Here is a 54,984-nt window from a genome sequence, read left to right as displayed (position 1 = left end):
GCGTGGTCTTGATCCACTCGGGCGTCTCCAGGCGCATGACCTTGGCCACATCGGCCGGGTCCATCGCCACCCAGCCGTGGCCGGCCAGGTGCACCTCGGCGCGGCAGTGCTGCGCCCCCTTGAGGCTGGCGGAATTGCCGCTGAGCTCCTTGTAGCCGAAGGCCGAGGGCGCCAGGCGGATGCCGTACACGTCGCGCGCCGGCAAGCCGGCCGAGCGGCACAGGCCGACGAAGATGGCGTTGAGGTCGGCGCACTTGCCACCCAGGTTGCCGGTCTCCAGCATGGTCTTGATGTCGCCTTCGCCGCAGCCGCGCACCTTGGGCTCGCGGTAGGTGTTGGCCACCACCCAGTCGTAGATCTGGCGCACCTTCTGCGCGTCGGTGCGCGCGCCGCGCGTGGCCTTGAGCGCGGTCTCGCGCACGATGCCGTCGGTGGGCAGCAGGGCCGTGGGCTGGGTCCAGAAGCGCAGGCTGGCGGCGTCTTCGGTGCCAGCGGTCTTCTGCGAGAGATCGGCCGCGCGGTTGCGCGTCTGCACGCGGCTGGTGAGTTCGACATAGGGCGTGGCACCACCCTCGGCGAACGTCACGTGCAGCATGCGGGCACCATAGTGCCGCTCTTCGGTCAGCTGCGCCGTGCCGTTGGTGCGGAAGTCGCTGGTGAAGGACTTCTGCCAGTCGCTCTCGACGGACGGCAGCGGCAGCCAGACCTGGGAAGCACCCCGGGGCAGCTCGATGTCCACGCGGGTGGTCACATCGAAGGTGCGCCAGGCGCCGGGCTGGGGGTTGAACTCGCGCTGCGCCGGGTTGGCCTGGGCCAGGGCCCCGGCAGCATGGAACAGGGGCGATGCGGCGGCCACGGAGGTGGCGGCGCGCTGCAGGAAGCGGCGGCGATCGGGGGTCATGAGAGCACTCCGGAAGGATGGACAGGAATTATGGGACGGGGTCAGAGCGCGAGCAAACGATCGACCCGGCCCAGCGCCTCGCGGCCGCTCCAGTCGACCTCGCCCCGCACGCGCTGGCGCGCGCGGCCCTGGCGATCGATGAGCACCGTGGTCGGAAACACCCGCACGCCCCAGGCACGCGCATGGTCGCCCAGGGGGTCCAGCCACACCGGCAGGCTCAGCTGGGTCTGCTCCACGAAACGCAGCGCGCGTTGAGGCGGCTCCTTGAAGTTGAGCGCGATCACCGCCAGGCGGTCCTCTCCGATCAGCGGGGGCAGGTCCTGCAGCATGGGCATTTCGGTGCGGCAGGGCTCGCACCAGCTGGCCCAGAAGTTGAGCAGCACGGCGCGGCCCTTGAAGTCGGCGAGCTTCACGGCCCGGCCTTGCAGGTCCAGCGTCGCCAGCGCCGGCGTGGGCGTGCCACGCGGCCAGTCGCTCAGCTCGAAAGCCGGCTGCGCGCCGACCGCCACCGGCCCCAGGGCCACGGCCAGCCCGCTGGCCAGGACCTGCCGGCGGCTCAGCGTGCTCACACGCGTTCGGCCACCCAGCCCTGCACCGACTGCAGCGCCTTGGGCAAACCGCTGGCATCGGTGCCGCCGGCCATGGCCATGTCGGGCTTGCCCCCGCCCTTGCCGCCCACCTGCTGGGCCACAAAATTCACCAGCTCGCCGGCCTTGACCTTGCCCATGCTGTCGGCGGTGACGCCGGCGGCCAGTTGCACCTTGGCGCCATCCACGGCGGCCAGCACGATGGCGGCGGTCTTGAGCTTGTCCTTGAGCTTGTCCAGCGTGTCGCGCAGGGTCTTGGCGTCGGCGCCATTGAGCACGGCGGCCAGCACCTTGATGCCCTTGACATCCACCGCCTGCGCCACCAGCTCGTCGCCCTGGCTGGAGGCGAGTTTGCCCTTGAGCGCCGCCACTTCCTTCTCCAGCCCCTTGACCTGCTCCAGCGTCTGGCCGATGCGCGCGTTCAACTCGGCCGTGGGGGCCTTGAGCACACCCGCGGCCTGCGCCACCGTGTCTTCCAGCGACTGCAGGTAGGCCAGCGCGTTCGTGCCGGTGATGGCTTCGATGCGGCGCACGCCCGCGGCCACCCCGCTTTCGCCCACCACCTTGAAGAGGCCGATGTCACCGGTGCGCTGCACGTGCGTGCCGCCGCAGAGCTCGCGGCTGCTGCCGATGTCGAGCACGCGCACGGTCTCGCCGTACTTCTCACCGAACAGCATCATGGCGCCGGTCTTCTGCGCCGACTCGATGTCCATCAGGCGCGCCTGCGTGGCGTGGTTGTCGAGGATCTCGGCATTCACCTTGGCCTCGATCTGGCGGATCTGCGCGTCCGTCACGGGCGCGTTGTGCGCGAAGTCGAAGCGCGTGCGCTCGGCGTTCACCAGCGAGCCCTTCTGCTGCACGTGATCGCCCAGCACCTCGCGCAGGGCCTTGTGCATCAGGTGGGTGGCGCTGTGGTTGCGCACGGTGGCGGCGCGCAGCGCCGTGTTCACCTGGGCGTTCACGTGGTCGCCCACGTTGAGCGTGCCCTGCTCCACGCTGCCGTGGTGGCCGAACACGTCGGCCTTGATCTTCTGCGTGTCGCCCACGGCGAAGCGCGCCGAGCCGCTGGTGATGACGCCCTCGTCGCCGACCTGGCCACCGCTCTCGGCGTAGAACGGCGTGTTGTCCAGCACCACCACACCGGTCTGGCCGGCGTTCAGCGCGGCGACCGGCGTGCCTTCGAGGTAGAGCGCGACAATCTTGCCGGGCGCTTCCAGCTGTTCGTAGCCGACGAACTGGTTGCCCGCGCCGGTGTAGTCCAGCGCCTTGTCCATCTTGAACTTGCCGGCCGCGCGGCCTGCGGCCTTCTGCTTTTCCATCGCAGCGTGGAAACCCGCCTCGTCCACCGACAGGCCGCGCTCGCGACAGACGTCGGCCGACAGATCGAGCGGGAAGCCGTAGGTGTCGTGCAGCTTGAAGGCCACCTCGCCCGGCAGCACCTTCTCGCCGCCGGCCAGCGCCGCGTCGAGGATTTCCATGCCGTTGGCCAGCGTTTCATAGAAGCGCTCTTCCTCGGCCTTGAGCACTTCGGTGATGCGCTGCTCCTGGCGGGCCAGGTTCGGGTAGGCCTCGCCCATCAGCTTCACCAGGTCGGGCACCAGCTTGTGGAAGAACGGGGTCTTCTGGCCCAGCTTGTAGCCGTGGCGGATGGCGCGGCGAACGATGCGGCGCTGCACATAGCCCCGGCCTTCGTTGCTGGGGATCACGCCGTCGCTCACCAGGAAAGCGGTGGCGCGGATGTGGTCGGCGATCACCTTGAGCGAGGGGTTGTCCAGGTCGCTGATGTGCGTCTCGCGCGCGGCGGCCTTGATGAGCGCGTCGAAGATGTCGATCTCGTAGTTGCTGTGCACGTGCTGCAGGATCGCGGCCAGCCGCTCCAGGCCCATGCCGGTGTCCACGCAGGGCGCGGGCAGCGGCGTGACGGCACCGGTCTCGTCCATGTTGAACTGCATGAACACGTTGTTCCAGATCTCGATGAAGCGGTCGCCGTCCTCATCGGGGCTGCCCGGGGGGCCGCCGGGGATCTCGGGGCCGTGGTCGTAGAAGATCTCGCTGCAGGGACCGCAGGGGCCGGTGTCGGCCATCATCCAGAAGTTGTCGGACTTGTAGCGCCCGCCCTTGTTGTCGCCGATGCGGATCACGCGCTCGGGCGGCAGGCCGATCTCCTTGGTCCAGATGTCGTAGGCCTCGTCGTCCTCTTCGTACACCGTGGCCAGCAGGCGCTCCTTGGGCAACTGGTAGACCTCGGTCAGCAGCTCCCAGGCCCATTTCAGGCTCTCGCGCTTGAAGTAGTCGCCGAACGACCAGTTGCCCAGCATCTCGAAGAAGGTGTGGTGGCGCGCGGTGTAGCCCACGTTCTCCAGGTCGTTGTGCTTGCCGCCGGCGCGCAGGCAGGCCTGCACCGAGGCCGCGCGCACGTAGGGGCGCTTGTCGGTGCCGAGGAACACGTCCTTGAACTGCACCATGCCGGAGTTGGTGAACATGAGCGTCGGGTCGTTGCCGGGCACCAGGGGGCTGGACGCGACCACGGTGTGGCCCTTGGAAGCGAAAAAGTCCAGAAAGCTCTTGCGGATGTCGGCAACGGAAGCGGGGCGGGTCATGGGGGCCTTGTGGTGTTCGTCGTTGAATGCGGGGCAGCGCTCGCGCGCGCGGAACCCGTTATTTTCCAACATGCGGGCCGCCCCCGGCGCGCGGGCGGCGAAATCGGGTGGATCGGCCCGCCGAGTCGCGAGCGGCACCGCCCCGGAAAAGACCGGGGGCTATGCTGAAACGCCTTTCGACGGCACAATCGGCGGCGATTCATTTAACAAGTTAAATAAATTCCCTGCCACCCCTTCCGCGCACCGCACCGACGGAGACAACCCCCTCATGGACATGAAGACCTCCCCCCTGGCCCTGCTCAAGGACCCGACCCTGCTCAAGACCGACGCGCTGATCAACGGCCAGTGGGTCGCCGGCGGCAGCCGTTTCGACGTGCACGACCCGGCCACCGGCCACAAGCTGGCCGACGTGGCCAACCTGGGCCCCGCAGATGCCGAAGCCGCGATCGCCGCGGCCAACGCCGCCTGGCCGGCCTGGAAGGCCAAGACCGCCAAGGAGCGCAGCCAGATCCTGCGCAAGTGGTACGACCTGCTGATGGCGAATCAGGACGACCTGGGCACCCTCATGACCGCCGAACAGGGCAAGTCCCTGGCCGAGGCCAAGGGCGAGGTGGCCTATGGCGCGAGCTTCGTGGAGTGGTTTGCCGAGGAAGCCAAGCGCGTCAACGGCGAAACCCTGCCCACCTTCGACAACAACCGCCGCCTGATGGTGCTCAAGCAGCCCATCGGCGTGTGCGCGGCCATCACGCCCTGGAACTTCCCGCTCGCCATGATCACGCGCAAGGTGGCGCCCGCGCTGGCCGCCGGCTGCCCGGTGATCATCAAGCCGGCCGAACTCACCCCCCTGACCGCGCTGGCCGCCGCCGAGCTCGCCATCCGCGCCGGCATCCCGGCCGGGGTGTTCAACATCCTCACCGCCGACAGCGAACAGTCCATCGCCGTGGGCAAGGTGCTGTGCGCGAGCGACGTGGTGCGCCACATCAGCTTCACCGGCTCCACCGAGGTCGGCCGCATCCTCATGGCGCAGTGCGCGCCCACGGTCAAGAAAATGTCGCTCGAACTGGGCGGCAACGCGCCCTTCATCGTGTTCGACGACGCCGACATCGACAGCGCGGTGGAAGGCGCCTTCGCCAGCAAGTACCGCAACGCCGGCCAGACCTGCGTCTGCACCAACCGCTTCTACGTGCAGGCCGGGGTGTACGACGCTTTCGTCGCCAAGTTCGCAGCCAAGGTGAAGACCTCCAAGGTCGGCAACGGCTTCGGCGAGGGCGTGAGCCAGGGCCCGCTGATCGAGGAAGCGGCGCTCGTGAAGGTGCAGCGCCATGTGGACGACGCTGTGGCCAAGGGCGCTCGCGTGGTGGCCGGCGGCCAGCGCCTGACCAGCCTGGGCAGCGGCCAGTTCTTCGAGCCCACCGTGGTGGCCGACGCGACGGCCGACATGCTGTGCGCGAAGGAAGAAACCTTCGGCCCCTTCGCGCCGGTGTTCAAGTTCCACACCGAGCAGGAAGCGATCGACGCGGCCAACGCCACCGAGTTCGGTCTGGCGAGCTACTTCTACAGCCGCGACGTGGGCCGCATCTTCCGCGTGAGCGAGGCGCTGGAGTACGGCATGGTGGGCATCAACGTCGGCATCCTCGCCACCGAACACGTGCCCTTCGGCGGCGTGAAGCAGTCCGGCCTGGGCCGCGAAGGCTCGCACCACGGCATGGACGACTACGTGGAAATCAAGTACCTCTGCGTCGGCGATATCCTCAAGTGATTCCCACCTGAGAGACACCGACCCCATGCAGTTCGACTGGAGCCACCCCTACCCCACCATCCGCAGCCCGCTCATGGCGCGCAACGTGGTCGCCACCTCGCAGCCCCTGGCCGCGCAGGCCGGCCTGCGCATGCTGCTCAAGGGCGGCAACGCGGTGGACGCCGCGATCGCCGCGGCCGCCGCCCTCACCGTCGTGGAGCCGATCTCCAACGGCCTGGGCAGCGACAACTTCGCGATCGTCTGGGACGGCCACCAACTGCATGGCATGAACTCTTCGGGCCTGGCGCCCGCGGGCTGGAGCAAGGCCTACTTCGAGAACAAGCACAGCGGCCAGATCCCGCTGCGCGGCTTCGATGCCGTGACCGTGCCCGGCGCGGTAGCCGGCTGGGCGGCCCTGTCCGAGCGCTTCGGCGCCCTGCCCTTCGCCGACCTCATGGCGCCCGCCATCGAGCTGGCCGAAGGCGGCTTCGCGGTGGCACCCGTCATCGCCCACAAATGGGCGCTGGCCGTGCCCCTGCTGCAGGACAAGCCCGGTTTCGCGCAGGCCTTCATGCCGCGCGGCCGCGCCCCGCTGCCGGGTGAGCGCTTCAGCTTCACCGAAGCCGGCCGCGCGCTGCGCCGCATTGCCGAGACGCGCGGCGAGGCCTTCTACCGCGGCGAAATCGCCGCCGCCATCGACGGCTTCGCGCGCGAACACGGCGCGCAACTGCGCGCCAGCGACCTCGCCGCGCACGAGGTGCAGTGGGTCAAGCCCATCGAGATGGCGTTCGCCGGCCACACGGTGCACGAACTGCCGCCCAACGGCCAGGGCATCGCCGCGCTCATGGCGCTGGGCATGCTCGAACAGCTCGACATCGGCCGCTTCGGACCGGACAGCATCGAAGGCCAGCACCTGCAGATCGAAGCCGTCAAGCTCGCCTTCGCCGACACCTACCGCTGGGTCGCCGACGAGCGCTTCATGACCGAGGTGCGCGCCGCCGACCTGCTCGACCCGGGCTACCTGCGCGAGCGCGCCAGGCTCATCGACCCGAAACGCGCCATCCACCCCGGCGCGGGCCACCCGCCGCGCGGCGGCACGGTCTACCTCACCGCCGCTGATGCGCAAGGCCGCATGGTCAGCCTGATCCAGTCCAACTACCTGGGTTTCGGCAGCGGCGTGGTGGTGCCCGGCTGGGGCATCAGCCTGCAGAACCGGGGCCACGGCTTCACCATGCAGGACGGGCACCCCAACCAGGTCGCGCCGGGCAAACGGCCCTTCCACACCATCATCCCCGGCTTCCTCACGCGCGAGGGCCAGGGTGTGATGAGCTTTGGCGTGATGGGTGCCAACATGCAGCCGCAAGGTCATGTGCAGACGCTGGTGCGCATGCTGGTGCACGGCCAGCAGCCCCAGGCCGCCTGCGACGCACCGCGCTGGAAATGGGGCAGCGGCCTGGACGTGGACTTTGAATCCACCATGGCGCCTGCGCTGCGCGACGGCCTCAAGGCGCTGGGCCACCGCTTCGAGCCGACCGCCGACACCTACCTCGACTTCGGCAGCGGCCAGTTCATCGCTCGCCTGAGCGACGACATCGCCGACGGCTACGTGGCCGCGAGCGATGCGCGGCGCGATGGGCAGGCGGTCGGGTTCTGAGCAGACCCGGGCGCGGTCAGATCGCGCCTTCGCGGCGCATGGCCTCGATCGCCTCGGTGCCCCAGCCCAGCCCCTTCAGGATGGCATCGGTGTGCGCCCCGAGTCCGGGCACGCCGTCCATGCGTGGGGTGTAGGCGCCGTTGCGCCCGGGCGGCAATAGCGCGGGAATGGGACCGCCGGGCGTGGACACCTGGGTCCAGCGATCGCGCGCCCTGAGCTGCGGGTGTTGCCAGACGCCGCGCATGTCGTTGACGCAGGCATTGGCGATCTGGGCTTCGTCCAGCCGCTGCACCACCTGCTCGGCACTCAGTGAGGCGAAGGCCTCCAGGATGATCGCGCGCAGCGCATCCTGGTGGGCCACGCGGCGGGAGTTGGAGGCGAAGCGCTCGTCCACCGCCAGATCGGGTAGCCGCAGCACGAGCCGGCAAAAGGCGGCCCATTCGCGTTCGTTCTGCAGCCCCAGCATGACGGTGGTGCCACCGGCGGCCTCGAAGGGCCCGTAGGGAAAGATCGTGGCGTGGGCCGCACCAGAGCGCGCCGGCGGCGCCGCGCCTTCAAAGGCGTAGTACATGGGAAAGCCCATCCACTCGACCATGCTCTCCAGCATGGACACGTCGATGCGGCTGCCCTTCCCCGTTCTGCCACGCTGCAGCAAGGCCGCGAGGATGTTGCTGTAGGCGTACATGCCGGCGGCGATGTCGGCGATCGAGCAGCCGGCCTTGGCGGGCTCCTCAGGCGACCCCGTGACAGACAGGAAGCCGGACTCGCTCTGGATCAACAGGTCATAGGCCTTCTTGTCGCGGTACGGGCCATCGTCGCCATAGCCGGAGATGTCGCAGACGATGAGCCTGGGGTGCTTCTCGTGCAAGGCGTCGAACGACAGGCCGAGGCGAGCCGCCGCACCCGGCGCCAGGTTCTGCACCAGCACGTCGGCGTCTTCGAGCAGGCGCGCCAGCACCTTCTGCGCGTCGGGATGTTTCACATCCAGCGTGAGGCTTTCCTTGGAGCGGTTGACCCAGACGAAATGCGAGGCCATGCCCTGGACGCGATCGTCGTAGGCGCGAGCGAAGTCGCCCGAGCCGGGGCGCTCCACCTTGATGACGCGTGCGCCCAGGTCGGCCAGCTGGCGCGTGCAAAACGGCGCCGCGATCGCGTGCTCCAGCGCCACCACGGTGATGCCATCCAGGGGGCGGCTCATGCGTAGTTCCGCTCAGAAGGAACGGGGCAGTCCGAGGATGTGCTCGGCCACGTAGGCGTAGATCAGGTTCGTCGAAATCGGTGCCACCTGATAGAGCCGCGTTTCCCGGAACTTGCGCTCGACGTCGTATTCGTTGGCGAAGCCGAAACCGCCATGCGTCTGCAGGCACACGTTGGCCGCCTCCCAGGAAGCCTTGGCCGCCAGGTACTTGGCCATGTTGGCCTGGGCCCCGCAGTCCTGGCGCGCATCGAAGCGGCGCGCCGCTTCAAACCGCATCAGGTTCGCGGCCTCGATCTCGATGAAGGCATCGGCAATGGGAAACTGCACGCCCTGGTTCTGGCCGATCGGGCGGTCGAACACGATGCGCTCGTTGGCGTACTTGCGCGCGCGCTCGATGAACCAGTAGCCGTCACCGATGCACTCGGCCGCGATCAGCGTGCGCTCGGCGTTGAGGCCATCGAGGATGTACTTGAAACCAAGGCCCTCCTCGCCGATCAGGTTGTCCTCGGGGATCTCGAGGTTCTCGAAGAACAGTTCATTGGTCTCGTGGTTGACCAGGTTGGGAATGGGCCGGACCGTGAGGCCTTTGCCGATCGCGTCGTGCAGGTCGACGATGAAGACCGACATGCCTTCGGATTTCTTCTTCACCTCGGCCAGCGGCGTGGTGCGCGCCAGCAGGATCATCAGGTCGGAGTGCTGCACACGCGAGATCCACACCTTCTGCCCGTTGACCACATAACGGCCGTCCTTCTTCACGGCGGTGGTCTTGATCTTCGTCGTGTCGGTGCCGGTGGTGGGCTCGGTGACCGCCATGGACTGGATGCGCAGCTTGCCAGCGGCGATGTCGGGCAGGTATTTTTCCTTCTGCGCGGCGCTGCCGTTGCGCAGCAGCGTGCCCATGTTGTACATCTGCCCGTGCACCGCCCCCGCGTTGCCGCCCGAGCGGTTGATCTCCTCCATGATCACCGAGGCCGCCGTCAGCCCCAGGCCGGTGCCGCCGTACGCTTCGGGAATCATCGCCGCCAGCCAGCCGGCCTCCATCAGCGCATCGACAAACTTCTCAGGGTAGGCCTTCTGTGCGTCGACCTGGCGAAAGTACTCGTCGGGATACTGTTTGCAGAGCTGGCGCACCGCGTCGCGGATGTCCTGATGGTCGTCGATTTCATGGAACATGGGGCGGATTCTGGGTCGGCCCCGGCTATCCTGGAAATACTTGATTCAGCTACTCGATATACTGAAAACACATAGCTAAACGGAGAGGCCATGGAGCTCAGGCAATTGCGCTACTTCGTCGGCGTGAGCGAAGCGGGCAGCCTGCTCCAGGCATCCGGCAGGCTGCACGTCGCGCAGCCCGCGCTCGGCCAGCAGATCGCCGCGCTCGAGGCGGACGTCGGCGCCCAACTCTTCGAGCGCTCCAGCAAAGGGATGGCGCTGACCGAGGCCGGCAAACTGTTTCTCACCCACGCCAAGGTGGTGCTGATGGATGCCGAACGGGCCCGGCTGGCGGTGCGCGAGACGCTGTCCGTGCCCCAGGGCGACGTGTCCATCGGCCTGCCCACCACGGTGGCCCTGGCCGCCACCTTGCCCATCCTGATCGCCTGCCGCGACCGCCTTCCGCGCGTGCGGCTGAAACTGGTGGAGGCCTACAGCGGCTTTCTGCGCGAATGGCTGCTGGCGGGCCGGCTCGACATCGCCTTGCTGTATGGCGACACCCTGGAGCCCGGCTTGAGCAAGCGCGCGCTGCTCGACGACCGCCTGGTGCTGGTGACCAGCCACAGCGGCACGCGCCTGCCCCGCAAACTGCCCCTGGAAAAGCTGCCCGAGTGGCCGCTGGTGCTGCCGGGCGTCGAGCACGGACTGCGGCGCATCATCGACGACGCCTGCGCACCCCACGGCCTCGTGCTCGACGTGGTGGCAGAGATCGAGTCGCTGGGCAGCGTCAAACGCGCGGTGGAGGCCGGCATCGGCAGCACCATCCTGCCGGCGGTGTCGGTGGCCGAGGAAGTGGCCGCAGGGCGCTTGCGCACGGTCGTGATCGACAGCCCTCGCATGTCACGGCGCGTGGTGCACGCCACCAACGTGATGCGACCCGCCACCAGCGCCACGGTGGCCGTCAATGATTTGATTCACGAGGTGGTGCGCGAGATGACCCAGTCCGGGTCCTGGCCTGCCCGTTGGCTGGGCGGCAACTGACCCTGCAGGGTTCAGAGGGCGAAAATTGGAGCGGGTGAAGGGAATCGAACCCTCGTATGAAGCTTGGGAAGCTGCCGTTCTACCATTGAACTACACCCGCAGCAGGCCGCCATTCTAGCGCCCTGGCGAGACCGGTCAGCCGGTCATCGACGCACCGACGCCCAACAGGGCCAGCACGCCCAGCACTGCGAAGATCAGCGCAGCGATGATGTGAACCACTTTGATCGGCACGCGGCGCGTGATCGCCTCGCCGAAGAACACCACCGGCGCGTTGGCCAGCATCATGCCGAAGGTGGTGCCGATCACCACCGCGATCAGCGGCTCGTACTGCGCGCCCAGCGCCACGGTGGCGATCTGTGTCTTGTCGCCCATTTCGGCCAGGAAGAAGGCCCACAGCGTCGCGAGAAACACGCCCATCTGCCGCTTGGGCACGGCGTCCTCGTCGTCCAGCTTGTCGGGAATGAGCATCCACCCGGCCATGGCGATGAAAGACACACCCAGCACCCAGCGCATCACGTTCGGGCCGACGGCGGCCATGATCCAGGCGCCGGCGGCACCGGCGAGTGCGTGGTTGAGCAGCGTGGCCACCAGGATGCCCCAGACGATGGGCCAGGGGCGCTTGAAACGGGCGGCGAGAACGAGGGACAGCAGCTGGGTCTTGTCGCCCATTTCGGCGAGGGCGACGATGCCAGTCGAGATCAGGAAGGCTTCCAAAAGAATGCTCCGAGGGCCGGCAAAAGACAGAAGACCACACGGCATCCCCGGCCCATCCGGAGGCAGTGTGGTCAAAGGTCTTGCCAGGCTGGAAGCTGTCTGCGCCATGGCCGTGGGAGCCAAGTGTGTTGACGCAGACCTCTGCTGGGTGCAGAGCGGCTACTCCCCAATGACGGGTGTGGGCGGGAGTATACCCGCCCGGGGTATCAGACCAGCGTGACGCCGGTCTTGGACTGGATGAACTCGCGCGTGACGCCCGGTGCCATCTCCACCAGCTTGAGGCCTTGCGGCGTCACGTCCATCACGCCCAGGTCGGTGATGATGCGGTCGACCACGCCCACGCCGGTCAGCGGCAGGGTGCAGGCCGGGATGATCTTCAGGTCCTCGGTGCCGTCCTTCTTCTTCGCGACGTGCTCCATGAGCACGATCACGCGCTTGACGCCAGCCACCAGGTCCATCGCACCGCCCATGCCCTTGACCATCTTGCCCGGGATCATCCAGTTGGCGAGGTCGCCCTTCTCGCTCACCTGCATCGCGCCCAGGATGGAGAGGTTGATCTTGCCGCCGCGGATCATCGCGAAGCTGTCGTGGCTGCCGAAGATGCTGGAGCCCGGCAGCGTGGTCACGGTCTGCTTGCCGGCGTTGATCAGGTCGGCATCCACCTGGTCTTCGGTCGGGAACGGGCCGATGCCCAGCATGCCGTTTTCGCTCTGCAGCCAGACTTCCTTGGTGCCGGTGTGGTTGGCCACCAGCGTCGGGATGCCGATGCCCAGGTTCACGTAGAAACCGTCTTCGAGTTCTTGCGCCGCGCGCGCGGCCATTTGGTCTTGGGTCCAGGGCATGGTCAGGCTCCAGCTTTTTCGGTGATGGTGCGCTTCTCGATGCGCTTCTCGGGGTTCGCGTTGTGCACGATGCGGTGCACATAGATGCCGGGCAGGTGGATCTGGTCCGGGTCGATCGCGCCGGTCTCCACGACCTCTTCGACCTCGACCACGCAGATCTTGCCGGCCATGGCGGCGGCGGGGTTGAAGTTGCGCGCGGTCAGGCGGAACTGCAGGTTGCCGGACTTGTCGGCGCGGTGCGCCTTCACCAATGCCACGTCGGGCACCAGCGAGCGCTCCATCACATACGTCTCGCCATCGAACTCGCGCAGCTCCTTGCCTTCGGCCACCAGGGTGCCCACACCGGTCTTGGTGAAGAAGGCCGGAATGCCGGCACCGCCGGCGCGCAGCTTCTCGGCCAGCGTGCCCTGCGGCGTGAATTCGAGTTGCAGCTCGCCGGCCAGGTACTGGCGCTCGAACTCCTTGTTCTCGCCCACGTAGCTGGAGATCATCTTGCTGATCTGGCGCGTCTCCAGCAGCTTGCCCAGGCCGAAGCCGTCGACGCCCGCGTTGTTGGAAATCACGGTGAGGTTCTTCGCGCCGCTGTCGCGCAGCGCATCGATCAGGGCTTCGGGGATGCCGCAAAGGCCGAAGCCTCCGACGGCGAGCAACTGGCCGTCGGCCACGATGCCTTTGAGCGCGGCGTCCGCGTTCGGGAAAATCTTGTTCACGTCGGTGTCTCCTGGGTTGAACCGTGGAAGCCGCTACGATACTACGTAACCACATACGTAGTATTTCGTAAAGCCAAACCCTCACACGAGCCGCCATGGAGATCGACTACCGCCTCGCCTTCGACCTCGCCCCCGTGGGCCTGGCCTTGTCCCGGCAACGCATCATGGTGGACTGCAACCAGGTGCTGTGCGAGATGTTCGGCGCCACGCGCGAACAGCTCGTGGGCCAGAGCTTCCAGATCCTTTACCCGAGCGCCGACGAGTACGAGCGCATCGGCGAGCGCATGGCGCCGCTGCTGGGCCGCAGCGGCACCTACGCGGACAACCGCATCATGAAGCGCGTGAGCGGGCCGCAGCAGGGTGAGACCTTCTGGTGCCACGTGACCGGCCGTGCGCTGCAACGCGCCGCGCCGCACGCGGCGGGCATCTGGAGCTTTGAAGACCTCAGCGCGAGCCGCACGGTGAAGGCCGAGCTGACGCCGCGCGAGCGCGAGGTGGCGGCCTTCCTCATGGACGGCATGACCAGCAAACAGATCGGCAAGGCGCTGGCCATCAGCCACCGCACGGTCGAGATCTACCGCGCCCGGCTCATGCGCAAGTACCAGGCGCACAGCACGCCCGACCTGATGCAGCGCCTGCTGGCCGGCTGAAATGCAGCGACACTGCCACCTTCGACACCCGGACACCACCATGACCTCGATCTACGACCAGGACCTGCCCCGCACCGGCGCCAACTTCGCGCCGCTGACCCCGCTTTCCTTTCTCGAGCGCGCCGCCGAGGTGTACCCGGATCGGCTGGCCGTCGTGCACGGCGCGCTGCGCCAGAGCTGGGCCCAGACCTACACGCGTTGTCGCCGGTTCGCCAGCGCGCTGCAGCGCGCAGGCATCGGCCACCAGGACACCGTGGCGGTGATGCTGCCCAACACCCCACCCATGGTGGAAGCGCACTTCGGCATTCCCATGGCCGGCGCCGTGCTCAACACCCTGAACACCCGGCTCGACGCCGAGACCATCGCCTTCATGCTCGACCATGGCGAAGCCCGTGCCGTGCTGGTGGATCCCGAGTTCTCGGGCACGCTGGCCAAAGCCATCGCCCTGCGCCAGCGCCGCGACCACCTGCTGGTGATCGAGACCCAGGACGAGCTGTTCGACGGCCCGTCCCAGTCGCTGGGCGGCCAGGCCTATGAAGCCTTCCTGGCCGGGGGCGATCCCGGCTTTGAATGGCAGCAGCCCGGCGACGAATGGGACGCCATCGCCCTGAACTACACCAGCGGCACCACCGGCAACCCCAAAGGCGTGGTCTACCACCATCGGGGCGCGGCCATCAATGCCATCTCCAACGTGCTCGAGTGGGACATGCCCAAGCACGCGGTCTACTTGTGGACGCTGCCCATGTTCCACTGCAACGGCTGGTGCTTCCCCTGGACGGTGGCCGCGCGCGCCGGCGTGAACGTGTGCCTGCGCCGGGTGGACCCGCAGGCCATCTTCGACGCCATGCGCGCGCACGGCGTGACGCACTACTGCGGTGCGCCCATCGTGCACGGCCTGCTGGTCAATGCACCGGCCGCCATGAAGGCTGGCGTGCCCGCCGGGGTCAAGGCCATGGTGGCTGGGGCCGCACCGCCGGCGGCCATGATCGAAGGCATGGAGCAAATGGGCTTCGACCTCACGCACGTGTACGGGCTGACCGAGGTGTATGGCCCGGCCACCGTGTGCGCCCGGCACGAGAACTGGAGCGAGCTGCCGATTGGCGAACGCGCCCGGCTCAACGCCCGCCAGGGCGTTCGCTACCACCTGCAGCGCGAGGTGCGCGTGCTCGATCCGCAGACCTTGCGGCCGGTGCCGCACGACGGCGAGACCATGGGCGAGATCATGTTCCGCGGCAACATCGCGATGAAGGGTTACCTGAAGAACCCGCAAGCCACGCAGGAAGCCTTCGCGGGCGGCTGGTTCCACAGCGGCGATCTGGCGGTGCAGTACCCGGACGGCTACATCAAGATCAAGGACCGCAGCAAGGACATCATCATCTCCGGCGGCGAGAACATCTCCTCCATCGAGGTGGAGGACGTGCTCTACCGCCACCCCGAGGTGCTGGCGGCGGCGGTGGTCGCGAAACCCGACGCGCGCTGGGGCGAGACACCCTGCGCCTTCGTGGAACTGAAGGCCGGCGCCACGGCCACGGCGCAGGACATCGTGGCGCACTGCAAGCAGCACCTGGCCGGCTTCAAGGTGCCACGCGCGGTGGTCTTCGGCGAGTTGCCGAAGACCAGCACGGGCAAGATCCAGAAGTTCGAGCTGCGCCGCCTGGCCGGTTCGGCCACGGCGATCGACGCCTGAGGATGGGCGCTTATTGCGGCTGGAAGCCGCTGTCCTTGATGATCTTTGCCCAGACCTTGCCGTAGGCCTGCTCGCGCGCGCCGAGCTGTTCGCCGGTCATGAAGCCCACGGTCAGGCCCATGGCGGTCAGCTTGTCGCGCACATCGGGTTGCGCGATCGCCTTCTGCACCGCCTGCGCAAGGCGATCGATCGCGGCCTTGGGCGTGCCCGCCGGGGCGAACAGGCCGTAGTACGGCACGTCCTCGAAGCCCTTGAGGCCCAGCTCGGAGAAGGTGGGCACCTCGGGCATGGCGGCCTGGCGTTGCGAACCCATCACGGCCACCACGCGCAGCTTGCCCGCCTTGTGGTTCTCGATGAAGTCGGGGATGGAGGCCACACCGGCCGGGATCTGGTTGCCCAGCATGTCCGACATCATGGGCGCGCTGCCGCGGTAAGGCGCGGCCACGAGGTCCAGGCCGTTCTGCTTGGCGATCACCTGCACCAGGAACTGCGGCACCGAGGCCGGCGCGGGAATGCCGACCGAGCCCTTGCCGCCGGCGGCCTTCACACCGTCCACATAGGCCTTGAAGGATTGCGCGGGCGTGCCGTTGGAGACGGCGAAGGCGTTGACGAAGGTGGCGAAGCCGGCCACCGGCACGAAGTCCTTGGCCGAGTCGTAGCCCGGGTTCTTCGTCACCATGGGCAGGATGGTGATGCTGTGGTCGTGGCTGAGGAACAGGGTGTTGCCATCGGCCGTGGCGGCCTTGAGCGCCTGGGCGGCGAGCTGGCCGCCCGCGCCGGGCTTGTTGTCCACCACCACCGGGTGGCCAAGATCCACCTGCAGGCGCTCGCCGATGATGCGGGCGATCGCGTCGGTGCCGCCGCCGGGCGGGAAACCCACCAGGATGCGGGTGGTGGACTGCGCCTGGGCCAGGCCGAGGGTGCAGACCAGGCCGGCGGCCAGCAGGGCGCGGCGGACCAGCGAAAAGCGGTAAGCGGTCATGACGGAACTCCGTAGGGGATGGTGAAGAAACCCCCGATCGTAGCGCCGCGCCGGCCCTCAGGCCTTCTCGCCGTCCACCACGCTGGCGGCGGTGCGAAAAGCCTCCACCGCCGTCGGCACGCCGCAGTACACGGCCGCATGCAACAACACCTCCTGCAACTCGGCGGGGGTCACGCCATTGTTCAGCGCGCCGCGCACATGGCCCTTGAGCTCGTGCTGCTTGCCCAGGGCCGTGAGCATGGCCACGGTGAGGAGGCTGCGGGTCTTCAGGTCGAGCCCCTCGCGCTGCCAGACATCCCCCCAGGCCTTGCGCGTGATGTGCTGCTGGATGGGCTCGGTGAACGGCGTCATGTCGCCGAACGCCTTGTCCACGAAGGCGTCGCCCATGACCTGCCGGCGCGTGGCCAGGCCTCGGTCGAACTCGGTGTCGTTGGTCTCTTGCATCGCGTGCTCCAGGGGAAAGTGGGAAACGAGGACGGATCACACGATACCGTAGGATGGCGCCAGACAACCTCAAGGAGACCCGCATGAGCCGCTACCCCGCCCCCGACATCAACGACCTGCCCGAGGACATCAAGGCCAAGGTGCTGGAGGTTCAGGAGAAAGCGGGCTTCGTGCCCAACGTCTTCCTGGCCCTGGCGCGCCGGCCTGCCGAATGGCGCGCCTTCTTCGCGTACCACGACGCGCTGATGCTCAAGGAAGAGGGTTCGCTCACCAAGGGCGACCGCGAGATGATCGTGACCACCACCAGCGCGGCCAACCAGTGCCTGTACTGCGTGGTGGCGCACGGTGCCATCCTGCGCATCTACGAGAAGAAGCCGCTGGTGGCCGATCAGGTCGCGGTGAACTACCGCAAGGCCGACATCACGCCGCGCCAGAAGGCCATGCTGGATTTCGCGATGAAGGTCTGCCAGCGCTCGCACGAAGTCAACGACGACGACTTCGCTCCCCTGCACGCCCACGGCTTCTCCGACGAGGACATCTGGGACATCGCGGCCATCACCGCCTTCTTCGGCCTGTCCAACCGCCTGGCCAGCTTCAGCAACATGCAGCCCAACCCCGAGTTCTACCTGATGGGCCGCGTGCCCAAGGCCAAGCCGCCGAAGGACTGAGCGGCACGTCCGCCGAATCAGACAAGGCTTACAGCACTTTTTGTCGGCGCGCGATTCAATCGATATCGCTGCACAACAACACAAGGAGTGTTTCCATGCCCATCAAGCCATCCATCAAGCGGGCCTTCCTGCTCACCGCCGTCCTCGCTCTGGGGACGGGCGCTGCCTACGCAGAAAACCTCAAGGGGCGCATCACGGCCATCGACACCACCGCGAAGACCTTCACCGTCAACAGCGAAGTGATCTATGTGACCGACAAGACCGACTACGAAAACGACTACAAGCGCTTCGAGGACCTGCGCCAGGGCCACTACGTGGAAGTCGACATCAACCGCAAGGACGGCCGCCTGTACGCCGACGACGTCGAGTACAAGAAGAACGCCCGCGAGAACAAGCAGTAAGCCGCAGAGCCCTTAGCCGCCGATGCGCAGCAGCTTGCCGCTGCCGCCGTCGGTGAGCAGATAGAGCCGGCCGTCAGGCCCCTGCCGCACATCGCGGATGCGCTCGTTGCGGTTGGCCAGCAGGCGCTCACGCCCCACCACCCGCGTGCCGTCGAGCTGCAAGCGCCACAAGGCCGTGCCCGCCAGGGCACCCACGAACAGGCTGCCGGTCCAGTTCGTGGGGATGCTGCCGGTGAAGAAGGCCATGCCGCTGGGCGCGATGGACGACTTCTGGCCGCCCGTCCAGGTCGAGCCGTCGATGGTCTCCCAGTACGCCACCGGCTGCTCCATGCCGGCCTTGGCCGTGCCCTCGCCCACCTGTTGCGTGGTGCCGTACTCCTGCCCGTAGCTGATCACCGGCCAGCCGTAGTTCAGCCCGCCCTGCGTGAGGTTGACCTCGTCGCCGCCCTGCGGGCCATGCTCGCTGGTCCACAAGGCCCCGGTGGCCGGGTGCAGCGCCGCCCCCTGCGGGTTGCGGTGGCCGTAGCTCCAGATGCCGGCCTGCGCCCCCGCCAGCACCGGGTTGCCCGGTGCCGCCGCCCCCGAGGTGGTGATGCGCACCACCTTGCCGTTGCCCCGGCTCAGGTCCTGCGCGTACCCGCGCTGGTCGTTGCTCTGGCGATCGCCCAGGGTCACGAACAGGTGGCCGTCGCGGTCGAACACCAGGCGCGAACCGAAATGCCCGGTGCTCGCCACCTTGGGCAACTGGCGGTAGATCACCTGCAGGTTCACCAGCGCCATCGCGCCCGTGTCGAGCTCGGCACGGGCCACGGCAGTGCCGTTGTTGTTGGCGTTGCCGCTGTCGGTTTCCGAAAAGCTGAAGTAGATGAGCCGGTTGCTGCCGAAGCTGGGGTCGAGAACCACGTCGAGCAGGCCGCCCTGCCCGCCGGTGTCCAGCGCGGGCAGCCCGCTGATGAGGTTGAACGACTGGGCATTCGCTGCATAGAGCCGCAGGCTGCCCGTGCGCCCCGTGACCAGCATGCGCCCGTCGGGCAGGAAGGCCAGGCTCCAGGGATTGGGCAGGTTGGTCGCGAGCTCGGTGACGGTCACCGGGCCGGTGGTGGGCACGAAGCCGGTGTTGCCCGACGGCGAAGATCCACCCCCGCCGCCACCGCCGCAGGACACCAGCAGGCCGAGCGACAGGCCGACAGGAACCAGGGCGAAAGACAGGGCGCGCATGGGGCCCATGCTAGGCACGCGCCCGCCCCTTGTGTGCAAGCATTTGTGTGTGCGCCAGCGCACACAGCGCTCAGCTCAGGTGCGCGCGCAGCCAGTCGGGAAGGGGGGCGGATTTCTTCAGCGGGAAGTTCACCCACACCGTGGTCGCGCCGCCGGCCGCATACACCGTGTCCGGGTCGTCGCTGCGCGACAGGGTGCACCAGCTCTCGAAGCTGCTGCGGCCCACATCGCTGACGTACATGGTGGCGATCACGTCGCCCGGGTACTCGAGCTGCCGGTAGAAATTGCAGAAGGCGTTGGCGATCACCGGGCCTTCGCCCGAGGGGTCGGGCGGGCAACCGATCGAGCGCATCCATTCGATGCGGATGATCTCCAGGTAGCGGAAGTAGATCGTGTTGTTCACGTGGTTCATGCCGTCCATGTCGCCCCAGCGGATGGGGATGGTCATGCTGAACACGCGCTTCTTCTGATCGGGCAGTTCGAGTTTCATGGTTGAGGTGTCAACGGTGTGCCTTGATGGACGCCAGTATGCCCAACACGAACAGCACACACGCCGTCCATTGCAGGGCGGCGGGCCACTGGGCGCTCCAGGCGAAGGTGTAGATGAGCCCGAACACCGTCTCGCTCACGATGAGCTGCCCCGCCAGGCTCGGGCTCAGGCGCCGGCTGGCCATGTTCCAGAGCACGGAAGCGATCCAGGCCGAGCCGATGCCGGTGACTGCGCAGACGACCAGGAAACGGTCGAACCCCGGGCGCTGCACCAGCGTGTCCACCCCGGCCCCGGCCACCGCCCAGATGACGAGTGCACCCAGGCCCGCGGCCACCCCCAGCCAGTTGGCCCACACCGTGGAGTTCACCTCCGGGTGGTGGCTCAGCCAGCGCGCGTTCAACAGGCCGAACGCCGTCCACGAGGCCATGGCCAGCACGGCGAAAAAGATGCCCAGCCAGAGGTCGTCGCCGCCCCCGGCCTCGCCGGCGCCATGCGCCGTGACCCGCATCATCAGCGCCAGGCCGGCCATCGTCAGCAGCAGCCCGGGCACCAGCGCACGCCAGCGCAGGCCCTGCGGCTTGCCCAGCAACATGATCCAGATCGGGATGGTGCCGATGATCAGCACCGGCAGCGCCGCACCCGCGGCCTGGATGGCCAGCACCAGCAGCAGGTAATAGCCCGTGTAGCCCAGCAGGCTCAGCCACAGCGCCGAGCCCGCCTGCCGCCAGGTCGGCAGGTGCGCCTCGCCCCGAAGCCCGGCCCAGGCCAGCAGCAGCACCGACAACAGGCCGCAGGCCAGGAAGCGGCCCACCGTGAGATCGATCGAACTGAAACCCGGCGTGAGCAGGGGCGCGAGAAAGGCCGTGCCCCAGAACGCGCCCGCGCCCAGCCCCGCCAGAATGCCGGTCACCATGCCCGGCGGCCAGCCCGAAGGCCGGCCCAACACCGCTGCCGTCATCTAGGCCCCGAAACCGTCGTCGGCGGCAATGACCGCGCCGTTCACGAAATGGCTCTCGCTCGAGCACAGCATCACCAGCAGCGCGTCCAGGTCGGCCGGCGAGCCGATGCGCTTGCGCGGCAGCATGTTGATGAGCTTCTGGCCCTGCTCGGTCTGCCAGTGGTGGTGGTTGAGTTCGGTGTCGATGTAGCCCGGGCAGATCGCGTTCACGTTGATGCCGAAGCGGCCCCACTCGATCGCCATCGCCTTGGTCATCTGCACCACGGCGGCCTTGCTCATGCAGTACACGCCGATCTGCGGCAGCACCTTGAGCCCGGCCATGGACGCGATGTTCACGATGCGCCCGCCCACGTAGGTACCCGGTGCGGCGCCGTTGGCCCGCGCCAGCATGCGCCGGCCCACCTCCTGCGCCACGAAGAACGCGCCCTTGGTGTTGGTGTCGAAGACGAAGTCGTAGTCTTCCTCCGTCACGTCCTGCAGGCGCTGCGTGGTGCTCACGCCCGAGTTGTTGACCAGGATGTCGATCGCGCCGACCTCGGTTTCGGCGTGCGCCACGGCCGCCTTGATGGACGCCGTGTCCGTCACGTCCATCGCCACCACATGCGCGTCGCCGCCGGCGGCCTCGATGTGGGCGCGCAGCGCCATCAGGCGGTCGGTGCGGCGGCTGGCCAGCACCACCGCCGCTCCCGCGCGCGCCAAGGTCTTGGCGAACTGCTCACCGAGCCCACCGGATGCGCCGGTGATCAGGGCCACGCGGCCCGACAAGTCCAGGCTGTATGCCATGAGAGAACCTCCTCTAAATGGGTTGATTCTGCGGGCTCTGGGGCCCCGCCCGGGCCGACGGGGGCCCATGTGACGGGATTGTGCTCCCTGGGCCACTAAAATCGGTCCCGACCACGACACCGGCATGACTCCATGCATTGCCGTCATGAAAATCCCCCCGGGCCCCTGGCCTGACAGAGCGAGACCCTCTACATGACTCCCGAAGAAATCCTCAGCACCTACGGCCCGCGCGAAGCCATGGAGTACGACGTGGTCGTGGTCGGTGGCGGCCCCGGCGGCTTGGCCACCGCGATCCGGCTCAAGCAGATCGCGGCCGAAAAAGGCGGCGACATCAACGTCTGCGTGCTCGAAAAAGGCTCCGAGCCCGGCGCGCACATCCTCAGCGGCGCGGTGATGGACCCCAAGGCGCTCAACGAACTGCTGCCCAACTGGAAAGCCGACGGCGCGCCGCTCAACCAGCCCGTGACCGACGACAAGCTGCTCTGGCTGACCGAAAAAGGCGCCATCGACACCCCGAAATTCCTCATCCCCAACAACTTCCACAACGAGGGCAACTACGTCGTCGGCCTGGGCAACGTGGTCAAGTGGCTGGGCCAGCAGGCCGAGAACCTGGGCGTGGAGATCTTCCCCGGCTTCGCTGCCGCCGAGGTGCTCTACAACGACGACGGCTCCGTCAAGGGCGTGGCCACCGGCAACCTGGGCGTGGGCAAGGACGGCGAGCCGACCGACAACTTCCAGCTCGGCATGGAACTGCACGCCAAGTACACCGTGTTCGCCGAAGGTGCGCGCGGCCACCTGGGCAAGCGCCTGATCGCCAAGTTCCACCTGGACGAAGGCAAGGACCCCCAGGCCTACGCCATCGGCGTGAAGGAACTCTGGGAAATCGACCCCGCCAAGCACCAGGCCGGCCTGGTGATCCACACCGCCGGCTGGCCGATGAAGGACGACACCTACGGCGGCGGCTTCATGTACCACCTGGAAGACAACAAGGTCACCCTGGGCCTCGTCACCGGCCTGAACTACAGCAACCCCTGGCTCAGCCCGTTCGAGGAAATGCAGCGCTGGAAGACGCACCCGCGCATCCGCGCCTTCCTCGAAGGTGGCAAACGCATCAGCTACGGCGCGCGCGCCATCACCACCGGCGGCCTGATGAGCCTGCCGCAGACCACCTTCCCCGGCGGCGCCCTGGTGGGCTGCGACGCCGGCTACCTCAACGGCGCGCGCATCAAGGGCAGCCATGCCGCCATCAAGAGCGGCATGCTCTGCGCCGAAGCCGCCTTCGAGGCCGTGCAGGCCGGTCGCCAGCACGACGAACTCAAGGCCTACCCCGCCGCCTTCGACAAGAGCTGGCTGCGCGAAGAGCTGGACGCCTCGCGCAACTTCAAGTCCTGGTTCAAGTACGGCAACATCGTCGGCGGCCTCATGGTCGGCGTCGAACACTGGCTGCTGCCCCGCCTGGGTTTCAAGGCGCCGCCGTGGTCGCTGCACCGCGAGAAGGCCGACCACCTCTACCTCAAGCCGGCCGCCGAGTGCGAGCAAATTGTCTACCCCAAGCCCGACGGCAAGCTCACCTTCGACCGCCTGGGCAGCGTGTTCGTCAGCAACACCAACCACGAAGAACACCAGCCGGCCCACCTCACGCTCAAGGACGCCAGCGTGCCGGTGAAGATCAATCTGGCCAAGTACGCCGGCCCCGAAGCCCGCTACTGCCCGGCCGGCGTGTACGAATTCGTGAAGAACCCCGACAACACCGACCGCCTGCAGATCAACGCGCAGAACTGCGTGCACTGCAAGACCTGCGACATCAAGGACCCGACGCAGAACATCGTCTGGGTCACGCCCGAAGGCGGCGGCGGTCCGAACTACGCCGGCATGTGAACGGCTTGCCGTTGACTGGAAAAGCCGCCTGCGGGCGGCTTTTTATTTGTTCACGCCAAACGCTCGCCAAGAGCAGAAGCCCAATCGGTACCGCCATTGCCAACCGAGCGGATGCGCTTGGATAGCATGGTGGACTGACGTTGTCTACTCCCATTTGTGGAATGGATATGGCCAGGGCTTTGTCACACACTGCCCGTCTGACCCACCTGTGTGTCATCGCTTGCCCCGCCGCCAAGCCCGCCGATCCATGAGGACAGAACATGTCAGTCATCAAGGCCCCCTATTTCCCCATCATCTATGTGCGCGGTTACGCGATGACACGGGGAGAAATCGAACAGACCACAGCGGACCCGTTCTGCGGCTTCAACCTCGGATCAACGGTTTTCCGCGCCGTGCCGGACATCAAGGCAAAACCCCGCAAGCACGTCTTTGAATCTCCGATCGTGCGGCTGGCGTCGGACTTCGGCTACAGCGATGTCTACGAAGACGGCTACGACATCGTCGACCCCGAGTGGGAAACCACAGCACAGGGCGAACCCACGGGCAACAAGCTGAATGGGCGATCCATCGTCATCTACCGCTACTACGACTCGGCCTCCGAGTTGCTGGGCGATGGCGTCACGCCGGGCATCGAAACGTTCGCGACGAGGCTCAGTGAACTGGTGGAGAGGGTCCGGTACCTGGTCTGCGTGAACCCCGCCAACCAGATGACCGAAGCGCGCTTCCGCTGCTACCTGGTCGCCCATTCCATGGGAGGCCTGGTGTGCAGGGCATTCCTGCAAAACCCCCAACTGGACACCCGCAGCACGCGCAAGCACATCGACAAGCTGTTCACCTACGCCTCGCCGCACAACGGGATCGACGTGATGGGGCAGAACGTTCCTTCCTGGCTGAGCGCGCTCGACATCAGCAACTTCAACCGCTCTGAGCGGATGAGCAGCTACCTGGATCTCAAAGCCGCCTACAAGAAGCACAAACGGGTGGACTTGGTGCCGGAGTCGACCTTCCCTTCGCGCAAGATCTTCTGCATGGTAGGTACCAACCGATCGGACTACGACACCGCCGCTGGCCTCGCACGCACCTTCGTGGGCAACGGGAGCGACGGACTGGTCCGGATCGCCAACGCCACCCTGCACGGGCTCAACGGCGATGGCAGCGTCGGTGAGCCTTGCGCCAAGGCCTTTGCGTACCGCTCCCACTCCGGCATGTTCGGCATCGTGAACAGCGAAGAGGCCTTTCAGAACCTCGCGCGTTTCCTCTTTGGCGACGTGCGTGTCGACATCTGGGTCGATCTGGAGGAGATGCGCCTCCCCAAGGGCGTGCAGACGCAGGAAGACGCCGGTCAGAGGGTCGACGCGCTGTACCAGATGGAAATGCGCGCCTCTCCGCGCGGCAAGTTCTGGTACCTCACGCGGCGGACGGCGGAGGAAGATTCCGTGGCCTGCGTGCCGCATTCCGAGTGGAAGAAGGAGCGCCAGCACTACCTCTCCAGCGTGTTTCTGGCCAATCGCGCCCGGGTCAACCCCAAGCGGCGCTCGCTCGCCTATGGCATGGAATTCGGTATCCGCGTGCCCGACTACGAAATCGAACGGCGCCTGTGGGTGAACGAACACTACGAGGGAGGCTACCTGTTCCGGGACGCCCTTATCCTGGAAATGACCAGCCCCACCAAGACGCAGCCCAACTGGACCGTCAAGTACGCCTGGCAAGGCACGGGCATCGTCAATGCCGCCACGGAGCTGCCCATCGCACCACTGGGAGACGGGCGCGTGGAGGTCCGGATTCCCTTTGATGCCCACACGGTGGACAACCAGGGCGCGGTCAAGCCATCGCACCCGGGGGCCAAAGGGCAATTGAGGTTCGTCATTTCCGCCTGGAACCCGGACATCGAGGACGACAGCGAGGAATAGGTCCGGACACCGGGCCCGTTCAGCCGCCAGCCGCCACCGCGCGGCCTCTCATGCCCGGCATTTCACCGGGACGTCACATCGCGTCGCCACAGTGCGGGCTCCTTCACACACGCTGGACCCATGCTGAACAAGACCCAGAAGGGCCGGGCCGAGCTGCGGCCGGGACAACGCCAGCTCGCCCAGCGCGAGCGCGCCCTGCTGCTGCTGGCCGACGGCCGCAAACCCGATGCCGAGCTGTTCGCCCTGTTCGAGGGCCAGGGGCCCGCGCTCGCGGCCGACCTGGTCGCGCGCGGCTACCTGGTGGACGAGCCGCCCGCACCGCCCCCCGCCGCCGCGCCGGCGGTCTCGGCCGATGCCTTCTCCGGCCCGCGCTCGGTCGCCAGCGCGCGCATGTTCCTGTTCGACCTGAGCGAGCGCATGTTCGCCCCGCGCGACAAGGCCATGGCCCAGCGCTACCGCGACGCCCTGCGCGAGGCGCGTGACGTGCGGGAGATGCTGGTCGTCAGCCGCGCCATGATGGCCGACGTGGAGCGCCTGGCCGGCAGCGAACGCGCCGACGGCATCGGCCAGCGGCTGGCCCGCCTGCTGCCCGAATCGGCCCTGGAAACGCCCTGAAACGCCGGCCCGCCCGCCGCCGTGCGATACACTCGCGCGGTCAGGAGAGAAGCCGATCCGGTCACCGGAAAGGCTCGCCGAAGGCGCAGGCGGCACCGCACACCGGGTGCCCTGAACGCTCAGGCAAAAGGACTGGCAAACACGGGCCGAAAGGCCGGTGTACCCCCCTGGAGAGAGGCCGTTCCTCGAAGCGGCCCACCGAAGGAGCAAGCGCGGCATCGCCCGCGTGAATCTCTCAGGTAAAGCGGACAGTGGGGCAGCGCACGGATGAACCGTGTTTCGCCCCCGTCGGGGCCTGCCCCCTTGCCTGAAAGCCTTTGCCGTGCCAGCTGCCGCCGCCCCGCTCCTCCAGACCCCGCTGCACAAGCTCCACCTCGAACTCGGCGCCCGCATGGTGCCCTTCGCCGGCTACGACATGCCGGTGCAGTACCCCACCGGCCTCATGGCCGAGCACCACCACACCCGCAAGGCCGCCGGCCTGTTCGACGTCTCGCACATGGGCCAGCTGCGCCTGGTCGGGCCCGACGCCCCGGCCGCCTTCGAGACCCTCATGCCGGTGGACGTGATCGGCCTGGGCGTGGGCAAGCAGCGCTACGGCCTGCTGCTCAACGACGAGGGCGGCATCATCGACGACCTGATGTTCGTCAACCGGGGGCACGACCTCTTCGTCATCGTCAACGGCGCCTGCAAGGCCGGCGACATTGCGCACATCCAGGCGCGCATCGGCTCGCGCTGCGAAGTCATCCCCCTGCCCGACCGCGCCCTGCTCGCCCTGCAGGGCCCGCTGGCGGTGGACGTGCTGCAGCGCCTCGTGCCCGGCGTCGAAAAGCTCGTCTTCATGACCGGCTCGCCCTTCCAGTGGCACGGCGCCGACCTCTTCATCACCCGCAGCGGCTACACCGGCGAAGACGGCTTCGAGATCTCCCTGCCCGGCGACCGCGCCGACCAGTTTGTGCGCACCCTGCTGGCCCAGCCCGAGGTCATGCCCATCGGCCTGGGCGCGCGCAACTCCCTGCGCCTCGAAGCCGGCCTGTGCCTCTACGGCAACGACATCGACACCACCACCACCCCGGTGGAAGCCGGGCTCAACTGGGCCATGCAGAAGGTGCGCCGCACCGGCGGCGAACGCGCGGGTGGTTTCCCCGGCGCGGCCCGTGTGCTCGCGCAACTCGACGGCAGCGAGCCCCTGGCGCGCAAGCGCGTGGGCCTGATCGCCCAGGAATGGGTGCCCGTGCGCGAAAACGTCGAACTGCAGAACACCAGCGGCGAGGTGATCGGCAAGACCTCCAGCGGCCTCATCGGCCCCAGCGCCAACAAGCCCGTCGCCATCGGCTACGTCACCCCCGAACACGCCGCCATCGGCACCAACGTGGTGGCCATGGTGCGCGGCAAGCCCGTGCCCATGCAGGTCAGCGCCATGCCCTTCGTGCCCAACCGATACTTCCGCGGTTGACCCCTTTTTGTTTCCCTCTTTTTCAGGAGCTTTTCCATGACCACCAAGTACACCGAAGACCACGAATGGATCACCGTTGACGGCGGCATCGCCACCGTCGGCATCACCGTGCACGCGCAGGACGCGCTGGGCGACGTGGTGTTCGTCGACCTGCCCGAAGTCGGCAAGACCTTCGCGCAGAAGGAAGTGGCCGGCGTGGTCGAGTCCGTGAAAGCGGCCGCCGACGTGTACATGCCCATCAGCGGCGAGATCACCGAAGTCAACGAAGCCCTGCGCGCCGACCCCTCGCTGGCCAACAGCGACCCGCTCAAGGCCGGCTGGTTCTTCAAGGTCAAGCTGTCCGACCCGGCCCAGGTCGATGCCCTGCTCGACGAAACCGCCTACAACGCCTTCGCGGCCAACTGACCCTTTCTCTTCCCGCGCCGGAGCCTCCCATGCTGATGCCGTCTGTCAAACCCCTCGGTGAACTCGAAAACCCGTCTGAATTCGTGGCACGCCACATCGGCATCGGCGAGGCCGACGAGGCCCTCATGCTCTCGGTCATCGGCGAGGCCTCGCGCCGCGCGCTGATCGACGGCATCGTGCCCCGCAGCATCGCGCGCAGCCAAGGCATGCAGCTGCCGCCGGCCGTCACCGAGGCCGCGGCACTGGCCGAACTCAAGGCGCTGGCGCAGAAGAACAAGGTCTTCAAGAGCTTCATCGGCCAGGGCTACCACGGCACGCTCACGCCCGGCGTGATCCTGCGCAACGTGCTGGAAAACCCCGCCTGGTACACCGCCTACACGCCCTACCAGGCCGAAATCTCGCAAGGCCGCATGGAAGCCCTGGTCAACTTCCAGACCATGGTGAGCGACCTCACCGGCATGGCCATCGCCAACGCCTCCATGCTCGACGAAGCCACCGCCGCCGCCGAGGCAATGACCCTGGCCAAGCGCTCGGTGAAAAGCAAGGGCAACACCTTCGTGGTGTCGGGCGACGTGCACCCGCAGATCATCGAAGTGGTGCAGACCCGCGCCAAGCCCCTGGGCCTCACGGTGAAGATCGCCCAGTCCGGCGAGGAATGGGCCGCCCTGCTCGCGGCAGACGACTACTTCGCCGCCTTCACCCAGTACCCCGCCTCCAGCGGCTGGCTGCACGACTGGACGAAAGACGCCGCCACCGTGCACGGCAAGCAGGCCGCCTTCATCGTCGCCGCCGACCTGCTCGCCCTCACCCTGCTCAAGCCGCCCGGCGAGATGGGCGCGGACATCGTCGTCGGCACCACCCAGCGCTTCGGCATGCCCATGGGTGCGGGCGGCCCGCACGCCGGCTACATGGCCTGTCGCGACGAGTTCAAGCGCTCGCTGCCGGGCCGCCTGGTCGGCGTGAGCGTGGACGTGCACGGCCAGCCCGCCTACCGCCTCGCGCTGCAGACGCGCGAGCAGCACATCCGCCGCGAAAAAGCCACCAGCAACATCTGCACCGCGCAGGTGCTGCCCGCCGTGGTCGCCAGCATGTACGCCGTGTACCACGGCCCCCAGGGCCTCAAGCGCATCGCCAACCGCGTGGCCGCCTACACCGCCATCCTCGCCAGCGGCCTGGAGCAGCTCGGCCACCGCGACACCCACCACGGCGAGCAAGGCGTGTTCGACACCCTCGCCCTGCACACCAAAGACCAGACCGACGCCCTCCTGGCCCGCGCCGTGGCCCAGGGCGTCAACCTGCGCAAGGCCTGGGGCGAGTACCTCATCGTCTCGCTCGACGAAACCACCACCCGCGACGACATCGCCCTGCTCTGGAAGATCTTCGCCAAGGACGGCCAGGCCCTGCCCGTCTTCGACACCTTCGAGAAAGGCGTTGAGCCGCTCATCCCCGCCGAGCTGCGCCGCACCAGCGACTTCCTCACGCACCCGGTGTTCAACACCCACCACAGCGAAACCGGCATGCTGCGCTACATCCGCGCGCTGTCCGACAAGGACCTCGCGCTCGACCGCAGCATGATCCCGCTGGGCTCCTGCACCATGAAGCTCAACGCCACCAGCGAGATGATCCCCATCACCTGGCCGGAGTTCGCGAACGTGCACCCCTTCGCCCCGGCCGACCAGCTGCAAGGCTACCAGCTGCTCGACGAACAACTGCGCGACTGGCTCTGCCAGGCCACCGGCTACGCCGGCATCAGCCTGCAGCCCAACGCCGGCTCGCAGGGCGAGTACGCCGGCCTGCTGGTGATCCAGGCCTACCACGCCTCGCGCGGTGAAAGCCACCGCAACATCTGCCTCATCCCCAGCAGCGCGCACGGCACCAACCCTGCCAGCGCGCAGATGGTGGGCATGCAGGTCGTCGTCACCAAGTGCGACGACAACGGCAACGTGGACATGGCCGACCTCAAGGCCAGGTGCGAACAGCACAGCGCCAACCTGGCCGCCGTGATGATCACCTACCCCAGCACCCACGGCGTGTTCGAGACCACCGTGAAGGAACTCTGCGCGCTGGTGCACCAGCACGGCGGGCGCGTCTACGTGGACGGCGCCAACATGAACGCCCTGGTGGGCGTGGCCGCGCCGGGTGAGTTCGGCGGCGACGTGAGCCACCTCAACCTGCACAAGACCTTCTGCATCCCGCACGGCGGCGGCGGCCCGGGTGTGGGCCCGGTCTGCGTGGTGGAAGACCTCGTGCCCTTCCTGCCCGGCCATGCCGCCGGCGGCCTGCCGGTGAACGGCGTGGGCGCCATCAGCGCTGCGCCGCTGGGCAACGCGGCCGTGCTGCCCATCAGCTGGATGTACATCCGCATGATGGGCGCGGAAGGCCTGCAGCACGCCACCGAGGCCGCCATCCTCGCCGCCAACTACATCAGCAAGCGCCTCGCACCGCACTACCCCACGCTGTACGCCAGCGCCAACGGCCACGTGGCGCACGAGTGCATCCTGGACCTGCGCCCGCTCAAGGACACCAGCGGCGTGATGGCCGAAGACGTGGCCAAGCGCCTGATGGACTACGGCTTCCACGCTCCCACGCTCTCCTTCCCCGTGGCCAACACCCTCATGGTGGAACCCACGGAAAGCGAAACGCTGGACGAGCTGGACCGCTTCATCGAGGCCATGATCGCCATCCGCGAAGAGATCCGGCAGGTGGAAAACGGCGTCTGGCCGCAGGACGACAACCCGCTGAAGAACGCGCCGCACACCGCCCCCAGCCTCATGAAGGCCGACTGGCCGCACCCCTATGCGCGCGACGTGGGCGCCGCCAGCGCCTCCACCCGGGCCCACGCCAAGTACTGGCCACCCGTGGGCCGCGTGGACAACGTCTACGGAGACCGCAACCTGTTCTGCAGCTGCGTGCCGCTGAGCGACTACGCAGGCGACTGAGCGCGGCGGCTCACCCCGCTCACTTGCCGCCCGGGCGCCACTCGCGGCGCCAGATCGCGTGCAGGTCGATCAACAGCGGCCCCGGCGGCTGGCCGAAGCTCCGCTGCTGCTGGTTCTGGTGCACCAGGCCGTACACGCGGCCCTGCGCCGCGTCGTACAGCAGCACCGCGTTGTTGTCGGCACAGTCGTGCGGCTTGCAGAACGCCGCCACCGTGTAGTCCACCCCGCCGATGCGCTGGCGCGAAAGATCCGGCGCCGGGCCGGTCATCTCGGCCATCCAGCCGTTGCGCGCCAGCGGCCCCAGGGCCTTGAGGTAGGCCGGCTTGAAACGCGGGTCGCGGATCAGCTCCGAGGGGTGCCGGGCCGTGCCCGGCGCCACCGGTGCGCGGGCCGCCGCCTCAGCCTGCTTCGCGGCCTTCTGGTCCGCCACCGCCTGCTCGTTCGCCGCCGCGTTGCAATGCCGGAAACGCGCCTTGCCCAGCGCGCCCAGGTTCGCCATCACCGTGCGGTCGCCGTCCAGCTGCAGGTACTGCCCCTTGCCATCGGCATTCACCAGCCCCAGCACCTCGTGCCGGCCCTGCACCTGCCCCATCAGCGCCACGCGAAATTCCGGCGGCGGGCTGTTGCCGAAATAGCTGAACGCCGAATCCAGGTTGCCCACCGTGATGCGCTGGTTACCCTGCTCGATCCGCATCTGCCGCGCCTCCACCACCACGCGGGGCGAATCGGGCCGCACGCAGTCCACCGCGTACCGGCCGCCAAAGCCGGCCATCACATCCGGCCGCAAACCCTGCGCCTGGGCCGCCGCCATCACCCCCAGAGCCCCCGCACACACCCACCACTTTCTCCACGTGTTCATGTCCGTCTCCTGCCAGGTTGGTCGTACATGCTAGGCCGACGCAGCGCCGGCGTCCACCACGCCGTAAGATCACCCCTGCCTCCCACGCCACACCCATGACCACCCACGCCCCGCGCGTGCTGAGCCTCATCCCGCCGATGACCCAGCTCAACACGCCCTACCCCTCCACCGCCTACATCACCGGCTTCCTGCGCTCGCGCGGCGTCGACGCCGTGCAGGCCGACCTCGCCCTGGCGCTGGTGCTCAAGCTCTTCACCCCCGCCGGCCTCGAAGCCGTGCGAGGCCGCGCCCTGGCCCAGCCCGAAGCCCGGCGCAGCGGCAGCGTGCACGCCTTTCTGGACCAGTTCGCCCGGTACCGCGGCACCATCGGCCCCGTCATCGCCTTCCTGCAGGGGCGCGACTCCACCCTGGCCCACCGCATCGCCGCGCGCGAACTGCTGCCCGAAGGCCCGCGCTTCAGCGCGCTGGAGGTCTACGTGGACGCCGCCCTCAGCGAGGAAGGCGGTGACCCCCTGGCCTGGGCCTTCGGCGCGCTCGGCGTGCAGGACAAGGCCCGCCACATCGCCACCCTGTACCTCAACGACCTGGCCGACGTGCTGCGCGACGCCGTGGACGAGCGCTTCGCCTTCGTGCGTTATGCCGAATCGCTCGCCAGCAGCCAGCCCAGCTTCGAGCCCATGGCCGCCGCGCTCGCCGCGCCCTTCACCCTGGTGGACGAGCTGCTGCACACCCTCACCCTCGCCACCCTGGCCCAGCACAAGCCCGACGTGGTGCTGCTCTCCGTGCCCTTCCCCGGCGCGCTCTACGCCGCGCTGCGCATCGCGCAGACCATCAAGGGCCAGAACCCGCACATCACCATTGCCCTGGGTGGCGGCTTCGTCAACACCGAGCTGCGCGAGCTCGCCGAACCCCGCCTGTTCGACTTCGTCGACTACGTGACCCTCGACGCCGGCGAACGCCCGCTGCTTGCGCTGCTGGAGTTCCTGGACCGCAAGCGCTCCCGGCAGCGGCTGGTGCGCACCTTCGTGCGCGAGCCCCACGAAACCGGCCCGGCCACGGTGAAGTACATCAACTTCGTCGAGCCCGAAGTGCCGTTTGAAGACATCGGCACCCCCACCTGGGACGGCCTGCCGCTCGACCGCTACCTGAGCCTGCTCGACATGCTCAACCCCATGCACCGGCTGTGGAGCGACGGGCGCTGGAACAAGCTCACCGTGGCCCATGGCTGCTACTGGAAAAAGTGCAGCTTCTGCGACGTGAGCCTCGACTACATCAGCCGCTACGAAACCGCGTCCGCCGCCACCCTGGCCGACCGCATCGAAGCCATCGTCAACGAAACCGGGCAGACCGGCTTCCACTTCGTGGACGAGGCCGCGCCACCCAAGGCCCTGAAAGCCCTGGCCGACGAACTGCTGCGCCGGCAGCTGCCCGTCTCGTGGTGGGGCAACATCCGCTTCGAAAAAACCTTCAGCCCCGAGCTGTGCCAACTGCTCGCCGACAGCGGCTGCATCGCCATGAGCGGCGGGCTCGAAGTGGCCAGCGACCGGCTGCTCACCCTCATGAAAAAAGGCGTGTCCGTCGAACAGGTCGCGCGCGTCACCAAAGGGTTTTCAGACGCGGGCATCCTGGTGCATGCGTACCTCATGTACGGCTTTCCCACGCAGACCGTGCAGGACACCGTGGACTCGCTCGAATACGTGCGCCAGCTGTTCGAGAACGGCTGCATCCAGAGCGGCTTCTTCCACCGGTTCTCGTGCACCGTGCACTCGCCCGTGGGGCTGGACCCGGCGGCCTATGGCATCGAACTGGTGCCGCTGCCGGAGGTGACCTTTGCCAAGAACGACATCGGCTTCATCGACCCCACCGGCGTGGACCACGACGCGCTGGGCATCGGCCTGCGCAAGGCGATCTACAACTACATGCACGGCATCGGGCTGGATGAAGATGTGCGGGCCTGGTTCAGTCACCTGCACGAGCCGGTGCCCAGGACACGGGTGAAGCGGAACTTCATCGAGCGCGCCCTGACGCGGCCCGAGACCGCTGCCCGTTAAGGCGCCGCGCTGGCCGCCTTCGCCTCGGAGAGTTTGCAGCCCTTCTTGAGGAACAGATCGGTCAGGTGCTCGCTGCGCGCCTGCGCCAGCTCGCGGGCCTGCTCCGCGTTCACCAGGCGGGTCTGCACCTGCATCATCTTCTCCACGCTGTCCTGCATGCTCGCGCGACGGGCGTCAGCGGCGGCCTGCATGGCAAAGCTCTGGATCTGACCACCGCCGGGAATCAGGCTGAGCAGGCTGCTGCCCACCGACGAGGTCACGCCGCCACCGCCCATGCCGCTGGCCTGCTTCATCATTTCGTTCTGGCTGGCCATCATGGCCGCCTGCGCCTGCTCGGCTTCGGCCCCCCGCTCCTGGCTGGTTTTCTCCAGCGCCTGGGTTTCCGCATAGATCTGCGCGCAGCTGAGTTCGCCGTCGCTCAGCTTCTTCACGTTGCGCGGCATCGGCGTCATGCCCCCCGCGCCCATCGGCATCGGTGGCAGGCCGGCCGCATCGTCGGGCTGATCAGCCAGGGCCGCTGCCCGCGCCGCTCCCACCTGCGACGCCACTTGCGCGCCAACCGCCCAAGGCGCCAGCGCCAGCAGGCCATACAGGGACAGACGGGTGATCGCAGCGGCGGGCAACATGGGGCGCTCTCTTTAGGTTGAAAGTACGTACAGCGGCGGTGAGTTTCGAGCACGGCGCTCGCGGCGTAAAGTGCCTCTGGTCATATTCACGCGGGCTGTCGAAATGGCGCGGCCTGAATCGTCGTACCAAGACACGGGCGGATGGCCGCCCGGATCAACCCAAGGAGATCAACATGCGATTCATGGTGATGGTGAAAGCGACGAAAGACAGCGAAGCCGGGGTGATGCCCACGCAAGAGGAGTTCGCCGAGATGGGCGCCTTCAACGAGGCGCTCGTCAAGGCCGGCGTGATGGAGGCCGGCGAAGGCCTCCACCCCAGCGCTCGCGGCGCCCGGGTCGCGTTTTCGGGCAAAGACCGGTGGGTGATCGACGGGCCGTTCTCGGAGACCAAAGAACTGGTGGCCGGCTTCTGGATCTGGAACTGCAGCTCGCTGCAGGACGCGATCGAGTGGGTGAAGAAGTGCCCCAATCCCATGCGCACCGATTCCGAAATCGAGATCCGGCAAATCTTTTCGGCCGAGGATTTTGGCGACGCCCTGACACCCGAACTGCGCGAGCAGGAAGAGCGGCTGCGCAAGGAAGTTCAGTCGCGGGCCAGTTGATCGGTCGCCGGGGGCGCCGCAGCGGCCTTGAGCGGAGAGGACGCCATGAACTGGGCGGCGATGCGTTCGGCCAGCAGCTTCAAGGCGTCACGGTAGACCGCGTCGACGCGCTCGGGCTCGCCCATCAGGACCTCGAACGAAGGGATGTTCGCGGTGTCGGGGGCCATGATCGCCCAGTCCTTGTTGGGCCGGGCATCCACCCCGTAGTAGATCGTGGTGCTGAACGGGTTTTCGGCACCGCTGCGCAGAAAGGAATGCGCGTCGACGTTGACCTTGGGCGCGAAGCCCAGCGTCCCCATGCCGGAGAAAAAGCCCATGGTGTCGAACTGCAATTGCATGCCGATGTCTTCATCGAACACCAGGGCTTCGAGGTCCACCCCATCCGGGTCGGCCGGGTCGCGGTGTTCAGGCTCGATCAGCCGAACCTGGTAGCCCGCCGCGCGCAGACGGTCGGCCACCAGCGTGCTCAGGTAGGCACCGTAAGCGGGCTCGCGAGACTTCGTGAGGGCGGTGAAAGCACGTGTCTTGTCGCGGGCATCTGCCCATACACCCGCAGAGGCGATCGGGAAGATGATGGCGGCGGCTGTGCGGCTGGTGAGCGTGTACTCGACGGGATCGGCAGCGGGAACCAGGGCGACGCTGCGCACCGGAAAGAGGTCGGCCGCGCGGGACGCGAGGGAAGTCGCGAAAAGGGCCGCGATCAGCAAGGTGCGAAGCAGGCGCATGGTGGGGTAAGAAGAGAAGAAAAGAATTTGGTGTCCTCGATGAAATCGAGCGTCCGCGGTTCGATGAGATGAATTAAAACCATGACCGCATCTGGCCGATAGGCGTCTCAACTCGATTGCCAGTCGGTCTTGCCGGTCCGCATCAACATCAGGGCACCGAGGATCGTGCCGATGGGGACCGCAAACAGAAGTAAAACGCCGAGCACCCGCGAGAGATGGCGGCCCCAAGAACGACCATTTCTAACCCCACTGAGCGCAATTGCGTGCAGTGCAAATGGAGTGCCAAACAGCGCAAGGAGAATCGCAACTCCCGCCAAGCTTGCGTTGGGACCATTGAGGTGCATCACGCAGGCAACTGTGGCTACCAGCGCATAGAAGATAGCCAGCCCGAGATGTGTACGAGAAAGAGATGATTCACGGTCCCTCCGTCACTGGCCGCTTCTGGCCGATAGGCGCCATCGTAGCTGAGACCCAAAAGGGGCCGAGCCAGTCTCAGCTACCATGGCGCCTATCGGCCAGATAGCGGACATCGGGAACAACGATGTCACGATCTCAAATCAGAAAACCTATCTCGCCCAAAAATAGCTGAGGTGCTCAGCATGGCGGTCGTCGGCCAGGCGTTGACGTTCGCCCCCACCACTCTATCCAGATGCACGACTTCGCTAAATTTGTCGCTCCGCCCGCCACCCTTGCCGGTGAATACGGCGTTTCTGAGGCATCGGATTGCCTCGATCGATTTACCGACGCGTTCAACGATTGCGACTTGGAGCGAATGGACGAACAGCTTGCCTTCCCTCACATCATGCTTTCGGGTGCAGCGTGTCTCGTATGGACCGAGCCCGGTCAGCATCCCCTCGATTTTTTCCACAACCTTATGGCGTCGGGTTGGGCCAAGACCGAGTACGTCAGGAAAGAAGTTGTGCTTGCAAGCGCCGACAAGGTGCATTTCCTCGTGACGTACACGAGGAAGAACGGGTTGGGTGAAGTTCTGAGCACGCACGAGAATCTATGGATAGCTGTGCGAGCCGAAAGGGGCTGGCGTATTGCCCTTCGGTCTTACTGAACTGTTGCCTATGGCCCATTGCCCTCATCAACAATTCGGCCTCGGCGCTTCGGCGCAATGCTCACAGCCGGCATTGTTTCTTGTTCTTCCCCCACCATTGCTTTTGCCGCAAGCGCCAAAGCAAGCCGCACTGGCTTCGTAGGCGGCCCACTTCGCTTGGCAGCTGTCTTTGCGTTGTGCGGCAATGCCTAGTTTGGGTGTGGGTTCAGGCTTGGGCCTTTCAGCCGCTTCCGGAAGGATTGTTGAAGGGCCGGTATCGCCATCCGATTTGGCCTTTGTCGTGCCGGCAGAAGCCGGCTTCGGAGCGACCTCAAGGCTCTTTGCCAGATTGGGGCGGGGAACAACCACCTTCTTCGCGCCCTGCGAAATGGGATCCGGCCGGTCTCCAAAATGGACCTGGCCGTTGCTGTCTTTCCAGCGGTACACCTCAGCATGAGCGACGCTGCCACCCAATACAAGTGCAATCGCGGGCACGAAATGGAACCAACGAACAGCCCTCATGGTGCTCCCCCAGAAGGCCCGCGAGACCGAGCGTCTGCATTTGGCCGATTGCCGTCATGCTAGCTCAGACTGGACCGGGCCCGAAGCGGACGTCAATCCAGATGCTACTTCCTAGACAGTGGCGCAGCCGGCCCAACGTCCATGCCATCGTATGAAGCGATCTTCAGCCGGTCTGCGAGTGCATACAACTCTTGATTGCGAGCGTCCAGCGATACTGGTGAATGGACCTCAATTCGCTCGACATGCAGTCGGAAAAGGCCGATGTGCACAGGGTCAATGCTGACGACTCGGTAGCCCTTCGCTGCTAGTTCTGTAGCCGCCAACTCCAGCTTGCCTTGGGAGCCATCGAAGAAGAAATAGCCCCATAGCAGCGGGCCGTCAACGTTCCAAGGGGCCTTGGCACGCATTTCCGAGAACATCGTCTCAAGCTGACTGCGTGGGATTCGTTGCTGCGTTTGAGCCATCGCTCCTCCAAATCCCAACAAAGCGGTGGCGGACAAAGCAATGACACATGCCTGGCGAGTAAGGCGGTTAGGGGTACCCATGACTGATTCCAATGTCTGCTGCTGGCTGATAGCCGAAGTTTAGCCTTCGCAAACACACAACCAAGGCGGGGGAATACCACTTACCGCGGCCAGTCTTTCGCACGCCATATGAGAAGCAAACTCCGTAGATAAAAGCGCGGCAATTTGCCATCCTAGATCAGTGCTTCACTCATCAAGCGCCACAGGTCAGCATGACTTGAAAGGCATTGGAAGCTCGATCCACACCGCCCAGGAGAAGCATGAGAGCGCCCACGCCAGCAGCCAAATCCAACTCGAGAACGGGTCGCCCGCTCAAGCCCGAGCGCATCGCCGCCCTCACGCCTTACGTCCTCACGTTGGCCGAGCAAAGCATGGAGCAACTCGCACAGCTCTCCACCACGCTGGAGGCGAGCATCTCGCTGGACACCGCCGTGGCGCCCGAGAGCCCGGAAGACGCCGTGGAAACCTTCGCCCCACCCGAACAGATCACCGCGATGCGCCGCTCGCTCAAGGCCGAGATGCGGCGGCAGGTCAAAGCGCTGGGGCACGCCATTGACGCGATCTACGCCTGCGCCACCGAGCTCCATAGCGGACGGCATTACTGGCCGTTGGCGAAGCCTCGCGTCAAGTAGGCGAGTGGGTTCGTCGAGGCTCGCCGGCACCGCTGGCGGGAGAAGCGTGAGATACGTCGCCCCGGGGCCACCGGTTTGGATACGACAATCGGCCCCATGCCCGCGCCACCCCCCTCTTCTCGCCCGATGCCGGCGGGACCCTCGCTGGCCACGGCAAGCACCGCCCGTGGCCTGTGGGCGGGCATGGACCCGGAACGCCGGCGCATGGCGCTGGCGCTTACGTATTCCCTGGTCTTTCACGCCCTGCTGCTCAGCCTGACTTTTGGCGGCCAGGGCATGGGTCTGCCGGGTTTCGGCTTCCCCTGGCAGGAGCGGCGGGCCGAGGTGCCCACGCTCCATGTGGTGCTGGGCCCGGCGCAGCCGGCCAGCGCACCCACGCCCGCCACCCCCTTGCCTGTGGCGCAAGCCCCAGGCGGGCAACCCGTGGGGGGCGCTGCCCCAGCGCGCAGCAGCACCCCCGCGCCCGCCGTGGCTCAGCCGGCGTCCCCGGTGGCCGTGGCCGAAGCGCCGCCACCGGCCGCCCCTGAAAGCTCAGAGGCCCCTGCACCCGCGCCTCCCGCACCCGCAGCACCGGTGGCGGCGGCTCCCCCGCCAGCCCCTGCGCCCGTGGTGGCACCGGCGCCCGTCGTGGTCGCGGCAGCCCCGACGCCGCCGCGCCTGGAGGCCGCCATGCCGCCGCCGCGCGATGCAGCGGAGATCGACCGCGAACAACGTGAGCAACGCGAACAGGCGGCCGCCGCCGAGCGGGCCTTGCGCGAGCGCGCCGAACAGGAAGCCCAGCTGCAGCAACGCCAGGAGGCTGAACGCCAGGAAGCGAAGCGCTTCGAGATGGCGCGGCTGGAGGCGGAGCGCGCGCAAGCCGCTGCACGCCAGGAAGAAGCGGCCCGGCAGGAAGCCGAGCGCGAAGCGGCGCGGGTGGAAATCGCGCGGCTGGAGGTGGAACGCCAGGAGGCCGAACGCCAGGCCACCGCCCGCGAAGAGGCCGCGCGCCGCGAAGCCGCCGCGCAGGCCGAAGCGGCCAAGCGCGAGGCCGCCGAACGGCAGGCAGCGGCGGCGCGGGCGACGGCAGCAGCGGCGCAGCAAGAGGCCGCACGGCAGGAAGCCGCTCGCCAGGAAAGCGCCCGGGCAGAAGCGGCCCGGCAGGCCGCCGAGCGCCAGGCGGCGGCGCAGCGGGAAACAACGCAGCAGCAACAACAGGCAGCCGCTCAGCAGGAAGCCCAGCGGCGCGAGGAGATCGCGCGCCAGGAAGCGGCACGGGCCGAGGCCGCGCGCCTGGAGGCTCAACGACAGGCCGCAGCGCAACAGGAAGCGGCGCGGACAGAAGCCGCCCGCGTCGAAGCGGCCCGACTGGAGGCCGAACGCCAGTTGGCGGCACAGCAGGCGGCCGCGGCGGCTCAACAAGAAGCCGCGCGCCAGGAGGCAGCGCGCCTCGAAACCGCCCGGCTGGAGGCGGAGCGGCAAGCTGCGGCTCAGCGCGCTGCCGCGCAGCAGTTGGCCGCGCAGGAGGCCGCACGCCAGGAAGCCGCCCGGGCCGAGGCCGCGCGGCTCGATGCCGAACGGCAAGCGGCGGCACAGCAAGCCGCCGCTCAGCAGGCCGCAGCAGCGGCAGCGCAAGCGGCCGCCGCGCAACAGGCGGCAGCCCAGCAGAAAGCCGCCGCCCGGGCGGCCGAGGCAGCGCGGCAGGAAGGCGAACGCCAGGCGGCTGCGGCACAAGCCGCCGCACAACAGCAAGCCGCTGCTCAACAGGCGGCGCAACAGGCTGCCGCTCAGGACGCCGGCCGCACCGAGGCCGCGCGCCTGGCGGCCGAGCGCGCGGAGCACGAGGCCAAGCGCGAAGAGCGCCTGCGCGCGATCGGCCGCCAACTGGACGAGGAACGCGCCCGGCGCGACGCGGCCGACGCGGCGGCGCTGCGCGACCCGCAGGGCAGCCCGCTGCGCCGGGGCCGCCTGTTCGGGCTGGTGGACAACAACGAAGAGCTGGTGCGCTACGCCGAGACCTGGGCGCGCAAGATCCAGCTGAACAGCAACACCTTCGAGATGGTGCGCGAGGCGGTGAAGCTGCCGCACACCAACCCGGTGGTGACGGTGGCGATCCGCGCCGACGGCTCGGTGGAGTCGATCACCTTCGTGCGCACCAGCGGCGTGCCGGCGATCGACGAGGCGGTGACCCGCATCATCCAGAGCCTGGCGAACTACCCGGCGTTTTCACCCGCGCTGTCGCGCCAGTACGACGTGGTGGAGATCCGCCGCACCTGGCACTTCGACGTGGCGATCCGGCTGTACTGAAGCCTGGGCTTATTCGGCCGCGATCTGCCGCAAGGCCTGCTCGAACACCGCCGCCGGCTGGCCGCCGGAGATGAGGTGCTTGTCGTTGATGATGACGGCCGGCACGGAGCGGATGCCGTGGCTGGTGTAGAAGGCTTCGCGCTCGCGCACGTCGTTGGCGAATTCGTCGCTCGCCAGGATGGCTTTGGCCCGCGTTTCGTCCAGCCCCGCTTCGCGCACGCAGCCGAGCAGCACGTCGTGGTGGCCCATGGCTTCGCTGCGGGTGTGGCAGGCGGCCATGAGCGCTTTCTTCAGCGCGTGCTGTTGGCCGGGCGCACCTTCCTCGCCGGCCCAGTGCAGCAGGCGGTGGGCGTCGAAGGTGTTCCAGATGCGACCCCGGCCTTCGGGGTTGAAGGCAAAGCCCACCTCGGCGCCGCGCGCGCGGATGGTGTTGCGGATCTGCGCCTGCTGTTCGGCCGTGGAGCCGTATTTCTCGGCGAGGTGTTCGCCGATGTCCTGGCCTTCGGGGCCCATCTGGGGGTTGAGCTCGAAGGGCTGGAAGTGCAGGTCGGCGGCCACGTCGCCCTGGAGTTTCTGCAGGGCTTCTTCGAGCGCGCCCAGGCCCACGGCGCACCAGGGGCAGGACACGTCGGACACGAAATCGATCTTGAGGGGGGTGGTGTTCATGGGCGCCATGGTAGGCCGACGGCCATGCCCGTGGCCGGTTCAGGGGCTTGCGCCACAATGTTGCTTTCTCAACCCTGCCTCGTCCCATGACCGACCGCTACGCCGTTCTCGGCCACCCCATTGGCCACAGCAAATCGCCCTGGATCCACACCGAGTTCGCCCGCAGCACCGGGCAGGACCTGGGCTACACCGCCATCGAGACACCGCTGGACGGTTTTTCAGAGACGGTGCTGGGCTTTCGGGCGGGCGGCGGGCGCGGGCTGAACGTGAGCCTGCCGTTCAAGCTGCAGGCGTTCGAGATCGCCACCGAGCCGAGCGAGCGCGCCCGGCTGGCCGGCGCGGCCAACTGCCTGAAGTTCGAGGGCGAGCGCATCCTCGCCGACAACTTCGACGGCGTGGGCCTGGTGAACGACCTGCAGCAGAACCTGGGCGTGCCGCTCAAGGGCAAGCGCGTGCTGCTGCTGGGGGCGGGCGGTGCCACGCGCGGCGCGCTGCTGCCGATCGCGGCGGAGCAGCCGGCCCTGCTGGCGGTGGCCAACCGCACGCCCGAGAAGGCGCACGGGCTGCGCCACGATTTCGCGGCCCACGTGCCGCTGCAGACCGGCGGCTACGAGACGCTGCTGGGGCATCGCTTCGACGTGGTGATCAACGCCACCTCCACCGGGCTTTCTCAGGAGACGCTGCCGCTGCCGGATGGTCTGTTCGCCCCCGGCGCGCTGGCCTACGACATGGTCTACGGCAAGGGCCTCACGCCCTTCCTGCGGCAGGCGAAGGCGGCGGGCGTGGAGCGCGTGGCCGATGGCGTGGGCATGCTGGTGGAGCAGGCGGCGGAAGCCTTCCTGTGGTGGCGCGGCGTGCGCCCGGACACGAAGGCCGTGGTGCGCGGGCTCACCGTGCCGCTCGTTTGAGGCCCCGCCACTTCCTTCAGCTGGTCGGCCTGTCGGCGCTCTGGGGCGCATCGTTCCTGTTCATCCGTGTGGCGGTGCCGGAGATAGGTCCGCTGGTGCTGGCGGGTTGCCGCGTGGCACTGGCCGGGCTCACGCTGGCGCTGATCATGCGAGGCCTGAAGCAGGCCTGGCCATGGCGCTACTGGCGCGAGCTGCTGTTGATGGGCGGGCTCTCGGTGGCGGTGCCCTTTCTGCTCTACGCCTGGGCCGGTCTGCGGCTGCCGGCGGGCTACAGCGCGCTGCTCAACACCACGGCGGTGCTGTTCGGCACGCTGGCCTCGAGCTGGTTCAAGGAAGACACGCTCACGGCGCGCAAGCTGCTGGGCTGCGTGTGCGGCTTCATCGGGGTGGGCCTGATCGTGCGGCTGGGCCCGGTGCAGCCCGACGCGGCCACGATCGCGGCGGCGCTGGCCTGCGTGCTGGCGGCGGCGTGTTACGGCTGTTCCACGCCGCTGATGAAGCGCGCCACCACGCGCATGCAGCCGCTGGCGATCGCCGCAGGCATCCACGCGGGGGCGATGGTGCTGGTGCTGCCGGGCACGCTGTGGGCCTGGCCGCAGGCCACGTTCACGCCCACGGGCATGGCTGCGGTGCTGGTGATGGGCGTGGTCACCTCGGGCCTGGCCTATTGGGCGCACCTGCGCATCATCCGGCACGTGACGCCGGTGGCGGCGATGAGCCCGGTGTTCATGATCCCGGTGTTCGGCGTGACCTGGGGCCACCTGTTCCTGGGCGAGGCGCTGTCGTCGGGCATCTTCGTGGGTGGCGCACTGGTGCTGCTGGCCTCGGCGCTGGTGACAGGGTTCAACCCGCTGCGGCGCAACCCGCCCATGCCCTGAGGCTGCGCGCAAGGCCACCCCGGCCTATACTGCGCAAATGAACGAAACGGTACATTCCCGTCGTCGGGGCGCGCGCAGCGCGGCGCCGGTCAAGGAAACCACCCGCACCAACGACCCGGAGCGGACCATGGCCAACATCATGGAGGTGGCCCTGGCCGAGTTCGCGGAAAAGGGGCTGGCGGGTGCGCGCATCGACGAGATCGCGGCGGCCACGCAGACCAGCAAGCGCATGATCTACTACTACTTCCAGAGCAAGGAGGGCCTGTACCTGGCCGCACTGGAAGAGTCGTACCGCCGCATGCGGGAGATCGAGAGCCAGCAGCACCTGGAGGACCTCGAACCCGTTGCCGCGCTGCGAAAGCTGGTGGAGTTCACCTTCGACCACCACGCCAGCAACGAGAACTACATCCGGCTGGTGATCTCGGAAAACATGAACCGGGGCCAGTTCCTGGCGCAGAGCCACTCGATCCAGCAATTGAATGTGCCGGCGATCTCGGCCATCCGCCAGCTCTACGAACGCGGCGTGGCCTCGGGCGTGTTCCGCCCGGGGCTGGATGCGATCGACATCCACGCCTCCATCTCGGCGCTCACGTTCTTCAATGTGTCCAACCGCCACACCTTCGGCCTGATCTTCAAGCGCGACCTGACCGACCCGAAGGTTGCGGCCGCGCGCCGCACCGCCATCACCGAGATGGTGCTGCGCTACGTGCGCGCCTGAGGCGCCCCACCGCCCGACGGCCGGTTGGCCGACCTAGGGTAACTACCGATACGTGGAAAACTAACCAGTTCGTACATTAACAAATCAAACGAACGATTCAGGAGACCTGCGTGATCCAGAACCTCATCAACACCTACTGTCGGCTGCTCGCCTGGCTGATGGTGCTCTTCCTCGCCTGCATGGTGGTCATGGTGTTTGGCAACGTGCTGATGCGCTATGGCTTCAACTCAGGCATCACCCTGTCCGAAGAGCTGTCGCGCTGGCTGTTCGTGTGGATGACCTTCCTCGGCGCCGTGGTGGCGCTGAACGAACGCGCCCACCTCGGCACCGACTCGCTGATCTCGCGCCTGCCGGTGCTGGGCCGCAAGCTGTGCCTGGCCGCGAGCCTGGGACTGATGCTGTACGTGTGCTGGCTGATCTACCAGGGCGCGTGGGAGCAGGTGAAGATCAACTGGGACTCCACCAGCGCGGTGATGGAGACCTCGATGGCCTACTTCTACGCCAGCGGCATGGTGTTCGCCGTGCTGGCCGCGCCCATCCTGCTGCTGAACCTGTGGCGCCTGCTGGCAGGCCAGATGAGCGAGGACGAGCTGATCGGCATCCGCGAATCCGAAGACGTGCCGCCTCCCGGCACCCCCGGCAGCCCCCAACCCTGAACGCACCGGAAGACCGTCATGACCATTGCCATCTTCCTCGGTACTTTGCTGGCCGCCATGGCCATCGGGGTGCCCATTTCCTTCGCGCTGCTCCTCAGCGGTGTCGGCCTCATGTGGCACATGGGCATGTTCGACGCCCAGATCCTGGCCCAGAACCTGACCGAGGGTGCGAACAGCTTCCCCCTGCTGGCCGTGCCCTTCTTCATGCTGGCCGGCGAGATCATGAACACCGGCGGCCTGTCCAGGCGCATCGTGAACTTCGCGATGGCACTGGTGGGCCATGTGCGCGGCGGCCTGGGCTACGTGACCATCGTCGCGGCCTGCCTGCTGTCCGCGCTCTCCGGTTCGGCCGTGGCCGACGCGGCCGCGTTGACGGCCCTGCTGCTGCCGATGATGGTCAAGGCCGGCCACGACAAGGCGCGCAGCGGCGGCCTGATCGCGGCCTGCGGCGTGATCGGCCCGATCATCCCACCCTCGATCGGCTTCGTGATCTTCGGCGTGGCGGCCAACGTGTCGATCTCCAAGCTGTTCCTCGCGGGCATCTTCCCCGGCATCCTGCTGGCGGCCGGCCTGTGGGCCACCTGGTGGTGGACCACGCGGCGCGAAAAGCTGGAGCCGCCGCCGCGCAAGTCGGCGCGCGAGGTGATCGCCGCCATGCGCAGCGCGGGCTGGGCGCTGATGCTGCCGCTGATCATCCTGGTGGGCCTGCGCATGGGCGTGTTCACGCCGACCGAAGCGGCCGTGGTGGCCGCCGTCTACGCCCTCTTCGTGGCCGGCGTGATCTACCGCGAGCTGACGGTCAAGCAGCTCTACGAAGTGTTCCTGAACGCGGCCAAGACCACGGCGGTGATCATGTTCCTGGTGGCCGCGGCCATGGTCTCGGCCTGGCTGATCACGGTGGCGCAATTGCCCGACCAGATCGTTGCGCTGCTGCAGCCGCTGCTGGACAGCCCGATGCTGCTGATGTTCGCCATCATGCTGCTGGTGATCGCGGTGGGCACGGCGATGGACATGACGCCCACCATCCTGATCCTCACCCCGGTGCTGATGCCCCTGGTGAAAGCCGCCGGCATCGACCCGGTGTACTTCGGCGTGCTGTTCATCATCAACAACTCCATCGGCCTGGTGACGCCGCCGGTGGGCACCGTGCTCAACACCGTGGCCGGCGTGGGCCGCATGCGCATGGACGACGTCACGCGCGGCGTGATGCCCTTCATGCTGGTGCAGTTCGCGGTGATGTTCCTGCTGGTGCTGTTCCCCTCGCTGGTCATGGTGCCGGCGCGCTGGCTGATCGGCAACTGACCTCGTTTTTTTCATGACCCGGTCTGTGCGTGGTACGCCGCAGGCCGGGCCCCCGGATCTCAGCGTACTGCCCATCTTTTCTTTGGAGACAACATGAAACGCCTGATGCTCAAGACCCTCGTCGCCGCCCTCGCGGTGACCGCCTTCGGCGCCGTGCACGCGCAGGACAAGACCATCAAGTTCGCGACCCAGAACCCCAAGGGCCACCCGATCGTGATGGGCATGGAGAAGTTCGCGGAGCTGGTCGCGGCCAAGTCCGGCGGCAAGATCAAGGTCAACCTCTTCCCCGGCGGCACGCTGGGCAGCGACCAGGCCAACGTGTCGGCCATCCAGGGCGGCACGCTGGAGATGGCCTCGATGAACTCCGGCATCTTCGCCAGCCAGGTGAAGGAGTTCGCGATCTACGACTTCCCCTTCATGTTCGCCAACACGAAGGAAGCCGATGCCGTGGTCGACGGCCCCTTCGGCAAGAAACTGCACGACAAGCTGCAGGAAAAAGGCCTGATCGGCCTGGCGTACTACGAACTGGGCTTTCGCAACATCACCAACAGCAAGCGCCCCATCACCAAGCTGGAAGACCTGGAAGGCCTGAAGCTGCGCGTGATCCCGAACCCGATCAACGTGGACTGGGTCAAGGCCCTGGGCGCCAACCCCACGCCCCTGCCCTTCCCCGAGGTGTACGCGGCGCTGGAGCAGAAGGCGATCGACGGCCAGGAGAACCCGGTCACGGTGATCAACGCCAACAAGTTCTACGAGGTGCAGAAGTACGTGGTGCTGAGCAACCACCAGTACAACCCGCAGTCGGTGATCATCAGCAAGAAGTTCTGGGACACGCTGGACGCGGCGCAGAAGAAGATCGTGGCCGACGCGGCGCAGGAATCGGCCAAGTACCAGCGTGAGCAGGCGCGCGGCCAGGTGGCGGCGGCGCTGGACAACATGAAGAAGGGCGGCATGCAGGTGACCGAGCTCTCGCCCGCCGAGACCGACAAGCTGCGCGACAAGCTGCGCCCGGTGATCGCCAAGTTCGCCGTGGCCGTGGGCCAGGAAACCGTGCAAAGCCTGCAGGCCGAGCTCGCCAAGGTCCGCAACAAGTAAACCCACCCTCGCCGCGGCCCATGAGCAAGACCCGCATCGCCGTGGCCGGTGCCGGCTACATCGGCCAGGCCCACATGGGCGTGGCGCAGGCCGGCGACCGTTGCACGCTGAGCGCGGTGGTGGACCCATCGCCAGCCGCGCAGGCGGTGGCGCAGCAGGCCGGCGTGCCGCTGTACCCGTCCATCGAGGCCTTGCTGGCGAGCGAGCACCGGCCCGACGGCCTGGTGCTGGCCACGCCCAACGCGCTGCACGTGCCGCAGGCGCTGCAGTGCATCGCGACGGGCCTGCCGGTGTTGCTGGAAAAGCCCATCGCCACCACCGTGGCCGAAGGCCGGCAGCTGGTGGACGAGGTGGAGAAGACCGGCGCACCGGTGCTGATCGGCCACCACCGGGCCCACAGCCCCATCATGGCCAAGGCGCGCCAGGTGGTGGCCTCGGGCCAGCTGGGCCGGCTGGTGAGTGTGATGGGCAGCGCCACCTTCTACAAACCCGAGCGCTATTTCGCCGACGGCCCCTGGCGCCGCGAGATCGGCGGCGGGCCGATCCTGCTGAACATGATCCACGAGGTGCACAACCTGCGCATGCTGTGCGGCGACATCGCGGCGGTGCAGGCCTTCAAGTCGCACGCCACGCGCGGCTTCCCGGTGGAGGACACGGTGGCCATCAACCTGCGCTTTGCCAACGGCGTGCTCGGCAGCTTCATGCTCTCGGACACCGCGGCCTGCCCGCGCAGCTGGGAGCAGACCTCGCAGGAGAACCCGGCCTACCCGAGTTACGCGGACGAGGACTGCTACGTGATCGCAGGCACCCACGGCAGCCTCTCGGTGCCGACCATGCGGCTCAAGACCTACCCTGGCGACGACGAGCGCTCGTGGTGGAAGCCTTTCGAGGTCGGTACAGTGGGCCTGGTGCGCGACGACCCGCTGAAACACCAGATGGAGCACTTCGGTGCCGTGGTGCGCGGCGAGGCCCGCCCGCTGGTGAGCGCGCGCGACGGGCTGGACAATCTGCGCGTCACCGAGGCCATCGCCGAAGCGGCCGCCAGCGGCCGCACGGTCGAACTGGCCTGACCTTTTTTCTTTTTTTCAACATCCCATCTTCTGGAGCGACGATGAAAGTTCTCATGCTGCACGGCATCAACCTCAACATGTTCGGCAAGCGCGACCCCAAGCAGTACGGGACCATCACGCTGGACCAGATCAACGAGCAGGTGAGCACGCTGGGCAAGGAACTGGGCGTGGAGGTCGAGGCCTTCCAGACCAACTTCGAAGGCGCGATGTGCGAGCGCATCCACCAGGCCTTCTTCGACAAGGTGGACGCGGTGATGATCAATGCCGGCGCCTGGACGCACTACAGCTACGGCATCCGCGACGCGCTCGCGATCCTGCCCTGCCCGATCATCGAAGTGCACATGTCCAACATCCATGCGCGCGAGGCGTTCCGCCACCACTCGGTGCTGGCCGAGATCGCACAGGGCCAGATCGCGGGCTTCGGCGTCGAGAGCTACCTGATGGGCCTGCGTACGGCGGTGAGCCACGCGCGCGCCAAGAAGGCCTGACCATGATCAACGGCACCACCGAACTCATCGCCCACATCGGCTACCCGACGCACACGTTCAAGTCGCCGATGATCTACAACCCCTACTTCGAGCAGGTGGGGGTGAACGCGGTGGTGGTGCCGATGGGCTGCCAGCCGCCGGACTACCCGGCTTTTCTCAAGTCGGTGTTCACGCTCACCAACATCCGGGGGGCGCTGATCACGATGCCGCACAAGGTGGCCACAGTGGGTCTGATCGACGAGGTCACGCCCACGGTGAAGGTGGCCGGCGCATGCAACGCCGTCAAGCGCACCGCCGACGGCCGCCTGGTGGGCGACATGTTCGACGGCGCGGGCTTCGTGCGCGGCGTGCAGCGCAAGGGCTTGAACCTGAACGGCGCGCGCGTGCTGGTGGTGGGCAGCGGTGGTGTGGGCAGCGCCATCGCGGCCTCGCTGGCCGGCGCGGGCATCGGCGCCATCGCGCTGTACGACGTGAACGCCGCCTCGGCCCAGGCCCTGGGCCAGCGCCTGAAGACCCACTACCCGGCCATCGAGGTCAGCACCGGCAGCAACGACCCGGCCGGCCTGGACCTGGTGGTCAACGCCACGCCCATGGGCATGAACGAAGGCGACCCGCTGCCGATGGACGTAACCCGCCTGGAGGCGCGCACCTTCGTGGGCGAGGTGGTGATGAGGACGGAGATGACGGCCTTCCTGTCGGCCGCGCGGGCGCGGGGCTGCCCGGTTCAGGTAGGCTCGGACATGTTGTTCGAACAGATCCCGGCCTACCTGGAATTCTTCGGCCTGCCCACCACCACCGCCGAGGTCTTGCGCTCGGTGGCGAAACTGAGTTATTGAACCGCCCGTGACCCAACCCGAATCTGCGCGGCGCACGGCCCTGGGCATCGCGCTGCTGGTCTGCGCGACCCTGTGCTTCGCGCTGCTGGACACCACCTCCCAATACGTGGGCCCCGCCGTGCCGGTGGTGATGGCGGTCTGGCTGCGCTACCTCACCCAGACCCTGATGACCACGGCGCTGCTCTGGCCGCAGCGCGGGCGCTCGCTGCTGCACACGCGCGCACCGGGCTGGCAGTTCGGCCGTGGGGTGCTGATGCTGGGCTCCAGCGTCGTGGCCTACCTGGCCCTGCGCCATGTGCCGGTGGGCGAGTTCACCGCCATCATGATGCTGGTGCCGCTGGCGGTCACGCTGCTGGCCGCGCTGATGCTGCGCGAACCCGTGCCCCCGCTGACCTGGGCGCTGGTGATCGGCGGCCTGGCCGGCGCGATGATCGTGATCCGCCCCAAAGGGAGCGATTTCCACGGCGCCATGCTGCTGCCCCTGCTGCTGGTGCTCGTGAACGCGGCCTACCAGATCCTCACCAGCCGCATGGTGCGCACGGAAGACCCGGGCACCATGCACTTCTACACCGGGCTGCTCGGCCTGGCCTGCTGTTCGCTGCTGCTGCCCTGGAGCTGGGCCCCGCTGGCCGACTGGACACTGTGGGCGCTCGCGGGCCTGCTCGGGGTGTTCGGCTCGGTCGGCCACTACCTGCTGATCCAGGCCTACCACCACGCCCCGGCCTCGCGCCTCACGCCCTACCTGTACGCCCAGATCGCGTTTGCCACGCTGGCGGGCTGGGTGGTGTTCGGCTACGCGCCCGATGCCTGGACGGTGGCCGGCATCGGGCTCATTGCGCTGTGCGGCTGGCTCGGCGTGCGCCTGCGGCGCGGCTGATCACGCGCGCAAGGTTTTCAGGCGCATCTGGTTGGGCAGCGGCATCGAGCGGCGCATCACGTCCTCGGCCAGCCACAGCGCCGAACGGCGCGCGCGCTCGGCCACCACCGGCAGCGGCATCTGCTGGTAGTCGTCGTTGAACACCTCGAAGCTGTAGTCGCCTTCGTAGCCCAGCGCATCCAGCTTGAGCACGAGCTCGGCCAGCTGCTCGCTGTGCACGCCTTCGCCGGGGAACACGCGGAAGGTGCGCGCCGTGGTCATGCGCTCCTCGAAGGTCTTGGTCTCCTGCCACATGAAGTCGGCCAGCTGCACCAGGAAGATCTTGGAGGGGTCGAGGTAGTCGATCTCTTCCAGCGAGGTCTTGGCCGCGAAGATGTGGAACGAGTCGATGCCCATGCCCAGGTTGGGGCAGTCGGCGCGGCAGACCACGTCCCAGGCGGTGGTGAACTCGTTGATCGTGCGGCCCCAGGACAGGCCTTCGTAGGCGATGCGGATGCCGAAGGGAATCGCCAGCATGGCGAGCTTGCGCAGGTCGCGCGCGATGTGGTCCAGGTCCTGCGAGGCGTGCGCCGAGGTGGACGAGCACGCCAGCAGCACCTTGCAGCCCAGCGCGGCGCACATCTCGAGCATGCTCTTGGCGATGTCCACCTTGTAGTGGTGCAGGTGGCCCGAGAGGCCCTCGAAGTCGCGCAGAACCTGGAAGCCGGTGCCGCGCAGGCCGCTGTCCTTCACGGCCTGCACGGCCGCGCCCAGGCCGCCGGGGTGGCCGACCAGGTCGTTGGCCTTGAGCATCACCTGCGAGAAGCCGGCGGCCTTCATCGCCGCCAGCTTCGCTTCGAGCGGGCCGGCCAGCGTGATGGTGTCCATGCCGAAGCCGCTGATGGCCTCGGAGGAAGCGCGCGTCGGGCTCATGGCCTCACTCCTTCTCACTGTGCACCAGCTCGAACACGACCGAGCCCAGGTAGGTCTTGCTGATCGCGCCGCGCTGCTCGGTGTGCGCGGCCTGGGTCTCGACGAACTCCACGCCCAGGGCGCGCAGCGCCTTGACCGCCGCCAGCACATCGGGCACGCCCAGGCCGATGCGCTGCAGGCGCTCGTCGGCGTCCACCACGTGCATCTCGGGTTCGATGAGCTGCAGCATGAAGCGCTGCGCCGGGTCCAGCGCCGGCGTGCGCAGCAGCGTGCCCTTGGGCATGATGCCGAAGCGCTGTTCGTCGGGGATCAGCTCGGTGCCGAAGAGTTCTTCGTAGAACGCGATCCAGTCGTTGCTGCGCTCGGGGCCGATGTACTGCACGACGCCGAAGAAATGGATGCCGGCGGTGGCCGGCGGGTGCTGGTCGACCGAGGGAATCGGCACGAAGTCCACGTCGTAGATCGAGAAGTCCTTGTAGCGGTCCACAAAGTAGATGCGGCTGCCGCCCGCGCCATGGATGGCGGGGATGTTGAGCTCCATCACCTCGGCGTGCGTGGGCACCGACCAGGCGCCGCGCTCGAGCACGTAGTGGTAGGCCGCGCGCGCGTCGCGCACGCGCAGGGCCATGGCCGAGATCGAGGGCACGTCGCTGCCGTGGGCGGCGCCCTTGGCGTCCACCGGGTTGGCGTTGACCACCACATTGAGCCCGCCCTGGCGGTACAGCAGCACCTCGCGCGAGCGGTGGCGCGCCACCGGGCGAAAGCCCATCATCTCCAGCACCTGGCCCAGCGCCTGCGGCTTGCTGGTGGCGTACTCGATGAACTCGATGCCGTCCAGGCCGAGCGGGTTGGCCGCGTCGCTGAAAGAGGCTTGCAGGGGCTCGCGGCCTTCCTGGGGGTTGAGCAGGAAATCACTCATGGATGGACAACTCCGGAATCTGAAAACAGGACCACCCCGCACTTTAGGTGTCAACCACCGGCATGACCAGGGTTTGGGCCCTTCATTTGTTCGATGTTCGCACGCTTTCGTTCGATAAACGACCGTTGCAAGGGTTGCCCCTTTCACCCGTGCGACAGGGCGGCGTTCAGGCGGCGCGCCCGCAGCGCGCAGGCGGTGGCCACCAGCGCCAGCAGGGCCGAGAGCCAGAACACGCTGGCCAGCCCGAAGGCCGAACTCAGCAGGCCGCCGCTGAGCCCACCCACCACACCGGGCAGGCCGTAGCCCACCACGGTGTAGAGCGCCTGGCCGCGCCCACGCAGGCGACCGGGGAAATGGTGCGACAGCATGGCGATGCACACCGTGTGGTGCGCGGCGAAGGTGATGGCGTGCAGGGCCTGGGCCAGCAGCAGCACCGGCCACACCAGTGCGAAACCCGCCGTGAGGCCCATGCGCAGCGACATGAGCGCGGCGGCCAGCACCAGCCAGCCCGAGAGCGAGAACAGCGGCAGCCAGCGGCCCTGGGTGAAGAACCAGCCGATCTCGATCACCACCGACAGCGCCCACATCAGGCCGATCACCGTCTTGCTGTAGCCCAGCGAGTCCAGGTAGAGCGAAAAGAAGACGTAGATGAAGATGTGCGCGAGCACGTGGAAAAACACCGCCGCGAAGAACCAGCGCACCGGCGGCTGGCGCAGCACCGGCCAGACCGCGGGCCGGGGTTCCTGCGTGGCGTGGGCGGGTTCGCGGAAGTCGGGCAGCAGCCAGGCGCTGACGGCCACGGCGGCGAGCGTGCCCAGCGTCCAGGCCGGGAAGTGCACCAGGCCGAAGCGCTCGAACCACAGGCCCGCAGCGACCACCGTGACCAGAAAACCCAGCGAGCCCCACAGGCGCACGCGGCCGTAGCGTTTCGCGTCGAACGTGCCCCCGTGGCTCACCAGGTGGGCGAGCGCCGCCTCGCTCATGGGCATCATGCCGCTGGTGTGGCTGAACATGAGCAGCAGCACCACGAACAGCACCACACCACCGCCGTCGAACCACAGGCCCAGCGAGAGCAGCAGCGCGGTGGTGGCGCCAAAGCGCAGCAGGCGCACGCGCTCGCCGGTGCGGTCGCTCAGCGAGCCCCACAGGTAGGGGGCGAACAGGCGCGTGGCCGACTGCACCGAGGTCAGCACGCTGATGGCGATCAGGCCGAAGCCCAGCTCTTTCAGCCAGAGCGGCAGGTAGGGGTTGAAGAACCCGATGTGCGCGAAGTAGCTCGCGGACAGCGCCGCAAATGGGAAAAGGCCCCCACGCTCCACCGCTGCGCGGGTCGCTGCCCCCCGAGGGGGCTGATCCGCCTTGGGGCGGCCCGGCGGCGGATCGGTCTCCAAGGCGGCTCAGCCGCGCGCCTGGGCCGCGATGTCGGGCGTGGGCAGCTGCACGTCGCCGCACTGGGCGCGGTGCAGCAGCGCGTGGTCCATCACCACCAGGGCCAGCAGGGCTTCGGCGATGGGGGTGGCGCGGATGCCCACGCAGGGGTCGTGGCGGCCCTTGGTGATGACTTCGGTCGGCTGGCCGGCCGTGTCGATGGTTTCGCGCGGGATCAGGATGGAGCTGGTGGGTTTGATCGCGATGGCGACTTCCAGGTCCTGCCCGGTGCTGATGCCGCCGAGCACGCCGCCGGCGTTGTTGCCCTTGAAGCCTTCGGGCGTGAGGCTGTCGCCGTGCGTGCTGCCGCGGTGTGCCACGCTGGCGAAGCCGGCGCCGATCTCCACGCCCTTGACGGCGTTGAGGCCGAGCATGGCGTAGGCGATGTCGGCGTCGAGCCGGTCGTACAGCGGCTGGCCCAGACCCACGGGCATGCCCTGCGCGGTGACGCGCAGGCGCGCGCCGCAGGAGTCGCCGCTCTTGCGCAGCTCGTTCATGTAGGTCTCGATGGCCGACACATCGGCCACCGGGGCGAAGAAGGGGTTGTGGGGCACGTGGTCCCAGCTCTCGAACGGGATGGCCAGCTCGCCGACGTGGGTCATGTGGCCGCGGAAGGTGGTGCCGTAGCGTTCCTTGAGCCATTTGCGGGCGACCGCGCCGGCGGCGACGGTGGGTGCGGTGAGGCGCGCCGAGCTGCGCCCGCCGCCGCGCGGGTCGCGGATGCCGTATTTCTGCCAGTAGGTGTAGTCGGCGTGGCCGGGGCGGAAGGTCTGCAGGATGTTGCCGTAGTCCTTGCTGCGCTGGTCGGTGTTGCGGATGAGCAGGGCAATGGGGGTGCCGGTGGTCTTGCCTTCGTAGACACCGCTGAGGATTTCGACCGCGTCGGGTTCGTTGCGCTGGGTGACGAATTTGCTGGTACCGGGGCGGCGGCGGTCGAGTTCGATCTGGATGTCGGCTTCGCTGAGGGCCATGCCGGGCGGGCAGCCGTCGATCACGCAGCCAATGGCCGGGCCGTGGGATTCACCGAAGTTGGTGACGCGAAAAAGGGTGCCGAAGGTGTTGCCGCTCATAGGGGCGTGATTATCCCTGAGGCAGGCTGGTGCGTCGGCGGCCCAGTCTGGTGCATGAGCGCGGCACTGGGGTACAGGAACATTTTGTGCTTTGTGCTGCAGCGCAGCAGATGCTTGCTGTTCATCCCCAGAAAGGAGCGTTCCATGCTTGATCGAACCGCGACCCTGTTCTCCCACCTCAAGGGCGACGAAGGTGACTACGTGAGCGGTGGCCTGCGCGATTTTTTCCTGTACCGCGACCTGGGGATCGCCCAGGCGACACATGGCAAGGTGATCGCGCACCTGGTGAAGGCGAATCTGCCGCCGGAGGAAGGCACGGGCTGGCACCGGCACGAGGCGGACTTCCAGATCGTGATCATGCTCAAGGGCTGGGCCCGCTTCATGTACGAGGACCAGGAGACGCTGGTGGAGGCCGGCGACTGCGTTCACCAGCGACCCGGCATCCGCCACTACCTGTTCGACTACTCGCCCGATATGGAGTACCTAGAGATCGTCTCTCCGGCGGACTTCAAGTCGATCGATGTGGATCCGGTTTGTGAGATTCCCAAGCCGACGCCTTGGGGTTGATTTCGCGCCTCCTTGGTCTTCGGGCCCCAGGGGTGGGTGATGGGCTCCGCGAATGTCCTCCGGCGGCTGGTGCCGCCTCCCCCTTTACTTCGCTGCGCCCATCACCC

General features: G+C 67.5%; 53 protein-coding genes, 1 tRNA gene and 3 riboswitches (1 of these 57 only partly in view). Of the genes, 29 read left to right on the top strand and 25 right to left on the bottom strand.

The genetic code is table 11. The annotated features are described in order from the left end of the window. The 3 genes in view from AC07ZS_RS18165 to alaS are tightly spaced (at most 41 nt apart) and all read right to left on the bottom strand, a layout consistent with a single transcriptional unit that may run on beyond the window. Positions 1-901 carry the 5' portion of a transglutaminase-like domain-containing protein gene (locus tag AC07ZS_RS18165; protein WP_494799928.1) on the bottom strand. It extends 221 nt beyond the left edge of the window, so 901 of the gene's 1,122 nt are visible here — the first part of the coding sequence; the start codon lies at positions 899-901; the stop codon falls past the left edge of the window. Between the two features lie 41 nt (positions 902-942). Beyond that, a complete protein-coding gene (locus tag AC07ZS_RS18160; protein WP_494799927.1) occupies positions 943-1,470 on the bottom strand; it encodes a TlpA family protein disulfide reductase in 528 nt (175 codons plus the stop codon). Then, positions 1,467-4,088, bottom strand: coding sequence for an alanine--tRNA ligase (alaS, locus tag AC07ZS_RS18155; protein ID WP_494799926.1), 2,622 nt, complete (start codon positions 4,086-4,088; stop codon positions 1,467-1,469). The genes AC07ZS_RS18160 and alaS overlap by 4 nt, the downstream gene beginning before the upstream one ends. A 268-nt stretch (positions 4,089-4,356) precedes the next feature. Between alaS and AC07ZS_RS18150 the strand changes: the two genes are divergently transcribed. Together AC07ZS_RS18150 and AC07ZS_RS18145 are read left to right on the top strand one after the other, a co-directional pair. After that, a complete protein-coding gene (locus AC07ZS_RS18150) occupies positions 4,357-5,847 on the top strand; it encodes an NAD-dependent succinate-semialdehyde dehydrogenase (protein WP_494799925.1) in 1,491 nt (496 codons plus the stop codon). Positions 5,848-5,872: 25 nt separating this feature from the next. Then, positions 5,873-7,480 carry a gamma-glutamyltransferase family protein gene (locus AC07ZS_RS18145; RefSeq protein ID WP_494799924.1) on the top strand — a complete coding sequence of 536 codons (1,608 nt, stop codon included), beginning with the start codon at positions 5,873-5,875 and terminating at the stop codon, positions 7,478-7,480. A 16-nt stretch (positions 7,481-7,496) separates the two neighbouring features. Here AC07ZS_RS18145 and AC07ZS_RS18140 read toward each other — a convergent pair whose 3' ends face one another. Next, complete coding sequence (locus AC07ZS_RS18140) at positions 7,497-8,678, bottom strand: CaiB/BaiF CoA transferase family protein (RefSeq protein ID WP_494799923.1); 1,182 nt, start codon at positions 8,676-8,678, stop codon at positions 7,497-7,499. Between the two features lie 12 nt (positions 8,679-8,690). Next, positions 8,691-9,851: an acyl-CoA dehydrogenase family protein gene (locus AC07ZS_RS18135; protein WP_494799922.1), complete on the bottom strand. Its 1,161-nt coding sequence runs from the start codon at positions 9,849-9,851 to the stop codon at positions 8,691-8,693. Between the two features lie 90 nt (positions 9,852-9,941). On the opposite strand from AC07ZS_RS18135, the gene AC07ZS_RS18130 reads away from it, so the two are divergent. Next, on the top strand, positions 9,942-10,871 hold the full coding sequence (locus AC07ZS_RS18130; protein ID WP_494799921.1) for a LysR substrate-binding domain-containing protein: 930 nt from the start codon (positions 9,942-9,944) through the stop codon (positions 10,869-10,871). 26 nt (positions 10,872-10,897) lie between these two features. Here the strand turns inward: AC07ZS_RS18130 and AC07ZS_RS18125 are convergent. The 4 genes from AC07ZS_RS18125 to AC07ZS_RS18110 all read right to left on the bottom strand — a co-directional run bounded on the left by AC07ZS_RS18125 (position 10,898) and on the right by AC07ZS_RS18110 (position 13,137). Continuing rightward, positions 10,898-10,971: transfer RNA gene (locus AC07ZS_RS18125), tRNA-Gly, on the bottom strand. Between the two features lie 35 nt (positions 10,972-11,006). Next, positions 11,007-11,585 carry a TMEM165/GDT1 family protein gene (locus tag AC07ZS_RS18120; protein ID WP_494799920.1) on the bottom strand — a complete coding sequence of 193 codons (579 nt, stop codon included), beginning with the start codon at positions 11,583-11,585 and terminating at the stop codon, positions 11,007-11,009. Positions 11,586-11,591: 6 nt separating this feature from the next. Beyond that, positions 11,592-11,765: riboswitch (yybP-ykoY riboswitch) on the bottom strand. Between the two features lie 26 nt (positions 11,766-11,791). Further along, complete coding sequence (locus AC07ZS_RS18115) at positions 11,792-12,427, bottom strand: 3-oxoacid CoA-transferase subunit B (protein WP_494799919.1); 636 nt, start codon at positions 12,425-12,427, stop codon at positions 11,792-11,794. A 2-nt stretch (positions 12,428-12,429) separates the two neighbouring features. Next, positions 12,430-13,137 carry a CoA transferase subunit A gene (locus AC07ZS_RS18110; protein ID WP_494799918.1) on the bottom strand — a complete coding sequence of 236 codons (708 nt, stop codon included), beginning with the start codon at positions 13,135-13,137 and terminating at the stop codon, positions 12,430-12,432. 95 nt (positions 13,138-13,232) lie between these two features. Between AC07ZS_RS18110 and AC07ZS_RS18105 the strand changes: the two genes are divergently transcribed. Both AC07ZS_RS18105 and AC07ZS_RS18100 read left to right on the top strand, forming a co-directional pair. Then, entirely contained in the window at positions 13,233-13,787 is a 555-nt protein-coding gene (locus AC07ZS_RS18105) for a helix-turn-helix transcriptional regulator (RefSeq protein ID WP_494799917.1), read from the top strand. A 40-nt stretch (positions 13,788-13,827) separates the two neighbouring features. Next, positions 13,828-15,474, top strand: coding sequence for an acyl-CoA synthetase (locus AC07ZS_RS18100; protein ID WP_494799916.1), 1,647 nt, complete (start codon positions 13,828-13,830; stop codon positions 15,472-15,474). Between the two features lie 10 nt (positions 15,475-15,484). Here AC07ZS_RS18100 and AC07ZS_RS18095 read toward each other — a convergent pair whose 3' ends face one another. After that, complete coding sequence (locus tag AC07ZS_RS18095) at positions 15,485-16,456, bottom strand: Bug family tripartite tricarboxylate transporter substrate binding protein (RefSeq protein ID WP_494799915.1); 972 nt, start codon at positions 16,454-16,456, stop codon at positions 15,485-15,487. A 57-nt stretch (positions 16,457-16,513) separates the two neighbouring features. Next, positions 16,514-16,900 (bottom strand): 4-carboxymuconolactone decarboxylase, encoded by a 387-nt coding sequence (gene pcaC, locus AC07ZS_RS18090; protein WP_494799914.1) that lies wholly within the window; start codon positions 16,898-16,900, stop codon positions 16,514-16,516. Between the two features lie 83 nt (positions 16,901-16,983). Between pcaC and AC07ZS_RS18085 the strand changes: the two genes are divergently transcribed. Beyond that, positions 16,984-17,568: a peroxidase-related enzyme gene (locus AC07ZS_RS18085; RefSeq protein WP_494799913.1), complete on the top strand. Its 585-nt coding sequence runs from the start codon at positions 16,984-16,986 to the stop codon at positions 17,566-17,568. 95 nt (positions 17,569-17,663) lie between these two features. Beyond that, the gene (locus AC07ZS_RS18080; RefSeq protein WP_494799912.1) at positions 17,664-17,969 is read left to right on the top strand and encodes a DUF5666 domain-containing protein; all 306 of its coding nucleotides are present in this window, start codon (positions 17,664-17,666) and stop codon (positions 17,967-17,969) included. A gap of 12 nt (positions 17,970-17,981) precedes the next feature. Here AC07ZS_RS18080 and AC07ZS_RS18075 read toward each other — a convergent pair whose 3' ends face one another. The 4 genes from AC07ZS_RS18075 to AC07ZS_RS18060 all read right to left on the bottom strand — a co-directional run bounded on the left by AC07ZS_RS18075 (position 17,982) and on the right by AC07ZS_RS18060 (position 21,418). Beyond that, the gene (locus AC07ZS_RS18075) at positions 17,982-19,187 is read right to left on the bottom strand and encodes a PQQ-dependent sugar dehydrogenase (protein WP_494799911.1); all 1,206 of its coding nucleotides are present in this window, start codon (positions 19,185-19,187) and stop codon (positions 17,982-17,984) included. 70 nt (positions 19,188-19,257) lie between these two features. After that, a complete protein-coding gene (locus tag AC07ZS_RS18070) occupies positions 19,258-19,677 on the bottom strand; it encodes an acyl-CoA thioesterase (protein WP_494799910.1) in 420 nt (139 codons plus the stop codon). Between the two features lie 10 nt (positions 19,678-19,687). Next, positions 19,688-20,635: a DMT family transporter gene (locus AC07ZS_RS18065; RefSeq protein WP_494799909.1), complete on the bottom strand. Its 948-nt coding sequence runs from the start codon at positions 20,633-20,635 to the stop codon at positions 19,688-19,690. Continuing rightward, the gene (locus AC07ZS_RS18060) at positions 20,636-21,418 is read right to left on the bottom strand and encodes an SDR family oxidoreductase (protein ID WP_494799908.1); all 783 of its coding nucleotides are present in this window, start codon (positions 21,416-21,418) and stop codon (positions 20,636-20,638) included. 192 nt (positions 21,419-21,610) lie between these two features. On the opposite strand from AC07ZS_RS18060, the gene AC07ZS_RS18055 reads away from it, so the two are divergent. The 6 genes from AC07ZS_RS18055 (at position 21,611) to gcvP (ending at position 30,618) form a co-directional block, all read left to right on the top strand. Then, entirely contained in the window at positions 21,611-23,296 is a 1,686-nt protein-coding gene (locus tag AC07ZS_RS18055) for an electron transfer flavoprotein-ubiquinone oxidoreductase (protein ID WP_494799907.1), read from the top strand. Between the two features lie 260 nt (positions 23,297-23,556). Next, on the top strand, positions 23,557-25,206 hold the full coding sequence (locus AC07ZS_RS18050; RefSeq protein ID WP_494799906.1) for an esterase/lipase family protein: 1,650 nt from the start codon (positions 23,557-23,559) through the stop codon (positions 25,204-25,206). A 120-nt stretch (positions 25,207-25,326) separates the two neighbouring features. Continuing rightward, a complete protein-coding gene (locus AC07ZS_RS18045) occupies positions 25,327-25,821 on the top strand; it encodes a hypothetical protein (RefSeq protein WP_494799905.1) in 495 nt (164 codons plus the stop codon). Positions 25,822-25,852: 31 nt separating this feature from the next. Then, a riboswitch (glycine riboswitch) is annotated at positions 25,853-25,966 on the top strand. 12 nt (positions 25,967-25,978) lie between these two features. Beyond that, a riboswitch (glycine riboswitch) is annotated at positions 25,979-26,083 on the top strand. A gap of 60 nt (positions 26,084-26,143) precedes the next feature. Continuing rightward, positions 26,144-27,274 (top strand): glycine cleavage system aminomethyltransferase GcvT, encoded by a 1,131-nt coding sequence (gcvT, locus tag AC07ZS_RS18040; protein WP_494799904.1) that lies wholly within the window; start codon positions 26,144-26,146, stop codon positions 27,272-27,274. Between the two features lie 36 nt (positions 27,275-27,310). Next, the gene (gene gcvH / locus AC07ZS_RS18035) at positions 27,311-27,679 is read left to right on the top strand and encodes a glycine cleavage system protein GcvH (RefSeq protein WP_494799903.1); all 369 of its coding nucleotides are present in this window, start codon (positions 27,311-27,313) and stop codon (positions 27,677-27,679) included. Positions 27,680-27,708: 29 nt separating this feature from the next. Continuing rightward, a complete protein-coding gene (gene gcvP, locus AC07ZS_RS18030; protein WP_494799902.1) occupies positions 27,709-30,618 on the top strand; it encodes an aminomethyl-transferring glycine dehydrogenase in 2,910 nt (969 codons plus the stop codon). A gap of 19 nt (positions 30,619-30,637) precedes the next feature. Here the strand turns inward: gcvP and AC07ZS_RS18025 are convergent, their stop codons facing one another. Continuing rightward, positions 30,638-31,477 (bottom strand): Ivy family c-type lysozyme inhibitor, encoded by an 840-nt coding sequence (locus AC07ZS_RS18025; RefSeq protein ID WP_494799901.1) that lies wholly within the window; start codon positions 31,475-31,477, stop codon positions 30,638-30,640. A gap of 95 nt (positions 31,478-31,572) precedes the next feature. On the opposite strand from AC07ZS_RS18025, the gene AC07ZS_RS18020 reads away from it, so the two are divergent. Then, on the top strand, positions 31,573-33,528 hold the full coding sequence (locus tag AC07ZS_RS18020) for a B12-binding domain-containing radical SAM protein (protein ID WP_494799900.1): 1,956 nt from the start codon (positions 31,573-31,575) through the stop codon (positions 33,526-33,528). On the opposite strand, the gene AC07ZS_RS18015 is transcribed toward AC07ZS_RS18020, so the two are convergent. Beyond that, positions 33,525-34,154, bottom strand: a complete 630-nt coding sequence (locus AC07ZS_RS18015) for a hypothetical protein (RefSeq protein WP_494799899.1) — start codon at positions 34,152-34,154, stop codon at positions 33,525-33,527. The two genes, AC07ZS_RS18020 and AC07ZS_RS18015, sit on opposite strands and share 4 nt — an antisense overlap. 173 nt (positions 34,155-34,327) lie before the next feature. Between AC07ZS_RS18015 and AC07ZS_RS18010 the strand changes: the two genes are divergently transcribed. After that, entirely contained in the window at positions 34,328-34,756 is a 429-nt protein-coding gene (locus AC07ZS_RS18010) for a YciI family protein (protein ID WP_494799898.1), read from the top strand. On the opposite strand, the gene AC07ZS_RS18005 is transcribed toward AC07ZS_RS18010, so the two are convergent. Further along, positions 34,738-35,481, bottom strand: a complete 744-nt coding sequence (locus AC07ZS_RS18005; RefSeq protein ID WP_494799897.1) for a hypothetical protein — start codon at positions 35,479-35,481, stop codon at positions 34,738-34,740. The genes AC07ZS_RS18010 and AC07ZS_RS18005 overlap by 19 nt on opposite strands. 649 nt (positions 35,482-36,130) lie before the next feature. Between AC07ZS_RS18005 and AC07ZS_RS18000 the strand changes: the two genes are divergently transcribed. Further along, positions 36,131-36,544, top strand: a complete 414-nt coding sequence (locus AC07ZS_RS18000) for a DUF6841 family protein (RefSeq protein WP_494799896.1) — start codon at positions 36,131-36,133, stop codon at positions 36,542-36,544. 27 nt (positions 36,545-36,571) lie between these two features. Here the strand turns inward: AC07ZS_RS18000 and AC07ZS_RS17995 are convergent, their stop codons facing one another. Both AC07ZS_RS17995 and AC07ZS_RS17990 read right to left on the bottom strand, forming a co-directional pair. Then, complete coding sequence (locus AC07ZS_RS17995; RefSeq protein WP_494799895.1) at positions 36,572-37,045, bottom strand: DUF4124 domain-containing protein; 474 nt, start codon at positions 37,043-37,045, stop codon at positions 36,572-36,574. Between the two features lie 104 nt (positions 37,046-37,149). Further along, the gene (locus tag AC07ZS_RS17990) at positions 37,150-37,590 is read right to left on the bottom strand and encodes a ribonuclease E inhibitor RraB (RefSeq protein WP_494799894.1); all 441 of its coding nucleotides are present in this window, start codon (positions 37,588-37,590) and stop codon (positions 37,150-37,152) included. Between the two features lie 239 nt (positions 37,591-37,829). On the opposite strand from AC07ZS_RS17990, the gene AC07ZS_RS17985 reads away from it, so the two are divergent. Together AC07ZS_RS17985 and AC07ZS_RS17980 are read left to right on the top strand one after the other, a co-directional pair. After that, positions 37,830-38,201: a hypothetical protein gene (locus tag AC07ZS_RS17985; RefSeq protein WP_494799893.1), complete on the top strand. Its 372-nt coding sequence runs from the start codon at positions 37,830-37,832 to the stop codon at positions 38,199-38,201. A 96-nt stretch (positions 38,202-38,297) separates the two neighbouring features. Continuing rightward, positions 38,298-40,487 (top strand): TonB C-terminal domain-containing protein, encoded by a 2,190-nt coding sequence (locus AC07ZS_RS17980; RefSeq protein WP_494799892.1) that lies wholly within the window; start codon positions 38,298-38,300, stop codon positions 40,485-40,487. Positions 40,488-40,496: 9 nt separating this feature from the next. Here AC07ZS_RS17980 and AC07ZS_RS17975 read toward each other — a convergent pair whose 3' ends face one another. Next, entirely contained in the window at positions 40,497-41,153 is a 657-nt protein-coding gene (locus AC07ZS_RS17975; protein WP_494799891.1) for a DsbA family oxidoreductase, read from the bottom strand. 86 nt (positions 41,154-41,239) lie between these two features. Between AC07ZS_RS17975 and aroE the strand changes: the two genes are divergently transcribed. The 10 genes from aroE to AC07ZS_RS17925 all read left to right on the top strand — a co-directional run bounded on the left by aroE (position 41,240) and on the right by AC07ZS_RS17925 (position 49,981). After that, on the top strand, positions 41,240-42,061 hold the full coding sequence (gene aroE, locus AC07ZS_RS17970; RefSeq protein ID WP_494799890.1) for a shikimate dehydrogenase: 822 nt from the start codon (positions 41,240-41,242) through the stop codon (positions 42,059-42,061). After that, positions 42,058-42,939, top strand: a complete 882-nt coding sequence (locus tag AC07ZS_RS17965) for a DMT family transporter (protein WP_494799889.1) — start codon at positions 42,058-42,060, stop codon at positions 42,937-42,939. The genes aroE and AC07ZS_RS17965 overlap by 4 nt, the downstream gene beginning before the upstream one ends. A gap of 37 nt (positions 42,940-42,976) precedes the next feature. Next, entirely contained in the window at positions 42,977-43,657 is a 681-nt protein-coding gene (locus AC07ZS_RS17960; RefSeq protein WP_494799888.1) for a TetR/AcrR family transcriptional regulator, read from the top strand. 110 nt (positions 43,658-43,767) lie between these two features. After that, complete coding sequence (locus AC07ZS_RS17955; protein ID WP_494799887.1) at positions 43,768-44,313, top strand: TRAP transporter small permease; 546 nt, start codon at positions 43,768-43,770, stop codon at positions 44,311-44,313. Between the two features lie 18 nt (positions 44,314-44,331). Then, on the top strand, positions 44,332-45,615 hold the full coding sequence (locus AC07ZS_RS17950) for a TRAP transporter large permease (protein ID WP_494799886.1): 1,284 nt from the start codon (positions 44,332-44,334) through the stop codon (positions 45,613-45,615). Between the two features lie 93 nt (positions 45,616-45,708). After that, positions 45,709-46,710: a TRAP transporter substrate-binding protein gene (locus tag AC07ZS_RS17945; protein WP_494799885.1), complete on the top strand. Its 1,002-nt coding sequence runs from the start codon at positions 45,709-45,711 to the stop codon at positions 46,708-46,710. A 20-nt stretch (positions 46,711-46,730) separates the two neighbouring features. Next, entirely contained in the window at positions 46,731-47,780 is a 1,050-nt protein-coding gene (locus AC07ZS_RS17940) for a Gfo/Idh/MocA family protein (RefSeq protein WP_494799884.1), read from the top strand. Positions 47,781-47,821: 41 nt separating this feature from the next. Continuing rightward, positions 47,822-48,268 carry a type II 3-dehydroquinate dehydratase gene (gene aroQ / locus AC07ZS_RS17935; protein ID WP_494799883.1) on the top strand — a complete coding sequence of 149 codons (447 nt, stop codon included), beginning with the start codon at positions 47,822-47,824 and terminating at the stop codon, positions 48,266-48,268. 2 nt (positions 48,269-48,270) lie between these two features. Continuing rightward, a complete protein-coding gene (locus AC07ZS_RS17930; RefSeq protein ID WP_494799882.1) occupies positions 48,271-49,104 on the top strand; it encodes a shikimate dehydrogenase family protein in 834 nt (277 codons plus the stop codon). A 7-nt stretch (positions 49,105-49,111) separates the two neighbouring features. Further along, positions 49,112-49,981 (top strand): DMT family transporter, encoded by an 870-nt coding sequence (locus AC07ZS_RS17925; RefSeq protein WP_494799881.1) that lies wholly within the window; start codon positions 49,112-49,114, stop codon positions 49,979-49,981. Here AC07ZS_RS17925 and AC07ZS_RS17920 read toward each other — a convergent pair whose 3' ends face one another. From AC07ZS_RS17920 to aroC, 4 genes are all read right to left on the bottom strand, one after another. Further along, positions 49,982-50,893: a sugar phosphate isomerase/epimerase family protein gene (locus AC07ZS_RS17920; RefSeq protein WP_494799880.1), complete on the bottom strand. Its 912-nt coding sequence runs from the start codon at positions 50,891-50,893 to the stop codon at positions 49,982-49,984. Positions 50,894-50,897: 4 nt separating this feature from the next. Beyond that, complete coding sequence (locus tag AC07ZS_RS17915) at positions 50,898-51,812, bottom strand: 4-hydroxyphenylpyruvate dioxygenase (RefSeq protein ID WP_494799879.1); 915 nt, start codon at positions 51,810-51,812, stop codon at positions 50,898-50,900. 143 nt (positions 51,813-51,955) lie between these two features. Further along, positions 51,956-53,131 (bottom strand): MFS transporter, encoded by a 1,176-nt coding sequence (locus AC07ZS_RS17910; RefSeq protein WP_494799931.1) that lies wholly within the window; start codon positions 53,129-53,131, stop codon positions 51,956-51,958. A gap of 78 nt (positions 53,132-53,209) precedes the next feature. Beyond that, entirely contained in the window at positions 53,210-54,310 is a 1,101-nt protein-coding gene (gene aroC / locus AC07ZS_RS17905; protein ID WP_494799878.1) for a chorismate synthase, read from the bottom strand. Positions 54,311-54,454: 144 nt separating this feature from the next. Here aroC and AC07ZS_RS17900 point away from each other — a divergent pair, with 144 nt between their 5' ends. Beyond that, positions 54,455-54,877 carry a cupin domain-containing protein gene (locus AC07ZS_RS17900; protein WP_494799877.1) on the top strand — a complete coding sequence of 141 codons (423 nt, stop codon included), beginning with the start codon at positions 54,455-54,457 and terminating at the stop codon, positions 54,875-54,877. Positions 54,878-54,984 lie beyond the last annotated feature (107 nt).

The organism is Hydrogenophaga sp. GW456-12-10-14-TSB4, from assembly GCF_059424305.1.
Note: the sequence above shows the minus strand (reverse complement) of the source record. Positions and strands in the feature narration are given on the sequence as shown.

Excerpts from the sequence above, each read along its gene's own strand:
- AC07ZS_RS17980 (WP_494799892.1), top strand. The coding sequence starts at position 38,298 with ATGCCCGCGCCACCCCCCTCTTCTCGCCCGATGCCGGCGGGACCCTCG.
- AC07ZS_RS18000 (WP_494799896.1), top strand. The coding sequence starts at position 36,131 with ATGCACGACTTCGCTAAATTTGTCGCTCCGCCCGCCACCCTTGCCGGT.
- AC07ZS_RS18085 (WP_494799913.1), top strand. The coding sequence starts at position 16,984 with ATGAGCCGCTACCCCGCCCCCGACATCAACGACCTGCCCGAGGACATC.
- AC07ZS_RS17900 (WP_494799877.1), top strand. The coding sequence starts at position 54,455 with ATGCTTGATCGAACCGCGACCCTGTTCTCCCACCTCAAGGGCGACGAA.
- AC07ZS_RS18140 (WP_494799923.1), bottom strand. The coding sequence starts at position 8,678 with ATGAGCCGCCCCCTGGATGGCATCACCGTGGTGGCGCTGGAGCACGCG.
- gcvH (WP_494799903.1), top strand. The coding sequence starts at position 27,311 with ATGACCACCAAGTACACCGAAGACCACGAATGGATCACCGTTGACGGC.
- AC07ZS_RS17985 (WP_494799893.1), top strand. The coding sequence starts at position 37,830 with ATGAGAGCGCCCACGCCAGCAGCCAAATCCAACTCGAGAACGGGTCGC.
- AC07ZS_RS17915 (WP_494799879.1), bottom strand. The coding sequence starts at position 51,812 with ATGAGTGATTTCCTGCTCAACCCCCAGGAAGGCCGCGAGCCCCTGCAA.
- AC07ZS_RS17995 (WP_494799895.1), bottom strand. The coding sequence starts at position 37,045 with ATGAGGGCTGTTCGTTGGTTCCATTTCGTGCCCGCGATTGCACTTGTA.
- AC07ZS_RS18025 (WP_494799901.1), bottom strand. The coding sequence starts at position 31,477 with ATGAACACGTGGAGAAAGTGGTGGGTGTGTGCGGGGGCTCTGGGGGTG.
- AC07ZS_RS17950 (WP_494799886.1), top strand. The coding sequence starts at position 44,332 with ATGACCATTGCCATCTTCCTCGGTACTTTGCTGGCCGCCATGGCCATC.
- AC07ZS_RS17990 (WP_494799894.1), bottom strand. The coding sequence starts at position 37,590 with ATGGGTACCCCTAACCGCCTTACTCGCCAGGCATGTGTCATTGCTTTG.
- AC07ZS_RS17945 (WP_494799885.1), top strand. The coding sequence starts at position 45,709 with ATGAAACGCCTGATGCTCAAGACCCTCGTCGCCGCCCTCGCGGTGACC.
- AC07ZS_RS18095 (WP_494799915.1), bottom strand. The coding sequence starts at position 16,456 with ATGACCGCTTACCGCTTTTCGCTGGTCCGCCGCGCCCTGCTGGCCGCC.
- AC07ZS_RS18070 (WP_494799910.1), bottom strand. The coding sequence starts at position 19,677 with ATGAAACTCGAACTGCCCGATCAGAAGAAGCGCGTGTTCAGCATGACC.
- AC07ZS_RS17930 (WP_494799882.1), top strand. The coding sequence starts at position 48,271 with ATGATCAACGGCACCACCGAACTCATCGCCCACATCGGCTACCCGACG.
- AC07ZS_RS18015 (WP_494799899.1), bottom strand. The coding sequence starts at position 34,154 with ATGTTGCCCGCCGCTGCGATCACCCGTCTGTCCCTGTATGGCCTGCTG.
- AC07ZS_RS17940 (WP_494799884.1), top strand. The coding sequence starts at position 46,731 with ATGAGCAAGACCCGCATCGCCGTGGCCGGTGCCGGCTACATCGGCCAG.
- AC07ZS_RS18150 (WP_494799925.1), top strand. The coding sequence starts at position 4,357 with ATGGACATGAAGACCTCCCCCCTGGCCCTGCTCAAGGACCCGACCCTG.
- AC07ZS_RS18135 (WP_494799922.1), bottom strand. The coding sequence starts at position 9,851 with ATGTTCCATGAAATCGACGACCATCAGGACATCCGCGACGCGGTGCGC.
- AC07ZS_RS18100 (WP_494799916.1), top strand. The coding sequence starts at position 13,828 with ATGACCTCGATCTACGACCAGGACCTGCCCCGCACCGGCGCCAACTTC.
- AC07ZS_RS18010 (WP_494799898.1), top strand. The coding sequence starts at position 34,328 with ATGCGATTCATGGTGATGGTGAAAGCGACGAAAGACAGCGAAGCCGGG.
- AC07ZS_RS17960 (WP_494799888.1), top strand. The coding sequence starts at position 42,977 with ATGAACGAAACGGTACATTCCCGTCGTCGGGGCGCGCGCAGCGCGGCG.
- AC07ZS_RS18080 (WP_494799912.1), top strand. The coding sequence starts at position 17,664 with ATGCCCATCAAGCCATCCATCAAGCGGGCCTTCCTGCTCACCGCCGTC.
- AC07ZS_RS18060 (WP_494799908.1), bottom strand. The coding sequence starts at position 21,418 with ATGGCATACAGCCTGGACTTGTCGGGCCGCGTGGCCCTGATCACCGGC.
- AC07ZS_RS18105 (WP_494799917.1), top strand. The coding sequence starts at position 13,233 with ATGGAGATCGACTACCGCCTCGCCTTCGACCTCGCCCCCGTGGGCCTG.
- AC07ZS_RS18055 (WP_494799907.1), top strand. The coding sequence starts at position 21,611 with ATGACTCCCGAAGAAATCCTCAGCACCTACGGCCCGCGCGAAGCCATG.
- aroE (WP_494799890.1), top strand. The coding sequence starts at position 41,240 with ATGACCGACCGCTACGCCGTTCTCGGCCACCCCATTGGCCACAGCAAA.
- AC07ZS_RS17975 (WP_494799891.1), bottom strand. The coding sequence starts at position 41,153 with ATGAACACCACCCCCCTCAAGATCGATTTCGTGTCCGACGTGTCCTGC.
- AC07ZS_RS18115 (WP_494799919.1), bottom strand. The coding sequence starts at position 12,427 with ATGCCCTGGACCCAAGACCAAATGGCCGCGCGCGCGGCGCAAGAACTC.
- aroQ (WP_494799883.1), top strand. The coding sequence starts at position 47,822 with ATGAAAGTTCTCATGCTGCACGGCATCAACCTCAACATGTTCGGCAAG.
- gcvP (WP_494799902.1), top strand. The coding sequence starts at position 27,709 with ATGCTGATGCCGTCTGTCAAACCCCTCGGTGAACTCGAAAACCCGTCT.
- AC07ZS_RS18020 (WP_494799900.1), top strand. The coding sequence starts at position 31,573 with ATGACCACCCACGCCCCGCGCGTGCTGAGCCTCATCCCGCCGATGACC.
- AC07ZS_RS18050 (WP_494799906.1), top strand. The coding sequence starts at position 23,557 with ATGTCAGTCATCAAGGCCCCCTATTTCCCCATCATCTATGTGCGCGGT.
- alaS (WP_494799926.1), bottom strand. The coding sequence starts at position 4,088 with ATGACCCGCCCCGCTTCCGTTGCCGACATCCGCAAGAGCTTTCTGGAC.
- aroC (WP_494799878.1), bottom strand. The coding sequence starts at position 54,310 with ATGAGCGGCAACACCTTCGGCACCCTTTTTCGCGTCACCAACTTCGGT.
- AC07ZS_RS18075 (WP_494799911.1), bottom strand. The coding sequence starts at position 19,187 with ATGCGCGCCCTGTCTTTCGCCCTGGTTCCTGTCGGCCTGTCGCTCGGC.
- AC07ZS_RS17920 (WP_494799880.1), bottom strand. The coding sequence starts at position 50,893 with ATGAGCCCGACGCGCGCTTCCTCCGAGGCCATCAGCGGCTTCGGCATG.
- AC07ZS_RS18145 (WP_494799924.1), top strand. The coding sequence starts at position 5,873 with ATGCAGTTCGACTGGAGCCACCCCTACCCCACCATCCGCAGCCCGCTC.
- AC07ZS_RS18130 (WP_494799921.1), top strand. The coding sequence starts at position 9,942 with ATGGAGCTCAGGCAATTGCGCTACTTCGTCGGCGTGAGCGAAGCGGGC.
- AC07ZS_RS18005 (WP_494799897.1), bottom strand. The coding sequence starts at position 35,481 with ATGCGCCTGCTTCGCACCTTGCTGATCGCGGCCCTTTTCGCGACTTCC.
- pcaC (WP_494799914.1), bottom strand. The coding sequence starts at position 16,900 with ATGCAAGAGACCAACGACACCGAGTTCGACCGAGGCCTGGCCACGCGC.
- AC07ZS_RS18065 (WP_494799909.1), bottom strand. The coding sequence starts at position 20,635 with ATGACGGCAGCGGTGTTGGGCCGGCCTTCGGGCTGGCCGCCGGGCATG.
- AC07ZS_RS18045 (WP_494799905.1), top strand. The coding sequence starts at position 25,327 with ATGCTGAACAAGACCCAGAAGGGCCGGGCCGAGCTGCGGCCGGGACAA.